This window comes from Nonomuraea sp. NPDC049158 (genome assembly GCF_040648335.1).
Classification (GTDB): domain Bacteria; phylum Actinomycetota; class Actinomycetes; order Streptosporangiales; family Streptosporangiaceae; genus Nonomuraea.
This window is the reverse complement of the sequence record NZ_JBEZDM010000055.1, coordinates 1-55,789: the sequence shown is the minus strand read 5'-3', so window position 1 is coordinate 55,789 and position 55,789 is coordinate 1. Positions and strand designations below refer to the sequence as shown.

At 67.8% G+C, this 55,789-nt stretch carries 52 protein-coding genes, 2 pseudogenes and 1 CRISPR repeat array; of the genes and pseudogenes, 27 read left to right on the top strand and 27 right to left on the bottom strand.

Going from position 1 to position 55,789, the window contains the following annotated elements:
• Positions 1-33: 33 nt before the first annotated feature.
• The 4 genes and pseudogenes from AB0B61_RS53630 to AB0B61_RS53615 all read right to left on the bottom strand — a co-directional run bounded on the left by AB0B61_RS53630 (position 34) and on the right by AB0B61_RS53615 (position 2,878).
• Entirely contained in the window at positions 34-534 is a 501-nt protein-coding gene (locus AB0B61_RS53630) for a hypothetical protein (RefSeq protein WP_358449379.1), read from the bottom strand.
• Between the two features lie 354 nt (positions 535-888).
• Positions 889-1,008: pseudogene (locus tag AB0B61_RS53625) on the bottom strand (ATP-binding protein); the annotation flags it as partial.
• 9 nt (positions 1,009-1,017) lie between these two features.
• Positions 1,018-1,890: a hypothetical protein gene (locus tag AB0B61_RS53620; protein WP_358449377.1), complete on the bottom strand. Its 873-nt coding sequence runs from the start codon at positions 1,888-1,890 to the stop codon at positions 1,018-1,020.
• 709 nt (positions 1,891-2,599) lie between these two features.
• Positions 2,600-2,878, bottom strand: coding sequence for a helix-turn-helix domain-containing protein (locus tag AB0B61_RS53615; protein WP_358449375.1), 279 nt, complete (start codon positions 2,876-2,878; stop codon positions 2,600-2,602).
• Positions 2,879-4,403: 1,525 nt separating this feature from the next.
• Here AB0B61_RS53615 and AB0B61_RS53610 point away from each other — a divergent pair.
• A pseudogene (locus AB0B61_RS53610) lies at positions 4,404-4,598 on the top strand (IS256 family transposase); the annotation flags it as partial.
• 20 nt (positions 4,599-4,618) lie between these two features.
• Here AB0B61_RS53610 and AB0B61_RS53605 read toward each other — a convergent pair.
• A complete protein-coding gene (locus AB0B61_RS53605; RefSeq protein ID WP_358449373.1) occupies positions 4,619-5,263 on the bottom strand; it encodes a Crp/Fnr family transcriptional regulator in 645 nt (214 codons plus the stop codon).
• 268 nt (positions 5,264-5,531) lie between these two features.
• On the opposite strand from AB0B61_RS53605, the gene AB0B61_RS53600 reads away from it, so the two are divergent.
• Positions 5,532-6,977: an IS4 family transposase gene (locus AB0B61_RS53600; RefSeq protein ID WP_358449371.1), complete on the top strand. Its 1,446-nt coding sequence runs from the start codon at positions 5,532-5,534 to the stop codon at positions 6,975-6,977.
• Between the two features lie 251 nt (positions 6,978-7,228).
• Here AB0B61_RS53600 and AB0B61_RS53595 read toward each other — a convergent pair whose 3' ends face one another.
• The 3 genes from AB0B61_RS53595 to AB0B61_RS53585 form a co-directional block, all read right to left on the bottom strand.
• Positions 7,229-8,173 (bottom strand): hypothetical protein, encoded by a 945-nt coding sequence (locus tag AB0B61_RS53595; protein WP_358449369.1) that lies wholly within the window; start codon positions 8,171-8,173, stop codon positions 7,229-7,231.
• Positions 8,174-8,276: 103 nt separating this feature from the next.
• Positions 8,277-8,603, bottom strand: coding sequence for a hypothetical protein (locus tag AB0B61_RS53590; protein WP_358449367.1), 327 nt, complete (start codon positions 8,601-8,603; stop codon positions 8,277-8,279).
• Positions 8,603-8,953 carry a hypothetical protein gene (locus tag AB0B61_RS53585; RefSeq protein ID WP_358449365.1) on the bottom strand — a complete coding sequence of 117 codons (351 nt, stop codon included), beginning with the start codon at positions 8,951-8,953 and terminating at the stop codon, positions 8,603-8,605. Before AB0B61_RS53585 ends, AB0B61_RS53590 begins: the two co-directional genes overlap by 1 nt.
• Positions 8,954-9,446: 493 nt before the next feature.
• Here AB0B61_RS53585 and AB0B61_RS53580 point away from each other — a divergent pair, with 493 nt between their 5' ends.
• Positions 9,447-9,794 (top strand): YbaB/EbfC family nucleoid-associated protein, encoded by a 348-nt coding sequence (locus tag AB0B61_RS53580; protein WP_358449363.1) that lies wholly within the window; start codon positions 9,447-9,449, stop codon positions 9,792-9,794.
• Between the two features lie 83 nt (positions 9,795-9,877).
• Here AB0B61_RS53580 and AB0B61_RS53575 read toward each other — a convergent pair whose 3' ends face one another.
• From AB0B61_RS53575 to AB0B61_RS53560, 4 genes are all read right to left on the bottom strand, one after another.
• Complete coding sequence (locus AB0B61_RS53575) at positions 9,878-10,693, bottom strand: CPBP family intramembrane glutamic endopeptidase (RefSeq protein WP_358449361.1); 816 nt, start codon at positions 10,691-10,693, stop codon at positions 9,878-9,880.
• Between the two features lie 171 nt (positions 10,694-10,864).
• Positions 10,865-12,001: a mandelate racemase/muconate lactonizing enzyme family protein gene (locus AB0B61_RS53570; RefSeq protein WP_358449359.1), complete on the bottom strand. Its 1,137-nt coding sequence runs from the start codon at positions 11,999-12,001 to the stop codon at positions 10,865-10,867.
• Entirely contained in the window at positions 11,998-12,933 is a 936-nt protein-coding gene (locus tag AB0B61_RS53565; RefSeq protein ID WP_358449357.1) for a dihydrodipicolinate synthase family protein, read from the bottom strand. The genes AB0B61_RS53570 and AB0B61_RS53565 overlap by 4 nt, the downstream gene beginning before the upstream one ends.
• The gene (locus AB0B61_RS53560; protein ID WP_358449355.1) at positions 12,920-13,594 is read right to left on the bottom strand and encodes a GntR family transcriptional regulator; all 675 of its coding nucleotides are present in this window, start codon (positions 13,592-13,594) and stop codon (positions 12,920-12,922) included. The genes AB0B61_RS53565 and AB0B61_RS53560 overlap by 14 nt, the downstream gene beginning before the upstream one ends.
• A 176-nt stretch (positions 13,595-13,770) precedes the next feature.
• Here AB0B61_RS53560 and AB0B61_RS53555 point away from each other — a divergent pair, with 176 nt between their 5' ends.
• The 3 genes from AB0B61_RS53555 to AB0B61_RS53545 are packed head-to-tail and all read left to right on the top strand — an operon-like array spanning position 13,771 to position 16,992.
• Positions 13,771-15,129 (top strand): sugar ABC transporter substrate-binding protein, encoded by a 1,359-nt coding sequence (locus AB0B61_RS53555; RefSeq protein ID WP_358449353.1) that lies wholly within the window; start codon positions 13,771-13,773, stop codon positions 15,127-15,129.
• Positions 15,126-16,058: a sugar ABC transporter permease gene (locus AB0B61_RS53550; RefSeq protein ID WP_358449351.1), complete on the top strand. Its 933-nt coding sequence runs from the start codon at positions 15,126-15,128 to the stop codon at positions 16,056-16,058. Before AB0B61_RS53555 ends, AB0B61_RS53550 begins: the two co-directional genes overlap by 4 nt.
• Before the next feature lie 37 nt (positions 16,059-16,095).
• On the top strand, positions 16,096-16,992 hold the full coding sequence (locus tag AB0B61_RS53545) for a carbohydrate ABC transporter permease (protein WP_358449349.1): 897 nt from the start codon (positions 16,096-16,098) through the stop codon (positions 16,990-16,992).
• Here the strand turns inward: AB0B61_RS53545 and AB0B61_RS53540 are convergent.
• A complete protein-coding gene (locus AB0B61_RS53540; RefSeq protein WP_358449347.1) occupies positions 16,982-17,188 on the bottom strand; it encodes a hypothetical protein in 207 nt (68 codons plus the stop codon). The two genes, AB0B61_RS53545 and AB0B61_RS53540, sit on opposite strands and share 11 nt — an antisense overlap.
• Positions 17,189-17,190: 2 nt before the next feature.
• Here AB0B61_RS53540 and AB0B61_RS53535 point away from each other — a divergent pair, with 2 nt between their 5' ends.
• The gene (locus AB0B61_RS53535; RefSeq protein WP_358449345.1) at positions 17,191-17,319 is read left to right on the top strand and encodes a hypothetical protein; all 129 of its coding nucleotides are present in this window, start codon (positions 17,191-17,193) and stop codon (positions 17,317-17,319) included.
• 380 nt (positions 17,320-17,699) lie between these two features.
• On the opposite strand, the gene AB0B61_RS53530 is transcribed toward AB0B61_RS53535, so the two are convergent.
• A complete protein-coding gene (locus AB0B61_RS53530; protein ID WP_358449343.1) occupies positions 17,700-17,984 on the bottom strand; it encodes a hypothetical protein in 285 nt (94 codons plus the stop codon).
• Positions 17,985-18,183: 199 nt separating this feature from the next.
• A complete protein-coding gene (locus tag AB0B61_RS53525; RefSeq protein ID WP_358449341.1) occupies positions 18,184-18,528 on the bottom strand; it encodes a GTP cyclohydrolase I in 345 nt (114 codons plus the stop codon).
• 173 nt (positions 18,529-18,701) lie between these two features.
• On the opposite strand from AB0B61_RS53525, the gene AB0B61_RS53520 reads away from it, so the two are divergent.
• Positions 18,702-20,012, top strand: coding sequence for a helix-turn-helix transcriptional regulator (locus AB0B61_RS53520; RefSeq protein WP_358449339.1), 1,311 nt, complete (start codon positions 18,702-18,704; stop codon positions 20,010-20,012).
• Positions 20,013-20,019: 7 nt separating this feature from the next.
• Positions 20,020-20,400, top strand: a complete 381-nt coding sequence (locus tag AB0B61_RS53515; RefSeq protein WP_358449337.1) for a hypothetical protein — start codon at positions 20,020-20,022, stop codon at positions 20,398-20,400.
• Between the two features lie 10 nt (positions 20,401-20,410).
• Here AB0B61_RS53515 and AB0B61_RS53510 read toward each other — a convergent pair whose 3' ends face one another.
• Complete coding sequence (locus AB0B61_RS53510) at positions 20,411-20,566, bottom strand: hypothetical protein (protein WP_358449335.1); 156 nt, start codon at positions 20,564-20,566, stop codon at positions 20,411-20,413.
• Positions 20,567-20,631: 65 nt separating this feature from the next.
• Positions 20,632-21,747 carry a branched-chain amino acid aminotransferase gene (locus tag AB0B61_RS53505; RefSeq protein ID WP_358449333.1) on the bottom strand — a complete coding sequence of 372 codons (1,116 nt, stop codon included), beginning with the start codon at positions 21,745-21,747 and terminating at the stop codon, positions 20,632-20,634.
• Between the two features lie 203 nt (positions 21,748-21,950).
• Between AB0B61_RS53505 and AB0B61_RS53500 the strand changes: the two genes are divergently transcribed.
• From AB0B61_RS53500 to AB0B61_RS53480, 5 genes are all read left to right on the top strand, one after another.
• Positions 21,951-22,076, top strand: a complete 126-nt coding sequence (locus tag AB0B61_RS53500; protein ID WP_358449331.1) for a hypothetical protein — start codon at positions 21,951-21,953, stop codon at positions 22,074-22,076.
• 328 nt (positions 22,077-22,404) lie between these two features.
• Positions 22,405-22,806, top strand: coding sequence for a spirocyclase AveC family protein (locus AB0B61_RS53495; protein WP_358449329.1), 402 nt, complete (start codon positions 22,405-22,407; stop codon positions 22,804-22,806).
• Positions 22,807-22,863: 57 nt separating this feature from the next.
• The gene (locus AB0B61_RS53490; RefSeq protein WP_358449327.1) at positions 22,864-23,166 is read left to right on the top strand and encodes a Tn3 family transposase; all 303 of its coding nucleotides are present in this window, start codon (positions 22,864-22,866) and stop codon (positions 23,164-23,166) included.
• Positions 23,167-23,566: 400 nt separating this feature from the next.
• Positions 23,567-24,130, top strand: a complete 564-nt coding sequence (locus AB0B61_RS53485) for a GNAT family protein (RefSeq protein ID WP_358449325.1) — start codon at positions 23,567-23,569, stop codon at positions 24,128-24,130.
• Positions 24,131-24,838: 708 nt separating this feature from the next.
• A complete protein-coding gene (locus AB0B61_RS53480) occupies positions 24,839-25,216 on the top strand; it encodes a hypothetical protein (RefSeq protein ID WP_358449323.1) in 378 nt (125 codons plus the stop codon).
• A 200-nt stretch (positions 25,217-25,416) separates the two neighbouring features.
• Here the strand turns inward: AB0B61_RS53480 and AB0B61_RS53475 are convergent, their stop codons facing one another.
• The 3 genes from AB0B61_RS53475 to AB0B61_RS53465 form a co-directional block, all read right to left on the bottom strand.
• Entirely contained in the window at positions 25,417-25,899 is a 483-nt protein-coding gene (locus tag AB0B61_RS53475; protein ID WP_358449321.1) for a hypothetical protein, read from the bottom strand.
• Between the two features lie 114 nt (positions 25,900-26,013).
• Positions 26,014-26,430, bottom strand: a complete 417-nt coding sequence (locus AB0B61_RS53470; protein ID WP_358449319.1) for an ATP-binding protein — start codon at positions 26,428-26,430, stop codon at positions 26,014-26,016.
• 123 nt (positions 26,431-26,553) lie between these two features.
• Positions 26,554-26,865 carry an STAS domain-containing protein gene (locus tag AB0B61_RS53465; RefSeq protein ID WP_358449317.1) on the bottom strand — a complete coding sequence of 104 codons (312 nt, stop codon included), beginning with the start codon at positions 26,863-26,865 and terminating at the stop codon, positions 26,554-26,556.
• Positions 26,866-27,056: 191 nt separating this feature from the next.
• Here AB0B61_RS53465 and AB0B61_RS53460 point away from each other — a divergent pair, with 191 nt between their 5' ends.
• From AB0B61_RS53460 to AB0B61_RS53435, 6 genes are all read left to right on the top strand, one after another.
• Positions 27,057-28,121: a LacI family DNA-binding transcriptional regulator gene (locus AB0B61_RS53460; protein WP_358449315.1), complete on the top strand. Its 1,065-nt coding sequence runs from the start codon at positions 27,057-27,059 to the stop codon at positions 28,119-28,121.
• 205 nt (positions 28,122-28,326) lie between these two features.
• The gene (locus AB0B61_RS53455) at positions 28,327-30,492 is read left to right on the top strand and encodes a CBM35 domain-containing protein (protein ID WP_358449313.1); all 2,166 of its coding nucleotides are present in this window, start codon (positions 28,327-28,329) and stop codon (positions 30,490-30,492) included.
• Positions 30,493-30,532: 40 nt separating this feature from the next.
• Positions 30,533-32,629, top strand: a complete 2,097-nt coding sequence (locus tag AB0B61_RS53450) for a glycoside hydrolase family 36 protein (protein WP_358449311.1) — start codon at positions 30,533-30,535, stop codon at positions 32,627-32,629.
• Between the two features lie 29 nt (positions 32,630-32,658).
• Positions 32,659-33,981: an extracellular solute-binding protein gene (locus AB0B61_RS53445; RefSeq protein ID WP_358449309.1), complete on the top strand. Its 1,323-nt coding sequence runs from the start codon at positions 32,659-32,661 to the stop codon at positions 33,979-33,981.
• 4 nt (positions 33,982-33,985) lie between these two features.
• The gene (locus AB0B61_RS53440; RefSeq protein WP_358449307.1) at positions 33,986-34,864 is read left to right on the top strand and encodes a sugar ABC transporter permease; all 879 of its coding nucleotides are present in this window, start codon (positions 33,986-33,988) and stop codon (positions 34,862-34,864) included.
• A 28-nt stretch (positions 34,865-34,892) separates the two neighbouring features.
• Positions 34,893-35,765 carry a carbohydrate ABC transporter permease gene (locus tag AB0B61_RS53435; RefSeq protein WP_358449305.1) on the top strand — a complete coding sequence of 291 codons (873 nt, stop codon included), beginning with the start codon at positions 34,893-34,895 and terminating at the stop codon, positions 35,763-35,765.
• Positions 35,766-35,768: 3 nt separating this feature from the next.
• Here the strand turns inward: AB0B61_RS53435 and AB0B61_RS53430 are convergent, their stop codons facing one another.
• From AB0B61_RS53430 to AB0B61_RS53410, 5 genes are all read right to left on the bottom strand, one after another.
• Positions 35,769-37,418 carry a ricin-type beta-trefoil lectin domain protein gene (locus AB0B61_RS53430; RefSeq protein WP_358449303.1) on the bottom strand — a complete coding sequence of 550 codons (1,650 nt, stop codon included), beginning with the start codon at positions 37,416-37,418 and terminating at the stop codon, positions 35,769-35,771.
• Between the two features lie 83 nt (positions 37,419-37,501).
• The gene (locus AB0B61_RS53425; RefSeq protein ID WP_358449301.1) at positions 37,502-39,541 is read right to left on the bottom strand and encodes a sugar-binding domain-containing protein; all 2,040 of its coding nucleotides are present in this window, start codon (positions 39,539-39,541) and stop codon (positions 37,502-37,504) included.
• Between the two features lie 36 nt (positions 39,542-39,577).
• Positions 39,578-40,420 (bottom strand): carbohydrate ABC transporter permease, encoded by an 843-nt coding sequence (locus tag AB0B61_RS53420; RefSeq protein WP_357952753.1) that lies wholly within the window; start codon positions 40,418-40,420, stop codon positions 39,578-39,580.
• On the bottom strand, positions 40,417-41,331 hold the full coding sequence (locus AB0B61_RS53415) for a sugar ABC transporter permease (protein WP_358449299.1): 915 nt from the start codon (positions 41,329-41,331) through the stop codon (positions 40,417-40,419). The genes AB0B61_RS53420 and AB0B61_RS53415 overlap by 4 nt, the downstream gene beginning before the upstream one ends.
• On the bottom strand, positions 41,331-42,692 hold the full coding sequence (locus AB0B61_RS53410) for an extracellular solute-binding protein (RefSeq protein ID WP_358449297.1): 1,362 nt from the start codon (positions 42,690-42,692) through the stop codon (positions 41,331-41,333). Before AB0B61_RS53410 ends, AB0B61_RS53415 begins: the two co-directional genes overlap by 1 nt.
• Positions 42,693-42,818: 126 nt before the next feature.
• Here AB0B61_RS53410 and AB0B61_RS53405 point away from each other — a divergent pair, with 126 nt between their 5' ends.
• Both AB0B61_RS53405 and AB0B61_RS53400 read left to right on the top strand, forming a co-directional pair.
• Complete coding sequence (locus AB0B61_RS53405; protein WP_358449295.1) at positions 42,819-43,829, top strand: LacI family DNA-binding transcriptional regulator; 1,011 nt, start codon at positions 42,819-42,821, stop codon at positions 43,827-43,829.
• 499 nt (positions 43,830-44,328) lie between these two features.
• Positions 44,329-47,502: a S8 family serine peptidase gene (locus AB0B61_RS53400; protein WP_358449293.1), complete on the top strand. Its 3,174-nt coding sequence runs from the start codon at positions 44,329-44,331 to the stop codon at positions 47,500-47,502.
• A 434-nt stretch (positions 47,503-47,936) separates the two neighbouring features.
• Positions 47,937-48,993: direct repeats of the CRISPR family, unit length 20 nt; unit sequence GGGCGGCCGAGCATCGCAAC.
• A gap of 156 nt (positions 48,994-49,149) precedes the next feature.
• Here the strand turns inward: AB0B61_RS53400 and AB0B61_RS53395 are convergent.
• Positions 49,150-50,049, bottom strand: coding sequence for an aminoglycoside phosphotransferase family protein (locus AB0B61_RS53395; RefSeq protein ID WP_358449291.1), 900 nt, complete (start codon positions 50,047-50,049; stop codon positions 49,150-49,152).
• A complete protein-coding gene (locus tag AB0B61_RS53390) occupies positions 50,046-51,410 on the bottom strand; it encodes a hypothetical protein (protein WP_358449289.1) in 1,365 nt (454 codons plus the stop codon). Before AB0B61_RS53390 ends, AB0B61_RS53395 begins: the two co-directional genes overlap by 4 nt.
• Before the next feature lie 224 nt (positions 51,411-51,634).
• Between AB0B61_RS53390 and AB0B61_RS53385 the strand changes: the two genes are divergently transcribed.
• The 5 genes from AB0B61_RS53385 to AB0B61_RS53365 are packed head-to-tail and all read left to right on the top strand — an operon-like array spanning position 51,635 to position 55,578.
• Entirely contained in the window at positions 51,635-52,078 is a 444-nt protein-coding gene (locus tag AB0B61_RS53385; protein ID WP_358449287.1) for a hypothetical protein, read from the top strand.
• Positions 52,075-53,085 (top strand): thymidylate synthase, encoded by a 1,011-nt coding sequence (locus AB0B61_RS53380; RefSeq protein WP_358449285.1) that lies wholly within the window; start codon positions 52,075-52,077, stop codon positions 53,083-53,085. Before AB0B61_RS53385 ends, AB0B61_RS53380 begins: the two co-directional genes overlap by 4 nt.
• Positions 53,082-53,624 carry a nucleoside-diphosphate kinase gene (locus AB0B61_RS53375; protein WP_358449283.1) on the top strand — a complete coding sequence of 181 codons (543 nt, stop codon included), beginning with the start codon at positions 53,082-53,084 and terminating at the stop codon, positions 53,622-53,624. Before AB0B61_RS53380 ends, AB0B61_RS53375 begins: the two co-directional genes overlap by 4 nt.
• Positions 53,621-54,889 (top strand): hypothetical protein, encoded by a 1,269-nt coding sequence (locus AB0B61_RS53370; RefSeq protein ID WP_358449281.1) that lies wholly within the window; start codon positions 53,621-53,623, stop codon positions 54,887-54,889. Before AB0B61_RS53375 ends, AB0B61_RS53370 begins: the two co-directional genes overlap by 4 nt.
• Before the next feature lie 20 nt (positions 54,890-54,909).
• Positions 54,910-55,578, top strand: a complete 669-nt coding sequence (locus AB0B61_RS53365; protein WP_358449279.1) for a 3'-5' exonuclease — start codon at positions 54,910-54,912, stop codon at positions 55,576-55,578.
• Positions 55,579-55,789 lie beyond the last annotated feature (211 nt).

Genomic DNA, 55,789 nt, shown 5'->3' with positions numbered 1-55,789 from the left:
GGTCGCGTTTGTCGTCTCCGCACCGGGGCGCCCTTACTCGGCCACTCGACCCAGGGGTGCAGCAGTCTCACCAGCCGAGAACGCAACGGCCTTGGTCTGCAGGCGGACTCGAAGTCCTTCGAAGTGGTGATTGACGTTGTCCAGATGCGCTCCGACAACCGCGAAGATCCCCTCGAAACGCTGCTTCTGTTTCTCGCGCGTCAGCCCTCCGGCCCATTTCATGGACCGCGCTTCCAGGAGGGTGATCGGGATATCGTCCTCAAGCTCTCCATGGATCACGACGATCCCGGGATCTGTGGACTCCGACTTGGCGGCGACCGAACCGTCGCCGGTGACCTGTATGGTGACAATTCCCGGAATGCCATAGAGGGAAGGCGACACCGTGAGCGAGGGTGAAGCCTGCTTAGCGAGCTCGAGGTGTCCTGGGGAGCGGACGGACGGATCGGTGGCCCTCCAGAACGTGCCGGCGATACTGCTGCCACACGCATCTGTGCTGGACGTCACAGGTGTGATCACCTCTGAGAATTCGTTCATGATACGGAGCCCTTCCAACCTGACGCTGCGCTCGGGACCGACCCGACCGGCTAGTGAGATGGCGGAACGCCTGCGGTCGGGCAGCAGTCGACCGAGATCCGATGTCCAGGCCGGGTGCCCTGGACGCTGTCTTGCCCCTCCATCATTCCGCTGTTCACTCGCGCCCTGGCCTTGCATCTGAAGACCACTGCCAGGAAGTGTGCAGACGCAGATACACCGCACCGGCCCATGGCGTGCGCCGGATCCTGTGCCAGGCAATGGGCCGATTTGCGTGCGATCCACAGACGCTTGGCCGGTGGCGGACTGTGCCCGCAGAAGACACGCCGGCTGCCGTCGGCCGAGGCACTGCGGCTGCGCGACGGGGGCGGCGATGTGGGTCTTTCCGGCACCGGGCAGGCCAAGCAGCGCGGCGTTGGCCTCGACAAAGGCTAAGGCGGCCAGGTCGCGGACGTGGCGGGGATCCAGTTCGGGCTGGTGGAGAAATCAAATACCCAGGCCATCTACCTGGCCGCCCTCGAGATCATCGGCAACAACGATATTCCGATGGGAGAGCAATCTCCCGACCATGATCTGAAGGGTTGCCGCACGCAGCCCCACCGCCTCCCGACTTGGCCGTGGCACCTTGCCGTGAACCAAATTACTCCGCAGGGTGTAGCAGTTCTTGAAGAATTCGGCTGGGCTTTCGCCAGAGAACTGCTGATCACCGAGCCGAGAAGCCAGGGATTGACCAGCCTGTCCGATCGACTGTTTACGAAGGCTCCTCAAGGAGCCGATGAGAGAGTCTCTCTCCCGGACCGGAAGATCTGCGCGCTTGGCCTGGTCGATGAGATGATCCACAAGAGCAACTTCAGCGTCTGATCGGTCGTCCGGCTTGATGAGAGTTTCAACGGCCATCATCAGCATCAGGAAGCGAGCATCGACGGATGCCTCGGAGAATGAGGACGCGAAAAGACTATGAGCGACAAGTTGTGCATCGTCGAGAACCAGATCGCTTCTGTCCACGAGGGCCAGCGCCTGGGTGACAACGTCTTGGACAGGGCGACTCAGCACAGCCCTGACCGGCATGGCAGTCACGAACAAGGGCGTTGGTTCACTGGGAAACACCAGTATTCCGTGGACATCATCCAGCACTTGCCGAAGCTGACCAGGAACGTGCTCCTGGAGGATGCGGCGACCACTATCGGCTAGCTGCCCTTGTGGTGCTCGCGTACCAAAGTCGGCACCAATATTGAGCTTGGCGAAGGACAGCATGAGTGCGGCGCGCCACTGCCGCGCGGCGGCCTCGGCCGCCGCGATGGAGACATAATTCCTGCCGCGAACTATGAGGAAGGAACTGTCAACCGCCCATCGCTCCATCGTGACACGGTTCCCGGGATCCATTTGAATGCACGAGTCGGCCTCGACTCCCGTCACCTGGGACGTATTTCCAACACGAAAGCGAATTCGAAAGTCAAACCACCCCTCAGCGGTCGCTCCGGGCTCGTTCGATACCTGAGTCAACAATAGACTCCTCTACAGAGGTCGACCATGGGAAAAACAAGTCACAGCCCAGCCGGGGAGCTATGGACCAGTAAACCTGGTCCTGGGCTCAGTTCATCAATCTGCCTGAGAGGATGCTCGCCGACTGCAACCATGCCCTCAGTCACTGTTTGATACAGGCGGTTCTGCGATTAGTCGAGGGCGAGTGCCTGCCGGGAGCAATCGGTGTACACCAGTTACCAACAAGGCGCGCACCGGGTCACGGCGCGGATGCAGTTCCGCCTCACACCCCGACACTACACCCTTCCTGTGAACCTTCTCAAAAGGTCCACTTAGCCGTGGTCGCAACCAGCGGCCCAGTCAATCCAAAGGCAGGATTATCCGTTCTCGACCGTTACGCATCCTCCGAACTTCGCTTCAGAGTGATTAATCGCCAGAAATACATGTACGCGGCGGCGTGGGTTGGTGTGCTTACAGAAGCTGGACGCACCGCCGGGTGTGTCGCTTGGCCGTCACACTGCTCGGCCCACCCTTTATTGGGCGTTAAAGCTCTTTCCTGAGCGATGGGAGGTCGAATCGGCCACGGCTATTCGTCCTCCTCCATCTCCTGGGAAGCGTACTTGACGCCTCCCTCCAAGTCCGCTTCGTAGATCGGGATCTGTTCAATGCCGAGGGCCTTGAGCAGGAATGCCGTGGGGATGCGGTAGTGGGTGCCGACCTGGATGACATGGCACGGAAAGTTGCCCGAGTGGATTAGTCGGTATGCGGTACCAGAACAGATTCCCAGAGCTCTCGCGGCAGTGCCCAGGTCGACAACCAGAGGGAGGTGGAATGCCTCAGCGAAGGTCATCGGTGTCCCGATCATCGAGGGGCTCCCGTCGAGCGCAGGGACAGGGTACCGATGAGGCGCCTCTTGGTAGGGCGCCGAGCGCAATCAAGAATGTCCGTCAACCCGAGGCGCTGGGCCAGCACCCCAAGACGGACTCCTTCGATTTGTGAAGGGGTGGCGGCTAAGCGGATCGGGGCGGAGCGCTCGCCGATATGCCCGGGTGGAGCTGTCTTCGACTCCCATCTGCCGCCGGGGAACCGATTCAGACCTTTCGGAGGAGCGAATACGAAGAGATCTTTCACGGGAGTTTCCCGGCTGCCGGAACGAGCCTCGGACCAAGCCCTGCTCGACACAGATTTGAGAACCTTCTCGCCTGCACCTGGTAGATCTGCGTCGATGGTCGTCAAGCCCTCCAGAAGAGTGGTGGCCATCTCGGCTTCGAGATCCTCAGGGCTCACGCGCAGCCGGATGGAGATCATGGAGAGGGTCCGGCGCATCCAAGGCTCCGCCAGCCATAGGGCGAACAGCCGTCCCGTCTCGTTTGTCGGCCCTTCTCGCTGTGCTGCATGGATTGCCTCCCGCCAGATTGCGTCGCGTAGAGTCGTGTCCCTGCCAGAGACGCATACCGCGTCACGGGCTTGGCGTGCGGTCAGTCGGACGAGGCCGTTACCCGTATCGATCAACAGTCCGTCGTGTGCTCCTGATTCGATCCGCTCGTTGACGATGCGGGACAGGGCGCCCCATCGGTGATTCGCCATCAGTGCTCCTTCACCGCATAGGGCAACCGCGTCGTTCACTCGGGGATCGCCCTATACGAGGATGGGCCGAGACCACTGGTCAGCCCAAATTCTCTGGTGTTGGGGATAGTTTCCAGAGTGTGCTCACGCGCTTCAGCACTGCGAGTGCAGAAGACATGTGATCTGGCTCTCACCGGATGTACTTCTGGTAACTCGCAGTTGAAGCGCCACGGTTGCACTGGATGCAGGTTGTCCCTGGCGACCGGGTTGATCGTACACAGTCGATGCCTAGGCCGATCGGCAATGCCGATCACCCGGGGCGGTCTCACAATGAGACAGAGGTCGAGGAGACTGGACCGTAGATCCAGACGCTCTACCCGAACCTTGCACTGAACCATCCCTTCACTGTGAGGCCAGGGGTGCTTAACGAGCGTTTCGAACGTGACAGTTCCGAGGAACTCGGCGGTTGCGTCCACGGGAGTGGGTACGAGTTCCCCCTGGTCACATGCGTGGCGACCGCAAATGGAGATGGCCATCGCGGTGGCTGGCGAAGCAATGACCCGGACGTGTTGCGATCCGTGGTGAAGACCATGTCCGAGGCCGACACCCTGCGTGGAGCACCGTACGGCGAGTGCAGCAACGAACGGACCAGTGCGCGTAACGGCTATCGCCGTCGAGAGTAGGACATCCGCGCCGGCACCGTGCACCGGCGATCCCCAAGCTGCGCTCAGGCTCAGGTCTCCCCGATTGGCTCGGCACTGCGGGTAGACGAACTGGTCGGGCAACCGGCATCAAGCACGTCTCCAAAAGCCAGGTCAGCTGGCACCGATGCGGTCGGCGTCTTCCTCGACCGAACCGCGATCATCCGGCTGGTCAGCGCCGTGCTGGCCGAGCAGAGCGATGAGCGGGTCGAAGCTCGCCGCTACATGGGATTGGACGTGCCGGCCAAAGCCCGTCTACGTTTCGTCCCCGGCGATACACCCGCCCCGGCTCCGATCCCGCAACCATTGACCGATTGACCTGCGGATGCAGGATCTCATCAGCGGTCGAGCTCCTTCACGGCCCCGCCCAGTGCTGAAAGGTCAGTGATGACGATCGTGTTTCGTGAGGCCTCGACACCCCGTTCCGCCAGTTGCCTGAGTGATGCAGAGATGGTGTTGCGGCTGACCCTGAGATGGAGGGCGAGATCGGTACGAGTGAGGTGCAGCACAGCCGGCCTGTCAGGTGCGGCACCGCTCCAGTTGCGGCTGGCGAGGCGAACCAGGGCGAACGCCAGCCGGATCCAGGGGGGACTGTTCCCCTGCACGATCATCGACTCGATCAGGCGCCCATGGGTATGCGTCACCACCGGGAGGGTGAGTGAGCGCTCCGCAACGGATCCGAGGTATGCGTCAGGGCGCACAACAGCGACTTTGCACGGCAGCAGTGTCTCAACGCTCGCAAAATGGCGACAGCTCTGCAAGACAGCAGTTCTCCCGACGAGCTCGTATGGCCCGCGGAAGGCGAGGATGCTACGTTCGCCGTTCAATTCCGTACGCTCCACCTTGACCAGACCCTCGATGATGATGACCACTCGGTCGCCTGGTTCGCCTTGCCTGAGGAGGAGCTGCTCGGTGCGGCAGTAGTAGGTCGGAGATGTTTTGATGAGATCTTGCAAGAGGTCTTGTTCGGGGGTCGCTTGCACAGGCCAAGTGTAGAAGCTTCCGAGCTCGCGAGGTGGTGTGTTCGAACACTTGGAAGGCTGGTCAGGGAATGGCGCATTGATCATTTCCATAGCCGCCGAACAGCGACGATGACGCTCGTTAATGTGAAGAAAATTATCGTAATTCGGTGATCACGAAGAATACTGATCTTTATTCTTGAAGTCGAGTGGGTTCGTGTTGGTGGAGGTCAAGGTCAGACCGGTCCCGGCCAATGCCGTTATAGGGGTTTGCGCTGGTAGCGTCCGCCGGATGGCGGAGTGGATCAAGGTCGGCGGGGCGGGTCGGCTGACGGATCTGGTGGGGCTGGGGGCGTTGACGTCGCTGGTGTCCCGGCAGGTCTTGGATGAGGTGATCGACCTGCATGGTTGTCGTGAGGAGCGGGTGCGGAAGCTCCCGGCGCATGTGGTGGTCTACCTGCTGATGGTGTTGTGCCTGTTCGCGGACGACGACTACGAGGAGGCCGCGGAGAAGCTGACCGGCATGCTGGCGGCAGCACCGGGATCGCGCTTGGAGCCGCCGACCCGCGGTGCGGTCACCCAGGCCCGCAAGCGGCTCGGGGCGGAGGTCATCCGGGAGGTGTTCGAGCGGGTCGCTCGTCCGGCAGCAACAGAGGCGACGGCCGGCGCGTGGCTGGGCCGGTGGCGGCTGATGGCGATCGACGGGTTCACCCTCGACGTCCCGGACACGGCGGCGAACCTGGCCGAGTTCCCCACCGACAGCGCGGGCGGGTACGAGACCCTGTACCCTCAGGCCAGAGTGGTGGCAATCAGCGGATGCGCAAGCCACGCGATCGTCGCGGCGGACGTGTCGGGCTGCTGGGACAGCGAGCAGACCCTCGCGTACTCCCTCTACGGGCGGCTCACACCCGAGATGCTGCTGACCGCCGACCGCGGCTTCTACAGCTACCACGCATGGCAGTACGCGGCCTCGACCGGCGCGCAGCTATTGTGGCGGGTCCAGGCCGGCCTGTACCCCTACTGGCTGAAAGATCTGGACGACGGATCCTGGCTCGCCGTCATCACCAAACCCACCAAGCTGCGCCAATCACAGAAGGACCGGCTGCGTGAGGACGCACGCCGGGGGCGCGAACTCGACCCGGACCAGGCGGTAATAGTTCGGGTGGTCGACTACACGGTGCCCGACCGGCGCGGCGAGCACATCCGGCTCATCACCACCATCCTCGACCCCGCCGAGGCGACCGCCGAGCAGCTCGCCGCCTGCTACCACGAAAGATGGGAGGCGGAAACGGGATTCGCTCAGCTGAAGACCCACTTGCGCGGCCCAGGTCGTATCCTGCGGTCCCGCACCCCCAACCTAGTCCTCCAAGAGATCTGGGCCTACCTCCTCACCCACTGGGCCCTGGCCACCCTGATCTGCACCGCCGCCACCACAGCCGGAGTCGACCCCGACCGGATCAAGTTCCTCGCCACGCTCCGCATCGTGCGCCGCTCGGTCACCGACCGGGCGGCCTTTCCTCCTGAACCCCCACACGACCTCTGGGCCACGACCGTCCACCACGTCGGACGGCCCCGTAATCGCAACCCCGAACGGCGGCACCGCACCTACCCTCGCGCCGTCAAACGCACCCGACGCAGCAGTTACCGCGAACGACGCCCCGGCGACAAGAGCATCCGCCACCCCGGACCACCCACCGTCCAGCTCATGCCCATCACCCGAGGCACCCCATCCAGATGATCTATCTAAACGGCATTGGGGTAGTCCTGCTGCCAGGCGCGCGCCCGGTCGTCGGCTCAAACCACAGGTCTGAGCCGGCCGCCGGTACTTGACGCTGGCCCGCACCTGCGGTCGGGCTCGGCGCGGCGTTCGGCGATGGCGTCGTTGAACTCCTCGATCTGTCCGAACATCAACCTTTTACCTCAGTGCGGCACCATGCCGACTGCAGTAACCACGTGCCATGCACCCTGTCCCGCACACGACGGAGCGGGTTACCCAAAGGCGGAAGGCGGCGTTCTGCCGTTGTAGTAGGCCAGGAACTCCTCTGGGTCCATTCTTCCCCACTGTTCGTCCGTGGTCTCCGCGACACGTTTGCTGACATGTTCCTGAAGAGCCTGCTCCTGCCGCCGGACGGCGGAGACGTCGTGGCTCGTTCTTTCCAGGTTGGCCACATTTGCAGGCAGTGGCCCCTCCTCTGGTACGCGCGCACTTCGCCAGGCGTCGTCGACACGGCGTTGGGCGTCGTCCAAATGCTGTCGGGCCGTGTTGAGGGGGCGGCCTGCCCTGTTCAACTGACCGGCGTAGTAGGCCGCGTCCTCAGGTGACGACGCTCCCGTAGCAGCCATTCGATCCTCGATGCCCTGGACTTTCCTCCCGGCGCGCCCCACCGCCGCGTCCGCTCTGCCCAGCGGAATCCGGCTACGTACGACCTGCGCTTCCAGGCTGCTCGACGGTCGGGCCTCCTGCCTGATCAGTGCGCCGAATATCCGGCCGACGAGTTGCCTCATCTTGACAAGATTGATCATCACCTTGTTCGCCAGCGCCTTGAGCCTGGCCAGCAGTCGAGCTCCGATGGCGGGATTCGTGGCCACGATATAGACGGCGGTACACGCGGCGACCGCCAGAAAGCCAAGGGCGGCATTGCCCCATTCGACGGCGTTCCCCGCGGTGGCCATGTTGTTCGTGGTGACGGCGAGCCGCTGCTGGAGATCGTTGATGTCGCCCATCAAGCCCTCTACGAAGGCGTTCGAGGTATCTGCGGCGACTCCCTGATTGACGGCCGCACCCTGCTGGGCCTGTGCCGTACCACCGGAAAACCCCTCATGCGAGCTCACCGGACCCAGCAACTCCTCAAGCCGCTCCCGAAGCGGACCCGTATCGGTAAGCGGCGGAAGCCCCAGAATCGCAAGCCCCTGGGCAATCGTCGAATCACTCATCTTCGCCCCTCTGGCGACCGCTTTACGTCATTCCTTGCCATTGGACAGAATCCCGGCGTTCATCAGCCTTGCTCGACCAGCCGGCTTCGAACAAGACCAGTGATCAGCCTCCGAGAGCTTGTCTCACTCGGTTGATGTACTCCAGACCGACTTCCTCGGCGGTGTCGTTGTTCGCTGCCATGGTGAGTTGGCCGGAGCCGGCGTGTTCCAGGTCGTCGGCGATCCGTGCGAGTTTTGCTCTCAGATTGGTCGCCAACTTCGCATAGGGAGCGCTGATCTCCTCATGGGACAGGCCACAACCATTCGCTAGGATGCCGTCCAGTTGCTGGCGCAGTTCGCGGTACTCCCGGGCGAGCATTCCCATATTGCGGCCCGCCGCCCGGCGCCCCTTGACATCAATGATCGCCCCATCATGGGAAAACTCGTTCATCAGCCCTCCAGTTTCCGCACCGTCTCGTACAAAGCTGTGGTGATCTGAGGGAACTCGTGATCGTGCCGGGATTCGAACTCGTCGAGCCGCGCATCCAGGGCTTCAGCCAGGGCGACCGCTTTGGCTTCTTCCTCGGCCTTCTTCTCGGCCAGTTGTCCGCGGCGGTCTTCCTGCGCCTGCCGTATGGCGGTCACGACGTGCCTCGCCAGGACCTCCGGGGCGAGCCTCATGGCCCGCGCCCCAACGAACAGTCCCTCCAGCAGCCCGTCGTCCGCGACGAAGGCCTTGACCAGGCCATCCGCCGCCTCTCCGACTCCGCGAAATCCGTCATCGTCTCCGAGGGAAGCCACGCGACTCTCCAATAAGCGAACGCCCGTCACCGACGCGGATCAGGCAGGTAGACCATCAAGGCTCAGAGTCTGGTGCCCGGAATGGCCAGGGCGGCGACCACTCGATGTGCGCAGGGGAAACATCAAGTCCTCGGTCGGTGAACGATCAGTGCCGGCACCAGCATCCTGCCTGTTCGTCAGGGCTATCCGACGCTGTCAGCGGCCATATCGGTGGGGCCGTACAGCGCGGCGAGCAGTCAACGATGATCAACTTGCCGTTATCGCCGGATATCGTAGCGGATGACGTGGAGACCTGTCAGGTACCAGAACTCGCGCATAGGGCTTGACCAGGTCTTCTGCGCTCGGCCCCTGCGGGCATGGGGCAGCCTCGGACGCAGCTGGACGGTACGGCCACCGAGCCGGTCGCCCTTCGCTGGCCAACGACGCACGATGGGCGGTTTAATGTCGCTGGACTCCGATGCGCCAGATGTGGCCCTTGAGACTGGAGTGATGAATGGCTGCGGCATCTGAGGATGAGGACCCCATCGGCGAAGGTCAAGCCGCCGGCGGCTTGGTGAGCGCCGTCGTGGGCCAGGACGGCCTGTTGGACAGGCTCCGGCTGGACGCACGGGCCATGCGTTCCGGATCCAAGGACCTGGCCGACCACATCATCGCCGCCGTACGGGCGGCGCAGCAGGATCAGCTGAGGCGGGCCGGCGAGTCTGCGGCATCTCCCGAGGAGGGTGTCGACCCGGAGCAGTTCTTTCGCCGACTGGACGACATGGAGGCCCAGGCGGCCCGGGATTTCGCCCGTCTGACATCGAGCCTCGATGAGACGCTCCGCCGCCTGGAAGAGAAATGAGACTACACGGGGACGGGCCGGCGCGGCTTCGGGGCGGCATCCGGCCCTCGACCAGCGGGCGGCACCCCTCGTCTCTGGCTGTCCTACATCGAGTAGGCGCCGGAGGCGAGGGCGATGACGCCGACCACAGTCATCAGCAGCGCCGAGCCGGGGTGCATGGCGATCGAGATGCGGATGTCCTGCTTCTTCCAGGCGAGCCAGACGCCCGGATAGAGGAAGACGAGCTTCGACAGGACCGTCCAGGGGGCCCAGAAGTGGTACACCGAGAAGAAGAAGGTGTTGAAGAACGGGGCCCACTTGCCGAGCTGCGGGAGGCGGGGCAGCAGGAAGCCGCGGAAGTAGTACTCCTCGATCAGGGGCAGGGTGAAGCCGGTGAACGGGGCGCAGATGAGCAGCGTGGTGAGCACGACCTCTTGCGGGTAGCCCTGGAGGTAGGTGGTGCCGTCGGGGCCGGCGCCCTGGTAGTTCACCCAGGTGAAGAACCAGTCGTAGACGATGTTGTCCAGCGGGGTCAGTGAGAGCGAGACCACGGTCATCCACACGAGGCACGCGGCCCCGAGCCAGAAGACCTTGCCGCGAGAGAGCGGCTTGTCGCGGTAATGGACGACGCCCTTCATCGTGAAGCCGCCGGTCTTCTTCTTGCCCAGCCACAGCAGGATCAGCTGGAGCGGGAAGAGCACAACCGCGAGGGCGATGGCCCAGGCCAGGAAGATCGGGAAGTCCATCGCCCGGACCAGGGGGGCGGCGATGAACGCGTACACGGCGACGATGACCGCGCCGGGCACCAGGTGCAGTGCAATGGAGAACGGGACGGAGTGACGGTCGGCGAGGAGCTTGGCGACGAAGCCTTTCGGCTGGGCGCCTGGGGTGTCGGCCGGGGGTCGCATTGCTGTATCCATGCCGAGAATCGTGGCCCCGCGACCAAACATGGAGCTGACATGGCTCTGATACGGCTTCGGTCGCCGTGAAAGGCGCAGGTCACGGCGCTGCGGGAACGGCAGTGGCCCCGCCTCGCCGGGAAAAGATGGCGAACGCGGGGCCGGATGCTTAATCCGACCAGGGCCGCGCGGTCAGCAGAACGCGAGGGATCCGTCCGGCCGGACGGGAACCCGGCGTTCCCAGTGCACGTAGTCGTCCTCCGCCAGGGCGTCCTCGTCGATGGTGATCCCCCAGCCGGGCCGGTCGGGCCGCAGCTCCAGATGCCCGTCGACCGGCACGTACGGGTCCGGGCACCACCTCGTCGTCTCCGGCTTGTACTCCAGGATCGAGAAGTTGCTGCAGGCCGCGGCGAAGTGCACGTTGTGCGCGGTGGCCAGTGGCCCCATCGGGTTGTGGGGCGCCACCATGGTGTTGAAGGTCTCGGCGAGGGTCGCGATGCGCCGCATCTGGGACATGCCGCCCACCACGCAGATGTCCGGCTGGACGATGTCGGCGCCCCCGTGGGTGAGCAGGTTGAGGAACTCGTGGGGGGAGTACAGGCTCTCCCCGGTGGCCAGGGGCACCCGCAACTGCTGGCGCAGGTAACCCCAGGAGGCGAAGTGCTCCGGGCGGAGCGGCTCCTCCAGGAAGAGCGGGTCCATCGGCTCCAGGGCGTTGCCGAGCTGAACCGCCTGGTAGGGCTCGAAGATCTTGGCGTGCGCGTCGAAGGCGAAGTCGAACTCCGCCGGGCAGCACCGCCTGACCTCCTGAGCCCATTCCGCCGTCTCGGCGACGACGAGGCCCCAGCGTCCGGCGTGCAGGTCCGTACGGAACGGGCTCAGCTTGAAGGCGGTGAATCCGTGGCGCCGGTGCAGCTCGGTGGTCTGGCGGAGGCACTCGTCGGGGTCGGGCGCGGAGTAGAGCCCGCAGTAGACGCGCACCCGATCCCGTACGGCCCCACCGAGCACCTGGTAGACGGGCACGCCGAGCGCCTTGGCGGTGATGTCCCACAGCGCGTGGTCGATGGCGGCGATCGCCGCCAGCCCGAGCGCTCCCTGCGGGAACCTGGCGCTGCGGAGGAGGAGCTGGGACACGTATTCCACGCGTCGCGGGTCCGCACCCCTGATCTGCCCGCCGAGGTAGTCGAGCAGGGGGCCGAGCGCCAGGTCGGGACCGTGGTTGTAGGCCTCGCCCCAGCCGCTGACGCCCTCGTCGGTGTCGACGCGCACCAGCACCCGGGGACGATCGCCGACGCGCTGCACGAACGAGCGCAGGCCGCTGATCCTCATGACGCCGCCACGGGCAGGGGCCCGAGGTCGTCGGCCTTCGCCCACTCGGTGAGGATCCGCGCGACCTCCTGCCGTTCGGGTTCGCCGAGGACGGTGCTCGGCGCCCGGACCGCGCGGTCGCACAGGCCGAGCTGGTGCATCGCCTCCTTGACGACGCTGACGTTGTTGGCTCCGCCGTCGACCGCGCGCAGGTGCTCGAACCGCGCGATGTCCTGGAGCATCCGCTCCGCCGCCGGATAGCGCTCCTCGCGCAGGGCGTCCCTGAGCCGGAGCGAGAAGGCGGGGTTGACGTTCACCAGCCCGGAGGTGAAGCCCTCGGCCCCGTGGACGGCGTAGGACAGCGCGTACGGTTCGGCCAGCCCGGCGATCCAGACGAACCGGTCGGGGCCCGCCTCCGCGCGTACCTGCGCGAAACGGTTCACGTCCGCGACGGCGTACTTCAAAGCGATCACGTTGGGACACAGGTCGCCCAGCCGCGCCAGCAGCCGGCCGTCGACCCAGGAGTTGCGCAGATAGAGGACCAGGGCCAGGTCCGGCACCGCTTCGGCGATCTCCCTGTGGTAGTCGAGCCAGCCCTGGGCCGACACGTGCGGGTGCACCGGCTGGTGCACCATGACCATCCGGATGCCGTGCGCCGCCGCGTGGCGGGCCTCCTCGACGGCGGTGGCGACGTCGTGGCCGATCCCGGCCAGGAGGTGCGCCTCTCCCCGCACGGCCTCCGCGGCGGCCGTGATCAGCTGAAGCCGCTCCCCGGCGTTCAGGGCGTAGAACTCGCCGGTGTTGCCGTTCGGGGTGAGCACGTTGACGCCCGCGTCGACCTGGCGGCGCAGCAGCGAACGGTACAGCGCGAGGTCGGGGACGCCGCCGGCGTAGGGCGTGACCGGGATGGCGACGACGTCGCGCAGGGCCTGGGAGAGCTCACCGAACCTCACGGCCGGCCTCCTTGATCTGCTGGAGCGCCCGCTCCTGGAATACGCTGATGTGCTGCAACACGAGTCGGGCCGCCTCGTCGGCCTGCCCGTTCAGTGCCGCCTCGAGGATCTGCCGGTGCTCCTGCGCCTCGTCCTCCCAGGAGGGACGCTGGGACCAGACGTTGACGGAGATGAGGGCAGTCTGGTCGCGCAGCTGGTCGAGCACGCCGACCAGCACCTCGTTGTCGCAGTCGGCGTAGAGGGCGCGGTGGAAGTCGCGATTGGCGAGGCTGCGGGTCACCTCGTCCGTCGCCTCGTCCGACTTGCGCAGGGCCTCGCCGGCGAGCCGGCCGCCGTCGCGCAGTCCCGCCTCGACGCTTCGCCGCACCGCGGCCGGCTCGATCAGGCACCGGGCGTCGAACACGCTTCGGGTGAGGCGCTCGTCGACCTTGCGGACCGTCACCCCGGTGTATTCGCTGATGGTGACCAGGCCGGCTCCGCTGAGCGTCTTCAGCGCCTCGCGCACCGGAGTCTTGGAGACACCGAAACGGCTGGCGAGCTCCACCTCCACGAGGGACCGCCCGGCCGGCAGCTCGCCGCTCAGAATGCCGCGACGCAGCGCTTCCAGGACGAGAGCCGTCCTGGAAGACGCTTTGATCGCGCCCAACGCTGTCTCACTCACCCGCACTCCTTCACTTGTCGTCGACCACCGTAACCGGCGCTCCGTCTCGCCGCCCGGGGATCGGAGGGCACATGGCCCATTGTATAGAACCGACCATACCCTAAATCTCATATCTCATGTACCGTATGGCAACCGCACAGCGGAGCGCAGTTCTTGGTGAACGAGAGGAAAGACCCATGACCCGTCAGCAGCATCCGGCCGAGGTCCTCGGCCGGCACGCCCTGTCCCGGCGCGGCTTCATCCGGACGGCGGCACAGGCCGGCGTCGCCATGGGACTGGCGTCCGCGGTGAGCGCCTGCGGCGACTCAGGCGGCGGCAGCGGCGGCGCCGTCACGCTGCAGTTGTGGGACACCGACACCCGCCCGGAGCGCACGGCCAACCTCAAGAAGCTGATCTCGATGTTCGAGGCCAAGAACCCCGGCATCCGCATCAACTACCTGGGCCTGCCCACCGACCAGTACATGCAGAAGATCAACACCGCGATCGCGACGCGCTCCACGCCCGACCTGCTCACCCCGAAGGCGTCCGACCTCGCGGCCCTGGTGGCCCAGAACGCGCTCGCTCCCCTGGACGAACGCCTGAAGAAGGCCGGCCTCGAACAGCAGATCTCCGAGCAGATGCTCAAGTCCTCCCGGGCCGCCGCCCCCGACGGCAAGCTCTACCTGACGCCCACCACCAGCCTCGCCGACGTGATCTACTATCGCGCCGACTGGTTCAAGGAGGCCGGGCTGAAGGCGCCGGCCACCTGGGCGGACTTCGACGCGGCCGCGAGCCGCCTCACCGACGCCTCCTCCGGCCGCTTCGGCTACACGCTGCGCGGCGGCAACGGCTTCTTCGGCCAGCTCGTGCAGATGGTCTATCCACGCGCTGGCGTGAGCACGTTCTTCCGCGAGGACGGGTCCTCCACGCTGGACGACCCCGCGGTGATCGCCGCCTGCGAGAAGTACGTGGCACTGTTCGGCAAGCAGACCGCGCGCAGTGATCTGACCGCCGACTTCAAGACCATGGTGGCCCAGTTCGGCAACGGCGGCGCGGCCATGTTGAGCCACAGCATCGGCTCCTACCCCAACCACGTCGCCGCCCTGGGAGCCGAGAAGGTCGGCGCCGTCGCGCCCTTCCCCGGGCCGGACAACCAGGTGCTGACCGGCTGGATGACGACCGGGTTCGCGATGTTCCAGAAGAGCGAGCACCAGGAGGAGGCCTGGAAGTTCCTCGCGTACACGATGGAGCCCGAGGGCAACAGCTTCTGGGCGCAGAAGTCCGGATACCTCCCGGGTAACAAGACGGTCGCGAAAGAGAAGTGGGTGACCGAGAACGCCGCCATGAAGGCCGCGCTGGACGCCGCCGCCAAGCCCGGCGTCGTGACCCTGGAACAGCCCTACTACCTGCCGGAATTCAGCTCCATCACCGTCACCGACCTGCTTCCGGAGTGGCAGAAGGTGCTGCAGGGCAGCCTGACGCCCCATGACTTCCTCACCGCCGCGGCCGCGGCCCTGACCACGGCCAAGCGCAAGTACGACAAGGAGCACGGATGAGCTCCACGACCGCCGAACCGGTGCGCCGCCCGCCCGCGGCGCGCCGCCCCACCGGGTCCCGGGCCGGGCACGCGTACCTGCTGATCGCGCCGGCCGTCGTGCTGGTGCTGGTCTTCCTGTTCTATCCCGTGCTCAGCGTCTTCTGGGAGAGCCTGCGCCACCACAACCTCACCCGGCCCCTCGACGACGGGTTCGCCGGCCTGGACAACTACCGGGCACTGCTGGCCGACGAGGTGTTCTGGCGGAGCCTGCGCTTCACCGCCCAGTGGGTGTTCGTGGAGGTGGGGCTGCAGTTCGTGTTCGGCCTGGCACTGGCGCTGGTGCTGAACCGCACCTTCGTGGGCCGCGGGCTGGCCCGCGCCCTGGCCTTCAGCCCATGGGCGGTGTCGGGCATCCTCACGACGACGATCTGGATCCTGCTCTACAACCCCACCACCGGGATCGGGCACTACCTGGCGTCCATGGGCATCGGCGAGTACGGGACCTCCCTGCTGTCGGAGCCCGGCACGACCTTCTGGGCCTTGGTCATCGCCGAGCTGTGGAAGGGCATCCCGTTCTTCGCCATCCTCATCCTCGCCGACCTGCAGTCGGTGCCGCTGGAGCTGTACGAGGCCGCGAACGTCGACGGCGCCGGGCCGCTGCGCCGGTTCTCGTCGGTGACCTGGCCGCACATCCGCAAGGCCGTGGTCATCGCCACGCTGCTGCGGGCGGTGTGGGAGTTCAACAACGTCGACCTGCTGTACACGATGACCGCCGGCGGCCCGGCGGGCTCGACGACCACACTGCCGCTCTACGTGGCCCAGACCGCCATCCACGACCAGGACTTCGGCTACGGCTCCGCGCTCACCGTCACGGCGTTCCTGCTGCTGACCTTCGCGTCCATGGTCTACCTGCGCATCAGCAACGGCGATTCCAAGGAGGGCAAGTGAGCCTCCGCATCAGCTCCGGCGATCCCAAGGAGGGCAAGTGAGCCTCGCCACCCGCGACGACGTCGGGCAGGCCCCGGCGCCGGCTGCACCACCGACCCGGCGGCACGCGGCCCGCAAGCGACGGCGCTCGATGGGCGACCGCCTGATGCTGTGGTTGCCGCTGACGTTGTTCCTGCTTTTCACGCTCGTCCCGTTGTACTGGATGGTGCTGTTCGCCTTCCGGCCGACTGGTTCCACGGCCCTCGTGCCGTGGCCCATCACCCTGGAGAACTTCAGCAGGGTCTGGGAGGGCTCGGGCTTCGGCGTCTACTTCCGCAACAGCATCGCCGTCGCGGTCGCCAGCCTCGTCGTGTCGACGGTGATCGGCATGCTCGGCGGGTACGCGCTCGCCCGCCTTACCTTCCCGGGTAAGAACGTCTTCCTGGTCATCATGCTGTGCACGCAGTTCATCCCGGGCGCCATGATGCTCATCCCGCTCTTCCAGATCTTCAACGGGCTCTATCTGACGAACAGCCTGTGGAGCCTGATCATCGCCGACACCGTCTTCCACCTGCCGCTCTCCCTCGTCCTCATGGCGGGCTTCATCAGAAACGTGCCGGTCACCCTGGAGGAGGCGGCTCAGGTGGACGGGTGCGGCCGTATCCGGGCGTTCTGCGCGGTCGTCCTGCCGCTGCTGAAGCCCGGGATCGTCGCCGTCGGGTCCTTCGCGTTCATCAGCGCGTGGAACAACTTCCTGTTCGCCATCATGTTCATCAGCTCGCAGGACCGGTTCACCGTGCCCGTCGGCCTGAGCTACCTGCTGGGCGAGTTCGGCAGCGACTTCGGCGCTCTCGCCGCCGGGGGCCTGATCGCCGTCGCGCCCGTCGTCGTGCTCTTCGCGTACGTCCAGCGCTTTCTCGTCCAGGGGTTGAGCGCCGGCGCGGTCAAGGGCTGACGCCGGCGATCTGGTCGTTGGCGGTCCAGCCGAAGGAGCCCCAGCCGGCGGTGGCGGCCGGCCGCGGGCGCTCGCGGAGCTCGGCGAGCAGGCCCGGCAACTCGGCGGCGACGGTGGCCCACTCGGCGTCGGTGAGCTTCGGCAACCGCGACGCCGGCCCCTCGGCGTCGTGGTGAAGCACGAGCTTCCTGATCACGGATGGCCTCACCGACGCCGGGCCGGCGGCGGCCGAGCGCAGCGCAGGCCGTGGTGCTCGTCCTGGCCGCCCACCGCGCCCACGCGGTGACTGCCGTAGAGACGCAACTGGCACCCGGCACGGTCGGCTGACCTTCTTTCGGCGCGGCCGGTTCGGCGTGGCGGATTTCTCATCCGTAGGTTCCGGGTTCGAGCCCCGGGCGCCCTACCATCAATGACCTGGGTGGACTCGCCAATCGTTGTGATCAGGAAGGCCGCCCGGTTGCATTTCCAGTGCAGTTACCCCCAGACCGCATGGCCCATGTGAGCTGCTGCATGCGGGCGTCCTTGTCCACCTCGGCCACGCGCGGACAAGCAGCAGAAGGCCCGGCAGGCAGTCGCGGAGGGACGGGGGCGACCCTTCCAGGGGTGTGGACTCGACCACCTGCCGGACGATGAGGCGCGACGAGGCGGGGAAGGACCTGCCTCGTCCCCCTCCGAACGGGGACTCACCGCCCCGCCGCGCCCGCCGGTTACTTGGCGATGTACTCCGCCAAGACGCTCGCCGCACCTTTCACGTCATCGACCGGATGCCGCTTCTCAGCGCTCTGCCAGGAGAAGTACGCGCCGCCGTACCCGATGAACACCCATACCGGCAGCCCCGGCTCAGGCTTGCGCACCAGAAGCGCGCTGTTGTTGTCCCGCAGGTCGGCATTGACGCCGAGCCTCGTGAGCGCGTCGCGCAACCGCACGAGCAGCTCACCCTCCTCCTGGCTCTGGGGAAAGCCAGACACCGCCGCCAGCATGATCGGATTCATCTCCCGCTTCTTTCGGCCCGGCCGCTTCCGAGGTAGTCGAGGCACTCCCGCTCCCCACCTGTGCTCTGATCTCTGTCGTTGCCGCCGATGGGGAGCGCTCGGCGCGAGTTGCGCAGCTTGATCCCCCCGACCCCGGCAAGCAGGGCGGGCGACGTCTTGCTTGTCTCGCCTGGCCGGATCACCGTCGCCATCCCCCCGTTCATCCGGCGTTCCCTGTAGCGGGAAGCACCCCCACGTGCGCTACCCCCGAGAACGGAAGCAGATGGTGCGCACACCGCGAGGTGAACGGCACATCACGGGTCAGCACCAGCTCGTGCTGCCAATCGGGGAACGTAGTGAACTCCCACGCCGGGCAACCGAGCAGTTCCGCCAGCCCTGCCACCATCCGGGCCAGTGTCCGATCGGCGGCCTCGCCGTCACCGCTCACGCCGATGGCCGCGAGGAGGGCAGCGGCGGCTCGTTCAGCCGCTTCCACATCGATGCCTGGCGATCCCGGGAACAGATCTGCGGGCAGGCGATTGCTTTCGGGGCGTGCGATGAGCACTTGATCTCCTCCGATCGAAGTCCCGGCGAGCACTCTTAGCCAACCGCGCGGCAACGGCGCAGGCCACGGCATCAGTGACGCATCCATGCGGCACCTATGCGGCATCGCAGCCGCTGAGCGGGCACGTCCCGTACGCTGCCCTTGACGGGACCGCACGTGGGCGGAGGTGCGCTGTGGCGGGCAAACGCAGACGCCTCGCCGATCGAAGGAAGGCGCTCGGCTACAGTCAGGAATTCTTCGCCGATCAGCTTGGGATCGACCGGACCACCGCGGGACGGTGGGAGCTGGGGAAGACCGAGCCCTGCCCGTACATCCGGCCCAAGATCTGCGATCTTCTGAAGGTCACCCCGGACGAGTTGGATCATCTCCTGGTTCTTTGTGAAGAACCCGAGAAGCCTTCTCTCGCCTCTACCTCGACACCGGTCGTCATCGGCCAGGTCGTGACTGAACCCCAGCCGACGGGCGAAGCTGACGACATGTACCGTCGTGAACTCCTCCGCCTGCTGAGCATCGCGGGCACGCTCATGGTGCTTCCCCCGCCGGCCAACGCCCACATCCAGGATTGGGCTGACCAAGCCGACGAAGCCGACGACCTCGAACAGCACGCGTTGCTCAGCAGCCACCTCTGGCAGGTCTTCGCCTTGTCCAAGTCGAAGCGCCTGGTCTACCCGCTGGTCCATGACCAGCTGAAGCTTCTCGTCAAGCAGCTGGACCAGTCCCATTCAGCACGAGCCCGCCGGCAACTGTGCGTCTTGGCCTGTGACCTTTTCCAGCTTGCGGGAGAGATCTGCTTCGACAGCAACCGCTACACCGACGCCACCTACTGCTACACCATGGCCGTGACCGCCGGCCGCGAAGCTCGCTGCTACGACCGCTGGGCCTGCGCCCTCACTCGCCAGGCGTTCGTCAACATGTACGACCATGAATACCCCGAGGCCACCGCGGTGCTCTCAGCGGCTGCCCGTATCGCCAAGCAAGGCGACAGCCAACTGTCCACGCGGCACTGGGTCGCCGCCGTACAGGCCGAGGCATTTGCCAGAGACGGCGACCGAGCAGCCTGTGAACGCGCCCTTGACACCGCCGACCAGGTTCTCGACCTCGCAGGTCCCGTCAGCCCTGGAGGTTGGCTCCGCTTCGACGGCTCCCGCCTGGCTGAGGAACGCGGTACCTGCTATCTCACTCTCGGCCAGTCAGACCTCGCCGAGGCATCACTCCTCGCGGCACTCAACCAGGCCACCTCGCTTCGGCGCCGTGGCAGCCTCCTCATCGACCTGGCAGCCCTCGGCATTCAACTCCGCAACATGGATCAATTCCTGCATCACGCGGGGCACGCCGTGGATGTGGCCGAGCAGACGCAATCCGCCGGATACGTCGGCCGCAAGCTCCACGGCATCCAAAAGCAGCTCCAACCCCTTCTCGCCGACAAGCGGGTGGTCCAGTTGAACGATCGCATCACCCGCCTGTCGGCCCCCGCCCAACACTGAGAGGACCATGATGCAGACTGCGACGGACGAGCAGGGCCGCGCCTTCCGCGAAGCATGGATCGCTGGGGTGAACAAGCACTACCCAGGCGAGCCCAAGCCTTCCTACATCACTCCATGGGAAGAGACGCCCGAGTGGGAACGCCAAGCTGCTGCCGCTGTCTACATCCAAGTGCGGACCTTCGTCGAGGTTAGTGCTGGCAGCACCGCAAAGCTGACCCGCGACCAGAGAGGCCGCTTCGTGGCCCTGTGCTGGATCGCTCAAATCCATAAGCACATTGAAACTCCAAAGCCGTCCTATGTGGCCGATTGGGAGGACCTTCCCGAGTGGCAGCGTGAGACCGACGCGGATATTTTTCAACGTATCGAAGATGACGCTGCGCATCGCTAAAGCAGCTTGCTCAGGGGTGGTTCGGCTGCGGGGGCGTGGCCTCCAGGGCGACGGTGGTGCCGTTGGCGTCGCTCTCGATGGTCAGCCGGTTGACCCACTGCCGGGCCAGCCACAGGCTGAGCCGCCCGCGCTCGCCGCCATGGCGCACCGCGTCTCCGGACGGCACTCTCCGACGGCGACAGAGCCGTACACATGGGAGCCCACCCCAGGGAATGGCGTCCTTCGCGCAGGTCAGTGCGCTGTCGTGCGCGGATGGTGCACCCAGCCGTACGGGTCGGGGGCACGGCCGGTCTGTACGGCCATGAGCTTCTCGCGCAACCGGAGGGTGAGGGGCCCGGGCCGGCCGTCTGCCATCTGCCAGGCGGTGGTGCGTGTGCGGGCCCGGCCGACGGGGGTGATGACAGCGGCGGTGCCGCAGCCGAAGACTTCGGTGATCGAGCCGTCCGCCGCGCCCGTCTGCCACTCCTCCAGGCTGATGCGGCTCTCGCTGACGGGGTGGCCGAGGTCGCGGGCGAGGGTGAGGACGCAGTCGCGGGTGATCCCGGGCAGGAGTGAGCCGGTGAGGGCGGGGGTGGTGATCTCGGCGGCAGGGCCGTGGCCGCGTACGAAGAAGAGGTTCATGGCGCCCACTTCCTCGATCCAGCGCCGCTCGACCGCATCGAGCCAGACCACCTGGTCGCAGCCGTGCTCGGCGGCGTCATTCTGGGCGAGGAACGCGGCGGCGTAGTTCCCGGCGAACTTGGCGGCGCCGGTGCCACCCGGGGCGGCCCGTACATAGTCCTCGGCGATCCACACCGACAGGGGTCTGATGCCGTCGGGGAAGAACGACCCGGCCGGGGAGGCGATGAGCAGGAACAGGTACTCGGCCGAGGGCCGGACGCTGAGCGTGCTCTCGGTGGCGAACATCAGCGGCCGCAGATACAGAGAGTGCTCATCGGCGTCGGGAACCCAGCACCGATCCTGACTCACGAGCAGCTCACATGCCTTCATGAACAGCTCGACGGGTAACTCCGGCATGGCCATCCGGCGGGCGCTCGCCTGGAAGCGGTGCGCGTTGGCCTCGGGCCGGAACAGCGCGACCGTACCGTCCGGCTGCCGGTACGCCTTGAGCCCCTCGAAGATCGACTGGCCGTAGTGCAGCCCCGTGGCGGCCGGGTCGATGGTCAGCGGGGCGTATGGGCCCAGTGCGGCGTCATGCCAGCCCGCCTCGCCGGTCCACTTGATGGTGACCATGTGATCTGTCATGTACCGGCCGAAGCCGGGCGCGGCCAGAATCTGCTGCCGCTCGGCATCAGGACGCAGGTGAGGATGCGGTTTGATGGTGAACTGCGGGAGCGTGAGGGGCATCTGGGTTTCCCTTACGGGCGAGTGCTCACCGTGGTGCGCGGTCAGCGGGTGCGGAACGGGCTTGGGAGGACTGGCTACGGGCCAGGGATGCGGGCCGTCGAGGAAGCCTGCGCAGGGCGCGGCGGAACTCGATGAAGAACCGCTCGCGCGTCTCGGCGGTGGTGCAGCCCAGTAACAGGCAGGGGTCGAGATCTTCCAAAACCATGAGCAAGCAACTGCCCGTTACCCGTGCGTACAGCGTAGACCCACTTGATGCCGGGGTGAATGGCGTCGATGAAGGAGAACGGCACGGCAACCAGTTCGACATTGCGGTCGAGTGGTGCTGGTGATCGCGGGCTCGAGTTCGGTTGAGATTGCAGGCTGGGGACGACATCAACCGAACAGGGGAGAGCAACGTGCGCGTGGTGTGGTTGAAGGAGTTCGGCAGGCCCGAGGTGCTCGTACCTGGAGATGCGCCCGATCCGGTCCCGGGGCCGGGGCAGGTGTTGATCGACGTCGCCTACGGCAACATCACCTTTGTGGAGACCCAGTTCCGGTCGGGCGCGCCGTCGCCGTTCAAGCGGGAGCTGCCGATGATCCCGGGCAACGGCGTCGGGGGCATCGTCACGGCGGTCGGTGAGGGCGTCGACTCCGCCCTGGTCAGCCAAAGCAGGGCCGGTGCCCACGTACCTGACCTGTGCCCTGGCCGGCGCGCTCATCGATACCGCCGTGGAGATCCTCTGGATCCGCTCCGGTGCTTTCGCCTACCCCTACGCCATCCGTGAGGTATCACTGTTCGCCGGCCACTGGTACCAATTCCCGCTCACCCACCCGCTATTGATCGGCACAACCTTCATCGGCCCGGCGGCGCTGCTGCTGTGCCGCCACCGCCAAGGTCACCTCACCCTCCTCAGCCCTCACCCCGCACGGCACGGCATGGTGACCCTGCTGGCCGGTGTCGGCATCGTCACCGCCATGATCCTGGCCTTCTCCGCCGCCACAGCCGCCCTGTCGCTCCACGGCGGCCCTCCGCCACCCGACCTGCCTTCCTACCTGCGCCTGCCGACCGGCGGCGCCTGATGCGTGAATGCCGTACGACACCTTCGGCGGGCGGTGCATGCGCTGGCACGGCCATCTATGCTCCATGGCGGCAACCGCCATGGGCGTCGGCGGCCCGTTTCACAGACGGCCACCTATGAAACACCGCCATCGGCGCTGGCCGGGAAGATCTTCCACGGCAAGAAGGGCGAGCCGTATCAGCGCTATTACAAAGGTATGGAGGACCAGCTCGGCGCGCTCGGCCTGGCGCTGAATTGCGTCACGCTGTGGAACACCTTCTACATGGACCGGGCCCTGGAACGGCTCAGGCTGAGGGCTACTCGCTGGCCAGCGAAGACATTGCCCGGCTGTCGCCGTTCGTCCGCCAGCACATCAACGTGATTGGCACCTACTCCTTCGCCCTGCCCGACCTCGGTTCAGCCGGCGTCCGGCCGCTGCGTAACCCCGATGAGCCCGACTGAGAGGAGGACGTCCTGTAGATCACCCTTCGTCGGTGGCTTGGCGGTCGTTAGAGCAGCAGCCGGTCGCCGGGCTCAAGCTGATACTGCGAGGCGGGACCTCCGCGGCCAGACCGAACCCCATCGGCGGGTCCGGCGTGCTGGCGCCCAGGAGCACCTGGACTATCGGTGTGCGGCGTCGCCGACGCCGACAAGCTGACCAACTGGCTGGTGGTCAACGTCCCGACATGATCTCTCAACGGGTCGGTGCTCGTCGTGGAGGTGGATGCTGATCACTCGAAAATCGTTGGACGTCTGTTGGACATCCTGCGACCATCCGCACCGTGACAGATGAAGCCGATCGCCAGAGGTCGTTCCCCACCAGTTCGAAGCACGTGCGCTTCGTCGAGTTGTCGAGCACTGCGCTGTCCGCTCTGCTCGATGGGGATCTGCCCGCAGCCAGCAACGCGGCCGGGGTCGCGCTGACTGAGTACTTCGTGACAGACAGAGCACGGTGGCTGTGGCGGATTCGGATCGACCAGATGGCCGCCGATCCCCGCCACGCACCGTGGATAGCGCGGCAGGCGGTGACGGGGCCTGAAAGTGTCGTCGTCGGTCATGCCGGGTTTCACGGACCGCCCGATGAGGCGGGCATGGTAGAGATCGGCTACGCGGTTGCTCCTGACTTCCGTCGCCAGGGGTACGGCCGAGCTATCCTGATCGAGTTGCTGCGTCGGGCCGCGGCCGAACCGGCGGTCAAGACCGTACGTGCGACGATCAGTCCCGATAATGTGGCGTCCCTGGCCACGATCGCCGGCTTCGGCTTCGTCCAAGTCGGCGAAGACTGGGACGAAGAGGACGGTCTCGGACTCATCTTCGAAGTCCCTTCCAACCGCCGTACTCATTGATCAACTGAGTCGCGGCTTGCCGTACCCGAGCTGCTCGTTGTGGGGTCGGACCGGGGCGCCCTACCGTAATTGCTCACGGTGGGTTTCCCCGGCCCGCCCGCCGCACTCGGCGTGCGCGTCTCCACGCACCGGGCGCTCCACGTGTCGTTGCCGTGGTCAGCCGCTTTGGGCGGCTGCCGGTGTCGGGGTCCAGGGGGTTGGGATCCCGTGCCCCCAGTAGCGGTATCGGATCACTTTGACGCCGGCCGCGCCGGTGAACTCGACTCCGTCATGAACGATCTTCCAGGTGCCTGGCCGGCAGACCCTCTGTATCAGTTCTGGCACCGGACACGAGTTTCGGGCACTCACCGGACAGAGCCGGCTGAGACAAAGTGCTGTTCGCACCGGCCGGAACACCGACGGCCGGGCAGGAAAACCAGCTTATCGCCTCTCGCTCAACTCGATTGAGCGACTGCACAACATTGCTTGAGCGCCCGCTTAAGAGATGATCTTCGCACATCAAAGGACTACAGGTGGGACCGTCGGATGCGATTCCCGGCACTCGCAGAGCCGACTACCGCCCGTACGATCTCATGTCGCAGTTGATTATCAGTTTACCGGGCCAAGCAATGAACTTAGGGTGCATTCAGTGAAAATCCACTCCCTCCTGGCAGCATCCGATGGACAGGGCGCGATCGATGCGCCACCACGATCGCAGAAAGCAGGGAAATGAACTTCGGGAATATCTTCCGCGCGTTCGGCATGACGTTAGCGGTGGGGACGGTCGTGCCGGCCGCAACGCCTGCGGCGATCGCCGACACGGCCCCCACTCCCGCTGCCGGCCAATGTGAGTGGGTAGGCATCATATCCCAGGAAAAAAGCCGTGCCTGGAGTGCCAGAAACAGCGAAGTGGGATACAAGGAGGGCATGCTTACCGCTACGGCGGCGTTGCTAGGAAGCTCGGAGACTTTTAAGCTCTGCAACCTCGACAATACGAACTACGTCATCGCTGCGTTGACGACAAAAAAGTACGTGAGCGCCGAGCTCGACTACTCAGGCGCCGACTACGGCATGCTCCGGGCACGCTCGACCGGCGTCGGAGACTAGGAGAAGTTCCGTTTCGAGTGCACCGGAAGCCTGTGCGCCATCAAGTCTTCCAAGAACAACAAATACGTGAGTGCCGAGTATGCCTACGAGGGTAGCGGTTACGGCATGCTCCGGGCGCGCGCGGATACCGCCGGGGCGTGGGAGAAGTTCTACGTCCGACCGTCCCCAAACGCCTGACCCCTGGGGCGGCAAGTCATAAATCAGACGACCTGAGATACGGTTGCACAGAAGTCGAGTAAGGGGTGAGGCCTTCTCACCTCCTGCTCGCTGTGGGCGGACGGTGTGACGATGATCGCCGACGGGGTTCGGTCGCTGATCGTCTCGGACATGACGGATTCGGGGCCGGAGAGTTGGAGCCGCACGCGGATTGTTCCGCGCTTGCCCGGCCAAGCCCCCGATACGGGCAGCCGGAGCGGCCCGGCTACGGACGACCGAAGCGTACGGACGGGTGCGGGACCGGACTGCGGCAGCCAGGCGATCATGTCGCTGATCAACGTCAGCTCGGCAAGCTGCTGCTGAGCGGTCTGGGTGCCGGCGCGTAACAGTGCGCCCTGGCTGACCTGCCAGCCGATGAGCCGGTCGAAGCCGTCCAGCACCGAGCCGAGCAGGAAACGCAGCTCGCCGAAGTGCTCGGTCATCACCTGCAGGGCGTGGGCGAGGCCGTCGCGGTTCTCGGCCCGCATCGCCTCCAGCACCACACTGCCCGCGCGTCGATCTTCTTCCCCAGTGGCAGCGTGAGACCGACGCGGATTATTCTGAACGTATCGAAGAATCTTCACTTCACTAAATGATCTTGCTCAGAGGTGGTCTGGCTGCGGCGTGGCGGCCTCCAAGGTGACGCTGGTGCCGTTGGCGTCGCTCTCGATGGTCAGCTCGCTGACCCACTGCCGGGCCAGCCAAAGGCCTCGGCCGCTGCTGCTGTCGGCGGGCACGGCGTGGTGGCCCTGCGAGTCCGGCCGCGCCAGCCCAGGGCCGTTGTCGGTGACCCGGCAGTAGAGCCGGCCGCCGGCCTGCCACAGGCTGAGCCGCCCGCGCTCGCCGCCATGGCGCACCGCGTTGGTGGTGATCTCGTTGACCGCCACCACGAACCGGTACAGGTCTCGCCCGGTGAGACCGTGCCGCGCGGCGTACCGCTCCACCAACCGGCGCAGCAGCACGAGCGTGCCGAAGTCGAAGTCGTACCGCGTCTCCAGGGTTTCGGCGGGTTCACTCATCGGCTCGTCCGCCCCGACCGGCGCGGGCAGGACAGGGCGGGGCCGCGGAGCGGAGACCACGGCGGAGCCCAGCCCTCATCAGCCCAGCCCTCTTCAGCCCGGCCGTCTTCAGCCCGGCCCTCCTCAGGCCAGACCGAACGCGGACAGCAGCCCCGTGATGCGCAGCTGGTCGAAGACTCGAGATGTGGGGTGCCGCACGCTGAAGGCCGCCTCGACCTCGGCGGACGCCTTCATCGCGTCCACGAGCACGCCGATCCCGGAGGAGTCGATGAAGGCGACCTCGCTCATCTCGATCCACACCACGGAAGGGCGCTGGTCGAGCACGGCGGCGGAGACCGCGCTCCGTACCCAGGCCGCGTTCGTGAAGTCGATGTCGCCGCGCAGCACCACTTCCAGCGTGCCGTCGGTCACGGTGCCTACCGACACCACCTCCATGCGCGTTCCTTCCTCTGCCGATGCCGAGCACGGCGAGTTTGCCCCCATGATGCGCTCCGAACCGCCGGCCGGCTGCCCGCATCCAACATTGTCCGGTACATAGGGGTATTTATCACCCGCCCGACCGCCACGCCACCCGATCACAGCTCTCGGCGGGCAGGTGAGCCGGGGCGGAGCCTTACGATGTGATCGTGAGTCCGAGCCCTCGGCGCGAGCCGCGCTCCGGCGCCCGCAGAGGGGCCGTGCCCAGCATCCGCGACGTCGCGGCCGCGGCGGGCGTCTCCTACCAGACCGTCTCGCGCGTGCTCAACGACTCGCCGCGGGTGCGCCCCGACACCAGGGCCGCGGTGCGCGCGGCCATCGAGACGCTGGGGTTCCGCCCCAACCGGGCCGCGCGGGCGCTCGGCCTCGGGCGCGCTCCGGGCATCACCGTGGTGACGTCCAACACCATGCTGTACGGCTACGCCTCCACGTTGCAGGGCATCGAGGAGGCCGCGCGGACCGAGGGCCTGGCCGTGGGGGTCAGGGTCGTGGAGTCGGACTCGCCCGCCGAGATCAAGCAGACCGTCGACTACGTGAGCGACCCGAGCGCGGGCGGGCTGGTCGTCATCGCGTTCGACCCGGCGGGTACGGCGGTGCTGGAGGCGTTGCCGGCGGACATACCGGCGATCGCCGCGACCGAGCCGGTGGCGCCCGACACGGGCAGGGTCACGATCGCGCTGGACGAGCGGGGTGCCGCCGCCGACGCCACCGAGCACCTGCTGGCCCTGGGCCACCGGACCGTGCACCACGTGGCCATCCCGTCCGAGGGGCGCTCCAGTGGTCGGCAGGCCGGCTGGCGCGACGCCCTGTCGCGGGCGGGCGCCGAGATCCCCGAGGTGGTCGCCTCCGGCTGGGACATCCGGGCCGCCTACCTGGCCGGGCAACGGCTGGCCGGTGATCCGGACGTCACGGCGGTGCTGTGCGGCAACGACGACATCGCCCAGGGGGTGCGCCGCGCCCTCTACGACGCGGGCAGGGACGTGCCCGGTGACGTGAGCATCGTCGGGTTCGACGACATTCCCGGCTCGGCCTTCTGGATCCCCGCGCTGACCACCGTACGGATGGACTTCGTCGGGCTGGGGCGGGCGTGCTTCCTGGCGGCGGTGGCCGAGCTGACCGGCCAGCCGCAGCCCGAGACCGAGTTGACCCCGCCCCGCCTGATCGTGCGCGAGTCGACCGCACCCCCACGCACCGCCGCCGCTTCCTCCTCCTGAGACGGCCCCGCCGAGATCGCGCCCGCCGAGAGCGCACCTGCCGAATCCGCGCTTCCCGAGATCGCGACGCGTCCGAACCTGAGACCGCGCCCGAAACCGGCGCGTAACAATCCGGCAAAGGGCCCTTCCGTTCCTGCCATGTGACCGCTCACACTCCATGTGACCGGTCACATGGCCGCTCCTCTCCCGGCAGGAGGTACTCCCGTTGACTTCGTTCCGGCTCCTGGGTGTCACGACCGTCGTCTCCGCGCTCGTCTCGGCTCTCCTCTGCGCCGCCGCCCCCGCGCAGGCCGCGTCCCCTGCCCTCGTCGTCGACCTCGCCTCGGACACGGGCCCGCTGAAGTACGGCGCGACCGGCTTCCTGTACGGCCTGGGCAACGACGGAATCCCCAACGACACCATGCTGGCGGCCCTCAAGCCCCAGGTCACCGCGCAGAAGGCGCCCGACGGCCTCCAGCATCCCAACGGCGACGCCCTCCAGATCGCGCCCATGTTCAAGCGCACCGGCGGCCGTGACATCCAGGTCTACATGCAGGACGTCTACCGCCAATGGCCGTACGAGAACCTCGGCATCGACGACTACCTGGCCAAGGTCGACACGATGACCCGCAAGATCGTCGCGGACCCGTACCGGACGTCGTACGTGTACGTGCCCTTCAACGAGCCCGACCAGATCTGGTACCAGGGCAACCTCAACGGCCTGCTCGACGCCTGGAAGCGCGTCTACCAGAAGATCCACTCGATCGACCCCGGCGCCCGGATCGCGGGCCCCAACTTCTCGTCCTACCGTTCGGCCGACCACCGCGCGTTCCTCACCTACGCCAAGGCCAACAACGTGCTGCCCGACGTCTTCACCTGGCACGAGCTCGGCAACGACTTCTTTACCAGCTGGTACGACCACCACGCCGACTATCGGGCCATCGAGACGAGCCTCGGCATCAGCCCCCGGCCCATCGTGATCAACGAGTACGCCCGCTACTCCGGCGACCTGGGCGTGCCCGGCAACCTGGTCCAGTACGTGACCCGGTTCGAGAACAGCAAAGTCGACGCCTGCCTGGCCTTCTGGACCACGGCCGGCGCGCTGAACGACCTGGTGACCAGGAACAACCAGGCCACGGGCGGGTGGTGGCTCTACAAGTGGTACGGCGAGCTGACCGGCCACACGGTCACCGTCACCCCGCCCACCAGGAACGGCTCCCTGCAGGGGCTGGCCGCCCTGGACCCGGCCAGGAAGCAGGCTCGGGTGATCTTCGGCGGCTCGCTCAACGTGAGCGACACCTACGCCGCCGACGTCGTGGTCAAGGGCATCGCCTCGGCCCCCTACCTCGGTAGCTCGGTCCACGTGACGGTGTGGGGAGTGAACAGCACCGGCCTCAACGCCTCCCCGGGCCCGGCCCTGATCCACGAGGGTGACTACACCGTCTCGGGCGGCCAGATCACCGTCCCGCTCACCGGACTGAACGGCGCCGCCGCGTACCAGGTCATCGTCACTCCGAACACCGACCTGACGCCCGCGGGACCGGCCACCCGCTACCAGGCCGAGTACGCGGCGCTCGGCGGCACCGCCCGCGTCACCTACGGTCCCAACACCGGCTACTCCGGCACCTCCTTCTCCGAGGGCTACGGCGCCAGCGACACGGCGGCGACCACGTTCGTGGTGAGCGCGCCCAATGACGGCTACTACAACCTGGGCCTGCGTTACTCGGCGGGCCCGTACACCGGCGCGCCGCAGAACCGGGCCGCCCGCCTGGTGCTCAACGGCACCGCGTTAACCGACCTGACGCTGCCGGGCACCGCCGACTGGAACACCTGGAACACGGTGACGACCAAGGTGTTCCTCCAGGCCGGCGTCAACCGGGTCGGCGTGCACGCCTTCACCACCGACGACCGCGACGCCGTCAACCTCGACTACCTGGACGTGACGGCCACCTCCGGCACCGTCACCGCCTACGAGGCCGAGAGCGGCGCCAACGTCCTCGGCGGCACGGCCGTGGTCGGCGCCAACGGCGCCGCGTCCGGCGGCTCGTACGTCGGCTACATCGGCAAGGGCGCCGCCAACATCCTGCGCTTCACCGGCGTCAACGCCCCGGCCGCCGGCCGCTACCGCGTGGTGATCACCTACGCCAACGGCGAGCTGGGCGAGGGCGCGTCCAACTACAACACCAACATCGTGGACCGCTACGCCGACATCCGCGTCAACGGCGGTACGTCCACCCGGGTGTACTTCCGCAACACGCTGGGCTGGTCGAACTTCCGCACCACCGTGATGACCGCCGACCTCAGGGCCGGCGCCAACACGATCGAGTTCGGCAACGCCGCCGCGTACGGCCCCGACGTCGACCGAATCCAGGTCGCGGCCGCTCTCGGCTGACGCCTATCTCACAACCGCCGCACAACCGAAGGAGAGTTACGTGAAGCCTGCCGACGTGGTCGAGACCCTGCGCTGGGGACATGGCGCCCTGGCGGCGGTGGTGGAGATCCACCCGGACCGGCCGGTGGCCCTCCAGAGGCTGGGACCGCCCGGCGGCGAGCCGTCCCGTCTGTCGCAGCCGCTGGTCGAGGTGCTGATCCCCGGCGAGGGCCGGGCCAAGGCCTCGCAGCGGCTGTCGGAGACGGCGGTCGGCTGCCGGTTGCGGTACGCGGGCGCCGAGCAGAGCCGCGACGGCGACTGGCACACGCTGCGCGTCGAGCTGCGCGACGAGGTGTCCGGGCTGGCGGCCGAGCTGACGCTGCGCTCCTTCGACGGCGTGGCCGCCTGCCAGGCCCAGGTACGGGTGACCAACCAGGGCACGGACCCGGTGCTCCTGCTCGCCGTGTCCTCCTTCGCCGGCGGGTTCCTCGGCCGCCCGGTGAGCGAGGTGGACGTCCTGTCCGCCGACAGCGAGTGGCTGGGCGAGAGCAGGTGGAGCAGGCGGCCGCTCGGCGAGCACATCGCCGACCTCGGCCTGGCCGCGCACGGCCAGCACGGGCGCGGCCGGTTCGCGCTGAGCAGCACCGGCACCTGGTCCAGCGGGCGGTACGTGCCGATGGGCGGGCTGGCCGACCGGCGCACCGGCCAGACCTGGCTGTGGCAGATCGAGCACAACGGCGCCTGGGGGTGGGAGACCGGTGAGCGGCTGGACGGCGTGTACGTGGTGGCCACCGGCCCCACCGACGCCGACCACCAGTGGAGCCAGACCCTGGCGGCGGGGGAGTCCTTCACCACGGTGCCGGTCTCGGTCGCCGTCTCGGACGACGGGCTCGAAGGCGCTGTCGCCGCACTCACCGCGCACCGCCGTGCGCTGCTGCGCCCGCACCCCGACAGGTCCGCGCTGCCCGTCGTGTTCAACGACTACATGAACACCCTGATGGGCGACCCGACCACGGCCAAGCTGCTGCCGCTGGTGGACGCCGCCGCCGCGGCCGGGGCGGAGATCTTCTGCGTCGACGCGGGCTGGTATGACGACGACGGCGCCTGGTGGGACAGCGTCGGCGCGTGGGAGCCGTCCCGGACCCGCTTTCCCGGCGGCATCCAGGAGGTACTCGGTCACATCAGGGACCGCGGGATGACGCCGGGGCTGTGGCTGGAGCCGGAGGTGATCGGCGTACGCAGCCCGATGGCGGACAAGCTGCCCCCCGAGGCGTTCCTGCAGCGCGGCGGCCGGCGCGTGGCCGAGCACGGCCGCTACCACCTGGACCTGCGCCACCCCGCGGCCACCGGGCACCTGGACCAGGTGGTGGACCGGCTGGTGGAGGAGCTCGGTGTCGGCTATTTCAAACTCGACTACAACATCAACCCGGGCGCCGGCACCGACCTGCACGCCGATAGCGCCGGCGCCGGGCTGCTGGCCTGCAACCGGGCCCACCTCGCCTGGCTGGACGGCGTCCTGGACCGGCACCCCGGCCTCGTTCTGGAGAACTGCGCGTCGGGCGCGATGCGCATGGACTACGCGCTGCTGTCCCGGCTGAACCTGCAGTCGACCAGCGACCAGCAGGACTTCCTGCGCTACCCGCCGATAGCCGTGGCCGCGCCCCTGTCCATGCTGCCGGAACAGGCCGCCAACTGGGCCTACCCGCAACCGGAGATGACCGACGAGGAGCTCGTCTTCACCATGTGCACCGGCGTGCTGGGGCGGCTCTACCTGTCGGGCAACCTGCCCGCCATGAGCGCTGGCCAGCTCGATCTGGTGCGGGCGGGCGTACGCGCGCACCGCGACCTGCGCGCCGATCTGGTGCGCGCGGTGCCGTGCTGGCCGCTCGGCCTGCCCGGCTGGGCCGACCACTGGCTCGCCCTCGGCCTGCGCGCCGGCGACACCACCCATCTCGGGCTGTGGCGCCGCCCCGGCGCCGCCGAGTCTTCGGTCCTGTCGCTGCCCCACCTGGCCGGGCGCGCCGTCCAGGTCGAGACCGTCTACCCGGGCGATAAGGCAGGATGGGGCCACTCGTGGGACCCGCAGACCGCCGAGCTGTCCGTGACCAGCACCGTTACCGGACCGACCGCCCGAATCCTGAAGCTCCGCACCCTCTGACCCCCCCACGGACCAAAAGGAAACACACCGTGAAACTCACCGCGATCACGGCCGCGGCCGCCACCGCGCTCCTGACCCTCGCCGCGTGCAGCGACCCGGCCTCCGGACCCGCCGCCACCCCGGCCGGGAACGGGCAGCCCGCCGCCTGGGCCACGCCCACCGGCCGGCTCGACGGCACCACGCTCACCATCTGGGCCGCCCAGAACAGCAACACCGTGCCCAAGGCCGTGACCGACGCCTTCACCCAGGCCACCGGCGCCAAGGTCGACGTGGTCACCATCCCGGACCCGTACGAGCAGGGCGTACAGACCAAGGTGGCCACCGGCGACAAGCCCGACCTGGCCTTCTGGCAGCCGACCGCCTCCATGCTCACCGCCCTGAACGCCAGGACCAACCTCCAGCCGCTGGACGGCGCCCCCTGGCTCGCCTCGATGACGCCCGAACTGCGCGACATCACCGGCCTGCTGGACAAGACCCGCTACGCCGCCCTCGTCACCAGCCCGGCCGTCGAAGGCGTCTACTACAACAAGGAGGTCTTCGCCGCCAACGGCGTCACCGCCACGCCGAAGAACTTCGACGAGATGGTGGAGACGGCCCGCAAGCTCAAGGCCAAGGGCGTCACCCCGTTCTTCGAGATGGCCGGCGACAAGTGGGCCACCCAGTGGTGGGTGCAGGTACAGCTCGCCGACGCCGCCCGCGACGGCCTGTGGGACCGGGTCAACACCGGCAAGGAGACCTTCTCCGACAAGACCATCCTGGACGCGATCAAGAAGTACAAGGCGCTGATCGGCGAGGGCCTGTTCAACACCGACATCAAGACGGCGAAGTTCGAGGACCAGGGCGCGGCGCTGCTGTCGGGCAAGGCGGCGATGGCCGTGCAGGTGAACTCGTTCTTCGGCCAGCTCCAGGCCAAGGCCGACACCGCGACGCTGGACAAGAAGATCGGCTTCTTCCCCGTCTCGCCGTCCGGCAACGTGGGCACCTTCATCCCCGACCAGAGCAACGCGCTGGTGGCCTTCAGGACCGGCGACGCCAAGCGCGAGGCGGCCGCCCGCCAGCTGCTGTCGTACTGGATGGGCCCCGGCTACCAGGGCTTCGTCGCCGACCGGAAGACCGTCTCGCTGCGCGCCGACGTGCCGAGCCCGGCGGGCGTGCCGCAGGCGCTGCTCGAGGTGCACAAGTCGCTCGGCGACGCGGTCGGCTCGATGCAGGCGCTCGCGGTGGCCAACCCCGACCTGTACCTCAACCTGGCCGACATGATCACCGGCAGCCTGACGCCCGAGCAGGTGGCCGCCGCGACCCAGAAGCAGTTCGCCCAGCTCGCGAAGGCGGCCGGCGCGTCCGGGTTCTGACCACATGACCGACACCAGCGCGCGCCGCACGCATCCGATGTGGTTCCTGATCCCGGCCTTCGCGATCCTGTTCGTCTTCTTCTTCCTGCCGACCCTGTTCAACTTCATCTACGCCTTCACCGACTGGTCCAGCTTCAAGAGCGAGATCCGCCCCGTGGGGCTGGACAACCTCACCGACCTGCTGTCGGACGGCACGCTGTTCAGCGCGCTGCGCATCACGGTGAGTTACGCCGTCCTGGTGGCGCTGTTCCAGAACCTGTTCGGGTTCGGACTGGCCGTGCTGCTGGAGCGCGACACCTGGCTGAACCGGGTCGCCCGGCTGTTCTTCCTCATCCCGGTGCTGATGTCGGCGCTGGCGGTCGGCTACGTCTTCCAGGCGCTGCTGAAACCCAACGGCAGCCTGAACGGCCTGCTCGGCGGCCTGCTCGGCCACCCGGTCAGCGTCGCCTGGCTCGGCGACACCACCTGGACGCTGGTCGTGGTCTCGGTCATCCACGCCTGGAAGTGGATGGGGCTGTCCATGCTGATCTACCTGGCCGGGCTGAAGACCGTGCCGGAGGACGTCACCGAGGCCGCCAGGATGGACGGCGCCTCGCCCTGGCAGGCGTTCTGGTCGATCCGCTTCCCGCTGCTGGCGCCGGCGGTGACCTTCAACGTCGCCACCGCGCTGCTCGGCTCGATGAACGGCTTCGACATCGTCCAGGCCACCACCGGGGGCGGCCCGGCGCGCAGCACCGAGATCCTCAACATCTTCATCTATCGCACCTTCGGCCAGGGCCTGTTCGCGCAGGCCACCACCATGAGCCTGGTGCTGTTCCTGCTGGTCGGGCTGCTGGCCTTCCCCGTCATCCGGACCCTGCGCAAGCGGGAGGAGATCCTGTGACCGTTCGTGTGGGCGGGAGTGCCCGCCCATGACCATCCCCGCGTACGGCGTCCGCGGCCGCCGGGTCCGGCCGCCCCGCCAGAGCGGCCTCGCGGCGCGGCTGCGTCCCTTCGCCGTCGTCGCGCTCGTCGTCACCGTGATGGGCGTGCCGCTGTGGCTGATCGTCTCGACGGCGGCCAAGTCACAGTCCGAGGCGCTCTCGCCGGACCTGTCGCTCCCGTCACGCTGGCTCCTGTGGGACAACCTCGCGCAGGTGTGGACTCAGGGCGACATCCCGGCCGCCTTCCTCGGCAGCGTGCTGATCGTGGTCCCGGCCGTCGCCCTGGTGCTGACGTTCGGCTCCATGGCGGCGTGGATCCTGGCCCGCCGGGCCACCCGGCTCAACGCCGTCCTGTACGCGCTGGCCATCAGCGGCATCGTGCTGCCGCCCGCCGTGGTCACGATCGTGCTGCTGCTGCGCCAGCTGGGCCTGGCCGGCACCCTCACCGGCATGATCGGCGTCTACGTCGGCATCTACCTGTCGACCGTCGTCTTCTTCGTCACCGGCTTCGTCCGTACGGTGCCGCTGTCGATCGAGGAGGCCGCGCGCATGGACGGCGCGGGCCCCGTGCGGGTCTTCGTCTCGGTCATCCTGCCGATGTTGCGCCCGGTGCTGGCCACCGCCACGATCCTCATCTGCCTGTACGTATGGAACGACGTCTTCTACGCGTTCTTCGTCATCGGCGGACGGATGGACACGTTGCCCCTGAACCTGTTCCAGGTGGCCAACGCCGGGCTCTACCTCAACAACTGGCACTTGATCTTCGCCTACATCATCCTGATGAGCCTGCCGCTGCTGGTCGTCTTCGCCGTGGCGCAGCGCAGGATCATCTCGGGGATCACCGGAGGCGCGGTGAAGTAGGGGCTACTGGGGGACGGTCCACTTCTGCGGGTCGAGGCCGTTGCAGTCGTAGATCTGCAGGCGGGTGCCGTTGGCGGTGGCGCCCTGCGGGCTGTCGAGGCAGCGGCCCGACTGCGGGTTGAGCAGCGAGCCGTTGGCCTGCTTGCGCCACTGCTGGCCGCCCGCGGTGTTGCACTCCCACAGCTGGACCTTGCTGAAGTTCGCGGTGGCGTTGGCGTCGATGTCGAGGCACTTGCCGAACGCCCGGATCGTGCCGTTCGGGTGCATGGACCAGCGCTGGCCGGTGGCGACGCCGCAGTCCCAGAGCTGGACGGCGTTGCGGTTGGCGTTGGTGTTGGTGTCGACGTCCAGGCACTTGCCGGCGGTGGCCGGGCCGGTGATCTGGCCGACCGGGCCGCCCAGCGTGCCGATGCCGTAGCGGACCTGGCACTGGTTGCCGGTGAGCTGGGTCCCGGCCAGGTAGAGGAAGCTCGTGCCGTCGGCGGCGGGCACGATCGGCGAGCTGTAGCCGGGGCAGGCCGGAGCCCCGGGAGCGTAGCCGCCGGTGGGGTTGACGGTCACCGGGGCCTCGATCTCGGTCCACGCGCCGGCGCCCAGGTTGGTGTTGGCGAACAGGACCAGGCCCGACTCGCCGTTCACGGTCTTGTTGCCGGTGGGGCCGGCGACCACCCGCTGGCCCGACATCAGCAGCGTGCCGTTGGCCCCGCCGCCGGGCAGCCAGGCGACATACGGGGTGTGCAGCAGTTCCCGGCTGTCGGAGGTGCGGACGATGGTCCCGGCCGCGCTCCAGTTGAGGCCGTCGGGGCTGGTCTTGGTGTAGACCTCGCAGGCGTGGTCCGGGTCGGTGGCGTCGCGGCACAGCTCGTACGCCATCAGGAACGTGCCGTTCGGCAGCGGCGTGAGGATGGACATGCCGGGCCTGGCCAGGTTGTCGCCGGGGAAGGCCACGTCCTGGGTCAGCGTGGCGCTCCAGGTCTGGCCGCCGTTGGTGGAGGTGTAGTGGCCGATGACCTGGTTGTTGGTCGGGGTGTTCGCGGGCCGCTCGTCGGAGATGAAGCAGGCCAGGGTGTTGTTCGGGGCGAGCAGGAACCACGGCTCCCAGATGCCGTGCCCGACGGTGTTGGGCTGGCCGCTGGTCTGCGTGCAGTTGGACAGCCACGTCCAGGTGACGCCGTGGTCGGTGCTCTTGAACACCTCCACCTTCTGGGCGGTGAAGTCGCCGACGTGCCAGGCCGTGCCCGCCGCCAGCAGGTCGCCCTGGTTCAGTCCGTTCGCGGTGCGCGGCACCTCGTACAGGACCGGGGCGCCCAGGTCCCAGCCGGAGGTGTGCGAGGTGATCGTGGAGATGGGGTTGGCGGTCCAGGTACGGCCGCCGTCGCTGCTGCGGTAGATCGGGAAGGCGTTGGGCGCGTTGTGGTTGTTGCGGGCGAAGGTGGCCAGCATCGTCTCGTTCGGCGAGCCGTCATAGTCGAGCCGGACGGCCCTCGGGTAGCTGGCGTCACCCTGGGGATAGGTGGTCAGGTTGGGCGAGTAGAGCACCTGCCCGGCCGGGGCGGCCGAGGCGGGACCGGCCAGGGCCACGAGCAGCCCGGCGATCAGGGTGAGCGCCATCACCAGCGGTAACGGGCGCCTGGGGGGTGGTACGATGCGCACGGTGTCTCCTGGGGTGGGGGCCCGGTGAGCGGATCTCACCGGGACGTTTTCCGGCTGTGCCCAAGGGCGGGCCTGCGGGACGGTCAGGGCCGGGCCTGGGGGTCGTCGCCGATGACCGGGGCGATGTGGGTGTCCACATCGACGGCGGAGCGGGCCAGGACGGTGCCGTCGTCGGACACGAGGGCGATGTGCAGGCGGCCGCTGGTCCAGCCGCCGGGCAGTTCGGCGTGGACCTCGGCGGGCGCGCCGAGCAGGAACGGCTTGGCCTCGGCCCGCTCCCCGGCCGTCCCCGGTCGCGCGGGCGCGGGCCCGAAGACGGGGGACCAGGCGGTGTGCAGGTGACCGCTGACGGAGTCCGTGCCGTGATGGGAGATCCGAACCGGGACCGTGACCCGCCCGCTCTCGCTGAGCAGGTCACGGCCGGGGGCGACGGGGACCACGTCCAGGACGAGCGTCGTCGTGGCGTTGACGTGCGCCGGATCCACCCCGGCCAGGTCCTTGGCGCGGCGCTCGAAGTCCAGCAGCCCGGCCGACTCGTGTTCGATGTCGTACATCTCGGTGTAGACGTAGCCGGCCAGCCGGTCGTGGCGCCGCATCTCCTGGGTCTGCCAGCGCAGCTGCCAGCCCCGCTGCACGCTGGTGAAGCCGGTGCCGTACTCGCTGTTCAGGTTGGGCAGACCGCGCAACGGCTGCGACGGCGTCCCGGTCAGCTTCTTGCGGACCACGTAGTCGGGGCCGAGCGGGACGGGGAAGTCGTCCTGGTCGCCGTTCAGCAGCGCGGCGATCGTCCGGCCCCAGGAGGCGGCCGACTCGTCGTAGTAGTGCCAGTCGAGCAGGTCCGTCTTCACGTGCGCCCAGCCGGAGTTGTCGACCGCGGGCCGGGTCGGGTCGAGGGCCTTGAGCAGGTCGTACGCGCGGGCCGCGGCCTCCTGCTTGGCCGGGTCGCCGGGGATGTCCCAGTCCAGGCCCCACTCCTCGTTGTACAGGCCCCAGATGACGATCGCGGGGGAGTTGCCGTCACGCTCGGCCATCGGGGCGATCTGCGCCTCGAAGGCGGCGACCGACTCCGCCGAGAACCGGCCGGTGGCGGCGGGTTCGGCCCAGATCAGCATGCCGAGCGTGTCGGCATGGTGGATGAAGCGCGGATCCTCCAGCTTGAGGTGCTTACGCACCAGGTTGTAGCCCGCGGCGGCGGCCAGCTCGAGGTCGCGGCGCAGCGCGGCGTCGTCGGGCGCGGTGATGCCGGTACGCGGCCAGTAGCCCTGGTCGAGCACGCCGCGCACGAACAGGCGCCGGCCGTTGAGGTACAGGTCCTCGCCGGACACCTCGATCCGGCGCAGCCCGGTGTAGCCGGTGACCCGGTCGGTGCCGTCGGCCGAGATCAGTTCGGCCTCCACGTGGTACAGGTGCGGGCCCTCAGGCGACCACAGGCGCGGCTCGGCGATCGGCAGCACGACCCGCGCGACCCCATCGGAGATCGCCACGTCCACCGCCGTGCCGTGACCGCGCACGGTCAGCCGGAGCGTCGCCGGTGCCGGGCCTTCGACGCGGGCCTCGACCTCGATGCCGTCCAGCCCCTCGGCCGGGCGCAGCTTCAGCGTGGCCAGGTGGGTGGCGGGCCGCGCCTCCAGCCAGACGCTCTGCCAGATGCCCGACGAAGGCGTGAAGCACACGCCGTCGAAGTCGTCGCGCGGGATGCTGCGCTGCTTGCCGTGCGCGATCTCCCGCTTGTCGGCGGGGGAGGAGACGCGTACCAGGATCTCCTGCTCGCCGTCGCGCAGCGCGTCGGTGATGTCCGCCTCGAACGGCGTGTAGCCGCCTGTGTGCCGGGCCACCTCGGTGTCGTTGACCCAGACGGTGGCCTCGTGGTGTACGGCCCCGAAGTGGAGGACGATCCGCTGCCCCGCCCAGCCGGTCGGGACGGTGACCCGGCGGCGGTACCAGGCGACCGGCAGCCAGTGGGCCTCGATGCCGGACACCGGGGTCTCCCAGGCGAAAGGCACGGTGATGGTCCGGTCCCAGTGCTGGTCGGCGTCGGCCCGGAAGTCCCAGTCGCCGTTCAGGCTCGACCAGGTGTGCGACCGGTCGAAATGGGGGCGCGGGTATTCCGCACGCGGCGTCATTGGAAGGGTGCTCCGATCATGAGAAGGTGTGCCCGGTCAGCCCTTGACGCTGCCGGCGAGGATTCCGCTGATGAAGTGGCGCTGCAGCAGGATGAAGATCACCAGCAGCGGCAGCATGGCGATGCTGCCGGCGGCGAGCAGTTCACCCCAGACGGTGGCGAAGTCGGCGCCGACGCGGTTGCCGGTGACGTTCTGCGCCAGGGTCGACAGCACCACCTGGACCGTCTGGTGCGCGGTGTCGTTGACGGCGACGACCGGCCAGACGAAGTCGTTGTAGATGTTCATGGTGGTCAGCACGGCCAGCGCGGCCAGGCCGGGCCGGATCACCGGGATGACGACCCGGGCGAAGACCCCGAACTCGCTCGCGCCGTCCACCCGCCCGGCGTCGAGCAGCTCGTCCGGGATGGCGGCGATGACCTGGCGCATCCAGAAGATGCTGAAGGCGTCGACGCTGCCCGGCAGGATCAGCGCCTGGTAGGTGTTGACCCAGCCCAGCGAGCTCATCTCCAGCAGCAGCGGGATGATCAGCACCAGGGTCGGCAGCATCAGCGTGAGCATCACCACCCCGAACAGCGCGTTCTTGCCGGGGAAGGTGTACTTGGCGAAGGCGTACCCGGCCAGCGGGCAGAACACCATCGTCATCGCGCCCTTGACCGCCAGCACCAGCGCGGTGTTCACGAAGCCGGTGCCGATCGGCACGTCGGCGAACATCGCCCGATAGTTGTCCAGCGTCGGGCCGCCCACCGACAGCGGGCTGGTGATGATCTCGGCGGCGGGCTTGAGCGAGGAGCTGAGCGCCCACCAGATCGGGTACAGGAACGCGACGGCGAGCAGCGCGAGCACCACGTACTGCACCGGACCAGGCCGGGCCTGCTTCATGAGACCTCGTCTTTCGGGCGCAGCAGCCGGACCGCGCCCAGCGAGAGGCCGAACACCAGCAGCACCAGCAGAAAGGAGTTGGCGGCACCGGTGCCCAGGTCGGATGCCGAGATGTGGTCGTAGAGGTAGAGGCCGGCCGTGGTGGTGGAGCCGTAGGGGCCGCCCTCGGTGACCACGTACGGCTCGGCGAACATCTGGAAGACCGCCAGCGTCTGCACGACCACCAGGAAGGCGATGCTGCGCCGGACGAGCGGCACGGTCAGCGACCAGAACTGCCGCCACCGCGAGGCGCCGTCGATCGAGGCGGCCTCGTACACGGCGCCCGGTACGGCCTGCAGCCCGGCGAGCAGGATGATGATCGCGAAGCCGGTGGTCTTCCACAGGAACAGCAGCGCGAGCGTCGGCTTGGCCCACGCGGTGGAGGTCAGCCAGCCGACGGCGGGCAGGCCCACCAGCCCGAGCACGTGGTTGACCAGCCCGTAGTCCTCGTCGAACACCACGATCCACACCTGCGCCATGGCCACCAGCGGCGTGACGAACGGCGCGATGAAGGCGACCCTGAACAGCCCGCGTAGCCGCAGCCGCGCGTTGGCCAGCAGCACCGCCGCGCCCAGCCCGGCGACGACCTGGACCGGCACGATCAGCAGCCACATCACCGCGCTGTTGCCGAGCGAGGCCCAGAAGTCGGGGTTGGTCAGCAGGTAGACGTAGTTGCCCACGCCGACCCAGGTGGCCTCGCCCGCGCCGCGCCAGCGGGTGAAGCTGAGGCGCAGCGCGTACACCAGCGGATAGACGCCGAAGGCCGCGAAGACCGCGAAGAACGGCGCGATGAACAGGTACGGCGACAGCCGGGGCAGGCGCCGCGAGCCGGTGGCGGCCCGCCTGGCCGTCGTGGCGGTGAGACTCGACATCAGGCCCGGTCGATCAGGTTGCGCTGGATCTTCTTGGCCGACTCGGCTATCACGTCGTCGGGGGACATCTTCCCCTCGATCAGGCGCTGGACGTTGTCACCGAGATAGTCCACGGACTGCGCCCACCACACGGGGATCGGCGCGGCGGCCGGGATGGTCGCGGCGGCCTCGACGGCGACCTTCCACAGGTCCTGGCCGCCGAGCGCGTCGATCGGCTTGAACAGCGGTTTGTCCGCCTTCAGGGCCGGGGTGAAGGAGGGCACGGAGGTGGACAGGCCGCCGGGGTAGATGCTGTTGGGGCCGTAGACGGCGGTGCAGCCGGGCTCGGTGAAGCACAGGAACTCATACAGCAGCCAGGCCAGCTCCGGGTTCTTCGCCTTGGCGGGGATGACGAAGCTGCTGCCGCCCATGGCGCCGCTGCGGGCGCCGCCGGGCGTCCACGCGGGCAGGGGCGCGGCCCGCCACTTGCCCTTGGTGGCCTTGAGCAGCTGCTGCGGCGCGAACGACCACCAGATCGCCCACGGGACGAACACCTGCTGCCCGCTGTCGAGGGTGTTGATGTCGGCCGCTTCCAGGTAGGGCGCGTGGGTGACCAGGTCGCCCTTGACCGCGTCCTGGATCCAGCCCAGGGTCCGCCGGTACTCGGGCGACTCCAGCCGGAGCTTGCCCTGCGCGTCGGCCAGGCTCGTGCCCTGCTGGTTGGCCAGCATCTCCAGCCAGAGCTGGCCGAGGAACGGGTTCTTGTCCAGGTGGATGGGCTTGGTCTTCGGGTCCTTCTCCTTGATCGTCCGGGCCGCGGTCAGCAGGTCGTCGTAGGTGCCGATCCCGGCCGGGTCGACGCCGGCGTCCTGCAGGATGTCCTCGCGGTACCAGAGCAGGCCGGGGTCCAGGTCCCACGGCACACCGAAGATCTTGCCGCCGACGGTGTTGACGGACAGCTTGTACGGGGCGACCTTGTCGCGGTAGGGGGCGATCAGGTCGGTCAGGTCGTACAGGTGCTCGGACTGGCCGCCGATCTTGGCGTCGTCCCAGAAGCTGCCGTCCGGCACGTCGGTGCCGCTGATCAGGGTGTTGGCCAGCTTGGCGTCGATGTCGACGGCCAGGTGGTTCACCTTGACGCCGGGGTAGGCCTCCCGGAACTTGCCGATCGCCGCGTCGAACACCTTGAACAGGTCACCGGAGCGGTTCCAGATCGTGATCTCGCCCTTGGCGGACGTGGACGCCGAGACGGTGGGCTTGGCCAGCTTGCTCGGTGCCGCGCTGGTGCCGCCGCCGGGAGCGCAGGCGCCGGCCGCGGCCAGCGCGCCGATTCCGAGCGCTCCCTTGAGGAAGCCGCGGCGGGCCATGGCGGGTGTGGACATCTCTACTCCTCGGGCGGGGGTACGGCGCAGCTGGCGGAAATGCTCTGCAACGATGCAGAAATCATGCATATTCCTCTGCAACGATGCAAGAGTAAGTTATGATCACAGTAACCGCAGAGGAGGAACATGGCCCGTCCAACGTTGCGTGACGTCGCCAAGCGGGCGAACGTCTCGATCCGCACGGTGTCCAACGTGGTCAACGGCTACGCGCCGGTCTCCGACGAGTTGCGGGCCCGGGTGCAGGTCGTGCTGGACGAGGTGGGTTACCGGCCCAACCTGATCGCCCGCAACCTCAAGCAGGGCCGTACCGGGATGATCGGTCTGGTGGTCCCCGAGCTGGACGTTCCCTACTTCGCCGAGCTGGTGCGCGAGGTGATCACCGCGGCGCGGGCGCACGGCTATGTGGTGATGGTCGACCAGACCGACGGCGACGCCGAGCGGGAGCGGGAGCTGCTGGCCCGCGACTCGCGGGCCACGATGTTCGACGGCCTGCTGCTGAGCCCGCTGGCCATCTCAGCCGAGGAGCTGCGCGGCCGGGGCAACCGGGTGCCGATCGTGCTGCTCGGCGAGCACATCTTCAACGGCAGCTTCCACCACGTCGCCATCGACAACGTCGCCGCCGCCCGTACTGCCACCGGGCACCTGCTGGAGCAGGGCCGCCGCCGCGTCGCCGCCATCGGCGACCAGCCGTACGCGACCGGCGAGACCGCGCAGCTGCGCACGTCCGGCTACCGGCAGGCGCACGCCCGGATGGGACTGGACGTCGACGAGCGGCTCATCGTCCCGACCCCGCGCTTCCACCGGCGTCTGGGCCTGGAGGCGATGGAGCGCCTGCTCGCGCTGCCCGACCCGCCCGACGCCGTCTTCTGCTACAACGACCTGCTCGCCCTCGGCGCGATGCGCGCCCTGAACAGGGCCGGGCGCCGCATCCCGGACGACGTCGCGGTGATCGGCATCGACGACATCGAGGAGGGCCAGTACAGCACGCCCAGCCTCACCACGGTCGCCCCGGACAAGGCGGAGATCGCCCGGCTGGCGGTGGGCGTCCTCATCGAGTCGATCAACGGCTCGGCGCCCACGCCGTCGGAGATCGTCGTCCCCCACCGCCTCATCGTCCGGGAGAGCACCGCTCTCTGACCGAGCGGAGTCTTTCCTAACGGGGCCGGAACGCCACAACGACATCTTCGCGGCGCAAAGCGCGGTGGACGGCCCCGGGGCTTGAGTCCCGGCATGGGTGCGGGAGATGAAAATCCAGGTCACAAGCCCTTTCAGCGGGCAGGATGGGGGCGCTCGCGGTGTTCTAACGTGGAGAGCGGGGGCAGCACCCGTCCCCGCTGACACCAGAATCCCACGGAGAACACCATGTCTATCCTGTGCTTCTTCGGCATGATCCGCCCGCCGGTTCCTGCGCCTCCGGGTCTGTCCAGTAGCGATAGCAGCGGAGCGGCGCTCGCGCGTCGTCGTCGCCGCCACCGCCGTTGAGCTCAACGCTCCACCCAAAAGACAGACGCTCGGCAGGGAAAGCCCCTCGCCGAGCGTCTCGCTGTGCTCCCCCGACGGCACCTCGGGAAGACGAATGCGCGGTTCGGCGAAGAGGAGAGGAGAAGATCATCAACCTACGTCTATGAGGTAGACCGTGAACTTAGGCAAGTCGCTCATCGCCGCTCTCGCGGCGGGAGCAATCGGCGTCACGCCGGCGTGGGCCCTGCGGGCCCCGCCTCAGCAGGGGAACGGGGTGACCCTGATCACCGGTGACCGGGTCGTGGTCACCGGGCCGGGGCACCGTGTGGAGCCCGGTCCCGGCAGGCGGACGGACTTCATGAGCCAGGTGCTCGGAGGCCACCTGTACGTGATACCCGCAGACGCCACGCCGCTGATCGCCCAGGGTGCGCTGGACCGTCGGCTGTTCGACGTCACTCAGCTCCTGGCCTGGAAGTACGGCGACGCCGACACCCCTGACATACCTGTGATCTCGCAAGGGACAGCTGGGCAGGCCGTCCTACCGCGGGGCGCCCAGCGGATCCGGCAGTTGGCCGGCCTCGGGATGAGCGTGGCGCGCGTGCCGAAGGCGAACGCCGCCCAGACCTGGAAGGACCTGACGGGCGGCGGCGCCCGCGCCCTGGCGGCGGGCCGTACCAAGCTGTGGCTGGACGGCCGCAGATCGTTCTCGCTGGACGAGAGCGTCAAGCAGATCGGTGCCCCGCAGGCGTGGCAGCAGGGCATGACGGGCAAGGACGTCACCGTCGCGGTCCTTGACTCCGGCTACGACCCCGACCATCCAGACCTGAAGGACGCGGTTCAGCAGGAGCGCAACTTCAGCGACGAACCCGACATCCGCGACTCCCTCGGCCACGGCACCCATGTCGCCTCGATCGTGGCGGGAAGGGATCAGAAGTATCGGGGCGTGGCGCCCGAGGCGAAGCTGGCCATCGGGAAGGTGGGCGGCCCCGCGGGCCCGACCGATTCGGCCATCCTCGCCGGTATGGAGTGGGCGGCCGTCGAGATCAAGGCCAAAGTCGTCAACATGAGCTTCGGCGACGTGGACGCTCCCGATCTGGACCCACTGGAGCAGGCCGTCAACACGCTTTCTGAGCGGACCGGCACGCTGTTCGTCGCGGCGGCGGGAAATGACGGCGCCCGCGGTAGGGTGCTCAGCCCCGGTAGCGCTGAGGCGGCGCTGACTGTGGGCGCGGTGGACAAAAAGGGCATCCTTGCCGAGTTCTCCAGCCCCGGGCCGCGAGTGAGTGATCACGCGATCAAACCCGAGGTGACCGCGCCGGGCGTGAACATCGTCGCCGCGGCCGCCGCGGGCACCGCCGACGGCCTCCACCGGTCGTTCAGCGGCACCTCCATGGCCAGCCCGCACGTGGCGGGAGCGGCGGCGATCCTGGCTCAGCGCCACCCGGAGTGGACGGGCGCGCAGCTCAAGGCCGCGCTGATCGGCAGCGCCGCGCCCGCTCAGGGCCCGACGCTCTATCAGCAGGGAGCCGGGCTGATCGACCTGGTACGCGCGCTGAAGCAGCAGGTCACGGTCGCGCAGGGCAACCTCTGGGCGGCCTTCCCCTGGAACGCCGCCGGTGAGCGGGTCACCACCAAAACGATCACGTACGCCAACGCGAGCGACGCTTCGGTCACCCTCGACCTGTCGGCTCAGGGCGAGGTGCTGAAGCTGCCGGCCGATCAGGTCACGGTCCCGGCCAAGGGCGAGGCCTCGGTCACGCTCACCATCGACGCCGGCGGTAAGGCACCGGGCGACTACCCGGGAACGGTCACCGCCAGGTCGGGTGAGACGGTGGTCCGCACGCTGGCCGGCGCCTACGTCGAGCCCGAGTCCTACGACGTCACGCTCACCCTCGTCGGCAAGCAGGGCCAGCCCGTCAACCCCATGCAGAGCCAGATCTACGACGCGAAGACCGGAGCCCTCCACCAGCCGGTCTTCCGGGACGGTGTGGCCAGGGTACGACTGCCCGAGGGCGACTGGAGCGTCTACACCGAGATCGCGGAGAAGGTCGACGGGAAGTGGGTCACGACGATTGCCGACCCCGCGCTGAAGATCGACGGCGGCGACCAGAAGCTGACAGTGGACGCGCGCCAGGGCAAGGCGGCCAAGATCACGCTTGACGATCCGAGCGCCGAGATTCAGCGCGGTTACGCCCTCGGGGTGACCCACGGCGCATGGAACTCCTGGTGGTCGACGAATGGCGATGTCAACAGCCAACTCTTCGTCGTTCCGAGCCGCCAGGCAGGTCTGACCTACGGCGTGGAGACCATGTGGCTCAGCAAGGACGCCTCTCCCAGCCCATACGTCTACCACATCGTCGACCACCGCACCGACGGCCTCCCCGAGGATCCTGTCCACAACTTCCGGCAGCAGGATCTGGCGAAGGTCACCGCGACCTACCGGGCCGCGGGAGCGGCGGCCACGGGCACGCCGATGTCCGGACTGCGTAACTCTGATTTCCCTGGCTCGACCTTGGGGCCGCTGGTCGGCGACATCACCCTGCCCGGCACGCTCATCCACTACCGCACCCCCGGGCTGACCTACGAGAGCGGGCTCCAGGTCGGCACCTCGCTGATGTTCGACGGCGGCAAGGCCCTGAAGCGCGGCCAGACCAGCGAGGTCTGGAACGCCGCGGTGATCGGGCCGGCGTTCCTGCTGCTGGGCGGCGACCGTACCGGCGACAAGCTGACCTTCTCGGGAGTGGGGCTGTTCTCCGACGGGGGCGCGGGCAGGACGGGGTCGGATACCGCCGCCACCGGCGTCACCACCCTCGCCAAGGACGGGCAGGTGCTGGCCACCGCCGACCTCGCCCGCTGCTGGGTCTACGAGCAGGACGGGTGCCGGCTGCGCGCCGACCTTCCCTCCGGGCGCGGTTCGTACACGCTGACCGCGTCGATGCGCAGGCAGGTCCCGCACTCGGCGCTGTCCACCGGGGTGGAGTCCGTTTGGACCTTCCCGTCCGCGACCACGGCCAAGGCGCAGCCGCTGCCGCTGACCGCGGTCCGGTACGACCCCGAGGGCCTGGACACCTCGAACCGCGCCAAGCCGGGCAGCGTGACCCGCCTGCCGATCCGGATCGAGCGCAACGCCGGGTCCGCGCCGGTGAAGGCGAAGTCGGTCCGGCTGGAGATGTCTGTCGACGACGGCGCGAACTGGCGCCAGATCCCGGTCGTCCGTACGGGCTCGGGCTGGTCCGCCATGGTGCCGAACCCGGGTGAGACCGGGTTCGTCTCGCTCCGCGCGGCGGTGACCGACGCGGACGGCATCGGCCTGACCCAGACGATCACCCGCGCCTACGCCATCGGCTGACCGGCCGGCCACACCCACCGTCCTGGCCGGGTCCGGCCGGGGCGGCTGTGTGAGAATCTCGCCGCTCTGAGGGCTCGGGGTCGGAGTCGTTTTGAAGCGTGCTCCACTGCGTTCTTTGCGGCGATACGTGGGTTGGCGATGTCGTGGGCGCTGACGATGGCCGGGTGATGTTGCTGGGTCTGGAGCGCTTTCCGTCCTCGGGGTGGCGGCGATCATGCGTTCCAGGCTCGTACTGTGGCCAGGTCCTCTGTGCAAGGGGGATGTGGGTTGGTGATACTGCTGATGGGCTTTTCTGGTTGTGTGCTTCGGAACCTGTAGTGCTCATGCGACGCGCCGGGTGTTCCGAGGGAGATATGGCCCTGTATGTTGCTTGATAGGTGAATCGTTTGTGAATGGTTTCTGGTCTTGAGAGGCGTATTGCCTGATCAGAGGCCATGGCGGTCGCCCTTCGGGGCGGCCGAGCATCGCAACTACGAGTCCGAACGCGCGGCCCACGACCTGACTCGATGGCGGTCGCCCTTCGGGGCGGCCGAGCATCGCAACGGTGGCGGCACCCCGAGCGCGGCCACGCTGTCCGTGATGGCGGTCCCCCTTCGGGGCGGCCGAGCATCGCAACATCTTCTGCTCGATCCCAGCCCGGATCTCCGCCTGCTATGGCGGTCGCCCTTCAGGGCGGCCGAGCATCGCAATGCCGACGCGGCGAAGAAGGCGCTGGAGTCCAAGGAGTGTGGTGGTCGCCCGTCGGGGCGGCCGAGCATCGCAACACGACGCCTTTGACGGAGCGCGTCACCGTCAGGGTCGTGGCGGTCGCCCTTCGGGGTGGCCGAGCATCGCAACGAGATCAGGAGGCGCTCAGCATCCATCAGAACCGTCGTGGCGTTCGCCCTTCGGGGTGGCCGAGCATCGCAACGTGGATACGCAGGTCAAGGCGCTAAAAACGTGATCGTGGCGGTCGCCCGTCGGGGCGGCCGAGCATCGCAACGGCGACTACGGGTACGGGCCCCGCACCACGCACATGTGGCGGTCTCCTTTCCGGGCGGCCGAGCATCGCAACTTGTACATGTGGGCCTCGTCCACCATCAGGTAGTCGGTGGCGGTCACCATCAGGGGTGGCCGAGCATCGCAACCCACGCCTCCGCGTCGCCCTCGGCTCGCTCGTCGACGGGTGGCGGTCGCCCTTCGGGCGGCCGAGCATCGCAACGGGCAGAACGCGCCGGGCGTGATGCACACCCAGTGCGTGGCGGTCGCCCTTCGGGGCGGCCGAGCATCGCAACGGGTAGTAGGCGCCCGTGACCAGGCCCGGCGTGAACCGTGGCGGTCGCCCTTCGGGGCGGTCGAGCATCGCAACACGACCAACATTGAATTCGGCCTCGACGTCGCGATGCGGTGGTCGCTCTTTCGGGCGGCCGAGCATCGCAACGTCAGCGTGCCACTCGCGGTGGTGACGCTGGTGGGTGGCGGTCGCCCTTCGAGGCAGCCGAGCATCGCAACTGGAGAAGCCCCGATGTCTCGTATCCAATCAGGCACGTGGCGGGCCTCCTCGCTGATGGCTGCCTCGCGCACGATCTGGTGATCGAGGTCCTATCACAGGCGTGAGAGAGATACCTGGCCACTCAGGCCCACGCCGATCATGGAAACCACGCAACGCTACGGTACGGCTGTCCAGGACCAGGGCCTTGGTCCATGCTCACCACGCAGACACGCCAACCTCAGCGTTACTTCGTCGTGCCGAGCGGGATTCTCGGTGGCGACCTGGGCAGCCATGCAGGTCATACGGAACTCTCGGATGTCCCGCAGCGTCTCGAACCCGGCCCACGAGGTGACGTCGTGCCCGTATACCCGGACGAAGGTGCCATAGTCCTCAGCGGTGATGCCGGCCAAGGTGAAAGCCTTGACAGCCGTGGAGGTCAGGTCCCATTCGGGCGGGCCGATCGAGCAGCGTTCCAGGTCGAGCAGCACAACATCGCCATCGTCTGTACTCACCACGTTGCCGATCCATGCGTCCCCATGCACGACGGTCTCCGGCAGGCCCTCGGGCAGCGCTGCGTAGCGCGCCCTCAAATCGGCCAGGCGGGCGCGCATCCAGGCCCGGTCCGACTCGTTGAGGGTGGCCGCACGATCGATCCGCTCTGCGAGTCGTACGAACGGATCCAATCGGCCGATGTCGAACTCGGTCGGTGGCGGGAGGCCGTGAAGGCGGCGCAGCGTCGTCGCGACCATCAGCGCCGTGCCGTGTCGGTGGGGTGGTAGCTCTCGCCACCAGGTGACCGCGCGGCCGCCTACCTCGATGGGCTGGTCGACATCAGGCCATGCCTGGACGGCGGGTACATGATTGGCCTCGAGCCAGCGCGCCACAGCCACTTCACGCGCGGCGGCGGCAAACTGGCCGATACGGGAGACGCGCGCGACGATGCCGCCGGGAAGCCGGTATAGGGCGTTCTCGCCGAGCCGGATCAGCTCGGCACCGGCCGGGTCGAGTCCTAAGCGGCGGCCGGCCATGTCGAGCGTGGCCCACGCGGACGCCTCGGCGTCGCTGGTCTGGGTCATGCCTGGACGGCCTCCCGGATGCGGTGTCGCAACACGGCCACCGGCGTCCGACTCTTGTGGGGGAGGGAGAACCCGGCAAGCTCCTTCATGTCGTCTTGGGCTCGACGAGAACGTACCGTCCCCGCGTCGGTGACCGCACGGCCTCCGATGGAGGCCGCTTCCTCAGGATCCCCAGTCGCCATAGTGAGGGAGGCCAGCTTGATTCCGCTGATAGCGCGAGACCGAACGTAGGCGGGGCTGTGGCCGGTCACCGCATTCGCCAGCCTCATGGAGGCCTCGCCCAAATACCTCTCGTTGGCTGCTTCGCCAACGGGCCTTCCGTCCGTTGGCTTGCCGGCGATCCTCCTGTCGATGACCAGGTCGAACAGGGCATGACCGGTGTCGCCCGAGTGCTGGGCGGCGTCGTAGTACCGCATCCATGGCTTCTCTTCGCTGGGACGGATGTGGTCGAACTCGGTGTCCGCGTCCTCGACGGCCCTCCACGCCTCCTGCGCCCGGTCCAGCTTGGCGAATGCCCGAGCCTGGGCCGAACGCAGCATGGCGCGCTCGGCTGGGGTCAACCGGTCGGCCCGCACCATCGCGAACTCCACCAGAGTCAGTCCATTGTCGGCGTCGCCGCACCAGATGGCCTGCCGCGCCATCGAGGAGAGCACCTTGGCCCGGAGATGCCAGTCGTTCGCCTCCTCCGCGCATGTGAGCGCGAGGGCGAACATCCTGCGGGCGTCCTCGTGGGCATAGGCGTCGAACGCCATGAACGCCGCCGCGTGTGCCAACCAGCCGACTGCGGAGTACAGAGGAGCATGCAGCTTGGCCGGGCAGCGGGATTGCTTCAGGAGCCCCACCGCGAAGCGCAGTTGCCCGGTGACCGCCTCGCGCACGAGACAGCCTCCGTAGGTGTGATCCCAGGTGGTGAAGACGCTGGCGATGGTCCGTAGCTCGGCGATATCGGAGGGATGTACCACCGGGGGCGGAGCGATGCTCTGGCCAGGCATGGCCAGCTCGGCGAGCGGGACAGCGGCGACTGCCCCCAGTGCGGTACGAATGAAGCCTTTCCGGTCTACTTCTGTCACGGTAACGGCCGAGTTGGTACGTCGTGATCGACTGAACCCGAGGTCCCGGTCACGTTCCGCGCCGAGAATGGTACGGAGCGCCTCTCGATAGTCGCGGTTGGGCCAGCGCACTTCGCCGCGTTCCAACTTTCCCACATACTCCTGAGTCAGGCCGCCCCGCCGGTGGTGGTTCTCGAACAACCAGGTGTTGACCAGGTCCGCCAGTTCCTGACGCGAGGCGTGCTCGCCAGGATCGGCAGGGGACGGCAATCGTTCTCGCGCCTGCTGCAACAGCAGATTGGGCTCGGCCATCGGCTGTCTCCCTCCGTCCGCATCGTCGCACAGCGGCCTGCCCGAAGCCCCGCCAAACTGACCGCGATCTGACCGTGGTCTGACTCTTGACTGCCCGACTCGCTGGTGTTCCCGCCTGAGCCGTACGAATCCAGAGTGAAAGGGAATCGTCACCGTACGTGATGGACGGTACGTGAACCTTCCGCGTCCGCTTCCATCCCCTGACATCCGCCCGAGGCATTCTGATGACCAGCAACTCTCCGCCGATCACGAGCGGCATCCAGTTCGTCCCGGACGAACTCGGATGGGCGTGGGCCGCCCACATGCAGCGCCACACCTGCGGCCAGTGGCTCGTGCTCTGGGAGCCCGGCAGCCAGCACTTTACCGCCTTCTACCTCGGCGAAACGGCCGGGGGCGGCGCCTACCGGAAGGCCAGCACCCCGCAAGGGCTGTGGGAGCGGATTCTTGCGTTCGACCCCATACGCCCTCACCTGGACTTTGAGAGCAACGAGGCTGACGACTCCTCCGCCTGGCAACTGCAGGTGGCTCTGCCGGGAACGAGAGTGCCGAGCGGGCCAGTACCAATGGCCATCGCCGCTACAGCGGTCACCCCTTCGTCCGTCCAACCGCACCCGGACCACTGTGCCGACCGCATGAGCACGGTCCGCGACCGAAGGATCCCCCGATGACACCTGAGTGCGCACAAACCTTCCATGAGGCGTACACCAGGGTGTTGCGACAGGTAACGACGAGTCCCGATCACCGGATCTCCACGCGAGGCAACGCCTCCCTGGAATCGCTCGACGTGTCCTTCCGCATCACTGACCCGACGCAGCGTGTGCCGTACCTGGCCACACGCCCGATCAACCTCGCCTACAACTGGGCCGAGGTGCTCTGGTACTGGTCCGGCCGCGCCGACCTGGACATGATCGGCTACTACGCGCCCATGATGAGGGCCAGTAGCCACGACGGCAGCACTCTCACGGGTACGGCCTACGGCCGCAGCCTGTTCACCACCGCATCTGATGGCCGAACCCAGTGGCAGCGGGTGCTGGACCTGCTGGGCAAGGACAACGACACCAAACGTGCCGTTCTGTCGATCTTCAGCCCGACGGAGCTGGTCATCGACGACAACTCCGATGTGTCCTGCACCATCGCCGCCCAGTTTCTCCTTCGCGAGAATCGACTGCACCTGACGTGCTACATGCGCGGCAACGACGCGTTCATGGGCATGCCGAGCGACGTCTTCTCCTTCACCGTCTTCCAGGAGCTGGCAGCCCACCTGCTCGGCGTTCAGGTCGGGCACTACAGCCACCACGTCGGGTCGATGCACGTCAACCTGCCCAACCGGCCCCAGGTCCGGAAGATCCTCGCAGAGGTGGGCGCGGACGGTTACCAGCCGCCGGCCCTCCGCTTCCCGGACATGCCCCCCGAAGCCTGCCTTACCTCGCTGCGCCTGCTCGCTCAGGAAGAGGTCGGGCTGCGGTCCAACACCCAGCAGCACACCGTGGAAAGCGTCGCCGAGACCGGACTGGCTCCGTACTGGCAGCAGGTCCTTCTGGTGTGGGAGGCGTACCGGCAGATCACCCACACCGACCGGCCCGTCAGCTCGTACATTCTCCAAGCGCTGGACCCGGGCTATCGCTGGCTGGTCGAGCGGCGCTGGCCGAACCGGATGCCGCAGGGAGCGGCATGATCATGCGCAGGGCCAACGGCACGAGTCTCAGACCGCCAGGCGGCTGGGACTACTGGACGGTCGTCATGTGCAAGCCCGACGCGACAGACCGCAGGCTCGTCAGGCCGATCCTCGAATGGATCGCCGGCACTGTGACCATCGTCCAGATCCGGGAAGAGGTCGTCACCGCCCAGCAGATCCTCGCGCACTACGCCGACATGCTGGAGCTGCAACATCGCTTCCCGTTCGATGTCCGTGCCGACCTCATCGACCACTACGTCGGTTCGACCGTGACGGTGGCACTCGCCCGCGGCCACACCAACGACACCGCGCAGCGCGTACGGGACCTGCTCGGCCACTATGACCCCTCCCGCGCGCCGTCCATCACGATCCGCGGCTACTACGGCGACGACAGCGCCGAGAAAGCCGCCGCCGAGGGGCGGTTCATCCGCAACCTCGTCCACACCAGCGACAACCCCACCGACGCGGCAGCCGACTTCAGGATCTGGTTCGGCGAACCGCACCGACACATCCTGGACCAGGAGACGCACACACGATGAGCAAGCCCGTCTTCATCGCCGCCGACACCATCACGGCCGGCCCCGCGAACCTGCGCCTGATGCCCGCCACCCAGCAGGCCACACTCGACCCGTACATGGCGCAGAGCATCACGAACCGTAAATCCGGGCTCAGCCTGAACCACATCATCGGCTGCCCACTGGACTGCGCGTACTGCGTTCGCCACTTCTGGGGCAACTTCGAGCAGAAGATCCCGCAACTGCTCGTTCCCACTGAGGAGGCGGTACAGAAGCTCGTCGATCACCCCGAGTTCGTGGCGGACACCACGCCTATTCAGCTGTTCAACAAGGCGACGGACCCGATGTTGCCGGGGGTGAAGCCGCATACCTTCGCCGTACTGGAGGACCTCGACCGGCGTGGCCTGACCAACTTGGTACTCGTCATCACCCGCTTCCACGTCACCGAGGCCGACATGGCGCGCCTGGAGGGCCTGAAGCACGTACGGCCGACGCTGTTGTTCACCTACTCCGGCATCCGCGACGACCGGGTGGAGCCGATCGCCAAGTCCACCACCACCGTGGATTCCATCATCACCGCGGCTCGCCACAAGCTGCGTACGAAGGTGATCCTCTACTGGAGACCGATCGTCCCGGGCTGGAACGACGATCCCGACACCATGGCGCATGTGCTGGGCGTCGCGGCCGATGCCCGGGTGGACGCGATCGTGTTCACCGGCTACTACCACAAAGAGGAGAACACGGCCTACCTTGAGACCCTGGGAGTGCCGGTGCCGTACGGCGAGAACTGGCAGCGCCGCAAAATCCTCCCTCAGGAGTTGGATACCCGCGTTGTCCAGGCGTGGCGCGACTCCGGTATCTCGGTCCCGCTGTTCCGCAAGACCTCGTGCGGTGTCACGTACGGCTGGCAGCTCCCCGACTACAACGGGCACCTCGGCGTGCCCGAACTGTGCGACATCTGCCCGCCCGAGCAGGTGGCCCGCTGCGCTGCCGCACTCATGCCGCCGACGACCGAGGAGATCCGCACCGCACTCGACTCGTTCGGATTCGACCCGAACACGCCGTTCCTGATCGAGGACGGGCACGTCCTGACCGCCAAGCTCGGCGAGCAGCGCCGCTACGCCCTTCAGCACCTGTTCGGTTTCCAGTTCTGGGAGGTCGAGCACCCGCACGTGCATGCCGCCCACGGCCGCGCCCTGGAAGGCTATGAGCTGAGCACCGAGGACCAGTCGCTGCTCGCCGGCGCTCGCGAACGGCTCGCGTCCGCCGCCCGCCACGAAGACGACTGACCCGACACCTGGAGCGCTGAATGCAAGACCAGCCGTGGACGGCCGCCGAGCTCGTCGCACTCGACCTCGAAGGCACAGGCGCGCAGGACCGCCAGAACGAGGCGATCCTGGAGATCGCGGTCGTCCCGCTGGCTGAGGGCTGCCCTGACATGGGGGCGGCCTGGCACAGCATCATCAATCCCGGCCGCTGGATCCGGCCCCGCCCCTGGATTTCGCCTGGCCTTTCCGGCGCGGCCCTCACCAACGCCCCCAACCTCGACGCGCTGCGCGGCCGCATCGCCGAGAAGCTGCATGGCCGCATCCTGGTCGGCCACAACATCGGCGTGGACTGGCGGCTCATCCAGCTGCGCCTGCCCGACATCGAGGCCGCCAGCCTGATCGACACTGCCCGCCTCGTCCGCCATCTGCGGCCGGACATCAAGCGGTGGAACCTGACCGTGCTGCTCGCCCAGTACGGACTCGAGGACCAGGTGAAGGCGTTGGTCCCGAACGGGCAGCCTCACCGGGCGCTGTGGGACACGGTGGGCGCCGCCCTGCTTCTGGCGGAGCTGGTCGGTCGGCTCCCGGACAAGGCAGACACCAGTCTGGCGACGCTCATGCGCGTCGCTGGCCTGCCGCACCAGTCCGAACGCGAGAACGACGACCAGCTCGCCCTCGACCTGCAGCCAGATGCCCGTGAGAGAGCCTGACGGCAGCGCTGCGCGATCACCCCTGCGTCAGGGTGGTTGCCCCTGAGTCGGGGACGTGTACTGGTCGCTCGATGGCGGTAAGGCGCCGCCCGGGGCGGAAGTTCGCCATCGGCCACCCAAGGCCGTTGCGTTCTCGGCTGGTGAGACTGCTGCACCCCTGGGTCGAGTGGCCGAGTAAGGGCGCCCCGGTGCGGAGACGACAAACGCGACC

Coding starts and splice junctions, on each gene's coding strand:
- AB0B61_RS53630 (WP_358449379.1), bottom strand. CDS start 534: ATGAACGAATTCTCAGAGGTGATCACACCTGTGACGTCCAGCACAGAT.
- AB0B61_RS53425 (WP_358449301.1), bottom strand. CDS start 39,541: ATGACGCCGCGTGCGGAATACCCGCGCCCCCATTTCGACCGGTCGCAC.
- AB0B61_RS53390 (WP_358449289.1), bottom strand. CDS start 51,410: ATGGCCGAGCCCAATCTGCTGTTGCAGCAGGCGCGAGAACGATTGCCG.
- AB0B61_RS53620 (WP_358449377.1), bottom strand. CDS start 1,890: ATGGAGCGATGGGCGGTTGACAGTTCCTTCCTCATAGTTCGCGGCAGG.
- AB0B61_RS53570 (WP_358449359.1), bottom strand. CDS start 12,001: ATGAGGATCAGCGGCCTGCGCTCGTTCGTGCAGCGCGTCGGCGATCGT.
- AB0B61_RS53420 (WP_357952753.1), bottom strand. CDS start 40,420: ATGAAGCAGGCCCGGCCTGGTCCGGTGCAGTACGTGGTGCTCGCGCTG.
- AB0B61_RS53480 (WP_358449323.1), top strand. CDS start 24,839: ATGAACTTCGGGAATATCTTCCGCGCGTTCGGCATGACGTTAGCGGTG.
- AB0B61_RS53590 (WP_358449367.1), bottom strand. CDS start 8,603: ATGAACGAGTTTTCCCATGATGGGGCGATCATTGATGTCAAGGGGCGC.
- AB0B61_RS53375 (WP_358449283.1), top strand. CDS start 53,082: ATGATCATGCGCAGGGCCAACGGCACGAGTCTCAGACCGCCAGGCGGC.
- AB0B61_RS53405 (WP_358449295.1), top strand. CDS start 42,819: ATGGCCCGTCCAACGTTGCGTGACGTCGCCAAGCGGGCGAACGTCTCG.
- AB0B61_RS53615 (WP_358449375.1), bottom strand. CDS start 2,878: ATGATCGGGACACCGATGACCTTCGCTGAGGCATTCCACCTCCCTCTG.
- AB0B61_RS53530 (WP_358449343.1), bottom strand. CDS start 17,984: ATGAATCCGATCATGCTGGCGGCGGTGTCTGGCTTTCCCCAGAGCCAG.
- AB0B61_RS53370 (WP_358449281.1), top strand. CDS start 53,621: ATGAGCAAGCCCGTCTTCATCGCCGCCGACACCATCACGGCCGGCCCC.
- AB0B61_RS53595 (WP_358449369.1), bottom strand. CDS start 8,173: ATGAGTGATTCGACGATTGCCCAGGGGCTTGCGATTCTGGGGCTTCCG.
- AB0B61_RS53410 (WP_358449297.1), bottom strand. CDS start 42,692: ATGTCCACACCCGCCATGGCCCGCCGCGGCTTCCTCAAGGGAGCGCTC.
- AB0B61_RS53550 (WP_358449351.1), top strand. CDS start 15,126: ATGAGCTCCACGACCGCCGAACCGGTGCGCCGCCCGCCCGCGGCGCGC.
- AB0B61_RS53440 (WP_358449307.1), top strand. CDS start 33,986: ATGACCGACACCAGCGCGCGCCGCACGCATCCGATGTGGTTCCTGATC.
- AB0B61_RS53395 (WP_358449291.1), bottom strand. CDS start 50,049: ATGACCCAGACCAGCGACGCCGAGGCGTCCGCGTGGGCCACGCTCGAC.
- AB0B61_RS53580 (WP_358449363.1), top strand. CDS start 9,447: ATGGCTGCGGCATCTGAGGATGAGGACCCCATCGGCGAAGGTCAAGCC.
- AB0B61_RS53515 (WP_358449337.1), top strand. CDS start 20,020: ATGATGCAGACTGCGACGGACGAGCAGGGCCGCGCCTTCCGCGAAGCA.
- AB0B61_RS53600 (WP_358449371.1), top strand. CDS start 5,532: ATGGCGGAGTGGATCAAGGTCGGCGGGGCGGGTCGGCTGACGGATCTG.
- AB0B61_RS53380 (WP_358449285.1), top strand. CDS start 52,075: ATGACACCTGAGTGCGCACAAACCTTCCATGAGGCGTACACCAGGGTG.
- AB0B61_RS53555 (WP_358449353.1), top strand. CDS start 13,771: ATGACCCGTCAGCAGCATCCGGCCGAGGTCCTCGGCCGGCACGCCCTG.
- AB0B61_RS53385 (WP_358449287.1), top strand. CDS start 51,635: ATGACCAGCAACTCTCCGCCGATCACGAGCGGCATCCAGTTCGTCCCG.
- AB0B61_RS53475 (WP_358449321.1), bottom strand. CDS start 25,899: ATGCGGGCCGAGAACCGCGACGGCCTCGCCCACGCCCTGCAGGTGATG.
- AB0B61_RS53490 (WP_358449327.1), top strand. CDS start 22,864: ATGCTCCATGGCGGCAACCGCCATGGGCGTCGGCGGCCCGTTTCACAG.
- AB0B61_RS53535 (WP_358449345.1), top strand. CDS start 17,191: ATGGCCTCACCGACGCCGGGCCGGCGGCGGCCGAGCGCAGCGCAGGCC.
- AB0B61_RS53470 (WP_358449319.1), bottom strand. CDS start 26,430: ATGAGTGAACCCGCCGAAACCCTGGAGACGCGGTACGACTTCGACTTC.
- AB0B61_RS53415 (WP_358449299.1), bottom strand. CDS start 41,331: ATGTCGAGTCTCACCGCCACGACGGCCAGGCGGGCCGCCACCGGCTCG.
- AB0B61_RS53435 (WP_358449305.1), top strand. CDS start 34,893: ATGACCATCCCCGCGTACGGCGTCCGCGGCCGCCGGGTCCGGCCGCCC.
- AB0B61_RS53505 (WP_358449333.1), bottom strand. CDS start 21,747: ATGCCCCTCACGCTCCCGCAGTTCACCATCAAACCGCATCCTCACCTG.
- AB0B61_RS53365 (WP_358449279.1), top strand. CDS start 54,910: ATGCAAGACCAGCCGTGGACGGCCGCCGAGCTCGTCGCACTCGACCTC.
- AB0B61_RS53575 (WP_358449361.1), bottom strand. CDS start 10,693: ATGGATACAGCAATGCGACCCCCGGCCGACACCCCAGGCGCCCAGCCG.
- AB0B61_RS53500 (WP_358449331.1), top strand. CDS start 21,951: ATGAGCAAGCAACTGCCCGTTACCCGTGCGTACAGCGTAGACCCACTT.
- AB0B61_RS53465 (WP_358449317.1), bottom strand. CDS start 26,865: ATGGAGGTGGTGTCGGTAGGCACCGTGACCGACGGCACGCTGGAAGTG.